Consider the following 57030-nt stretch of genomic DNA (forward strand, 5'->3'; position numbering starts at 1 on the left):
GGAGACGGGGGTGCGGCGAGAGACGGGCGTCAGGGGGCGCATCGCCTCACCGTACGTCCCACCAGCCCCACCCGTCCCAGGATCCACCGCCGAGATGACGCTCGCGGACAGCCGAGATGACGGTTCCGGCGCCTCGAGGTGACGCTCGCGGCGCTCGGGAGCCACGGATACGGCGCTGGGCCGCGACGTCCCTAGACTGTCTCGATGACCTTCCGCCTCTACGACACCGCGACCCGCGGGGTGCGCGACTTCGTGCCCCTCGTCGAGGGCCACGCGGGTCTGTACCTGTGCGGGCTCACCGTCCAGTCCGAGCCGCACGTCGGGCACCTCCGCTCGGGCATCAACTTCGACGTCCTGCAGCGCTGGCTGCGCCACCGCGGGTTCGAGGTCACCTTCATCCGCAACGTCACCGACATCGACGACAAGATCCTGGCCAAGGCCGCCGAGCAGGGCCTTCCCTGGTACGCACTGGCGTCGGCCATGAAGCGCGAGCTCGACGCGGCGTACGCCGCCCTCAACGTCGCGCCCCCGACCTACGAGCCGGCCGCGACCGGCCACGTGCCGGAGATGCTGGAGCTGATCGCCGAGCTGATCGAGCGCGGGCACGCGTACGCCGCCGAGGACGGGTCGGCCGACGTCTACTTCGACGTGCGGTCGTGGCCGTCGTACGGCGAGCTGACCCGCCAGGGCATCGACGACATGGAGGCCGCCGGCGACGCCGACCCGCGCGGCAAGCGCGACCCGCGCGACTTCGCCCTGTGGAAGAGCGCCAAGGACGGCGAGCCGTCGACCGCGTCCTGGCCCAGCCCGTGGGGCCGCGGCCGCCCGGGATGGCACATCGAGTGCTCGGCGATGGCCGGCAAGTACCTCGGACCCGCGTTCGACGTGCACGGCGGCGGTGTCGACCTGCGCTTCCCGCACCACGAGAACGAGCAGGCGCAGTCCCGCGCCGCCGGCCGCCCGTTCGCGACCTACTGGATGCACAACGCCTGGATCACCACCGCCGGCGAGAAGATGAGCAAGTCGCTCGGCAACTCGCTGGTCGTCTCCGAGGTCCTGGAGCGGGTCCGCGGCATCGAGCTGCGCTTCTACATGGTCGCCTCGCACTACCGCTCCCACGTCGAGTTCAGCACCGAGGCGCTCGAGGACGCCGCGGTCGGGTTCCGGCGGGTCGAGCAGCTGCTCGACCGGCTCGGCCTCGGCGCCGACCGCGAGGAGACCCCGACGGCCGAGCTGCCGGCGGCGTACGTCGAGGCCCTCGACGACGACCTCGGTACGCCGGCCGCGGTCGCGGTGCTCCACGACACCGTCCGCGAGGCCAACCGCCTCGCCGACGCCGGTGACCACGACCGCGCCCGCGAGCGCGGCGCCGCCGTGGTCGCGATGCTCGACGTGCTCGGTCTCGACCCGGCCGACCCGGCCTGGCGCGCCTCCGGCGGCGCCGCCGACCGCGAGGCCGCCCTGACCTCCGCCCTCGACTCCCTGCTCGGCGCACTCCTGGCCGAGCGCGACGCGGCGCGGGCGAGCAAGGACTTCGCCACCGCCGACACGATCCGCGACCGCGTCAAGGCGGCCGGCATCGAGGTCGAGGACACCCCCGACGGACCGAGATGGAGCCTCACCTGATGGCAGGGATCTCGAGACGCTCGCTCCGCTCGCTCCTCAATCACCGTGAAGGACACTGACGTGGCTGGAAATTCGCAGCGCAAGGGCGCGATCCGCAAGTCGAGCAAGAGCCCGACGGCCGGCTCGGGCGGGCGCGTCAAGCGCGGGCTCGAGGGCAAGGGCCCGACGCCGAAGGCCAAGGACCGGCCGTACCACAAGTCGTACCGCTCGGGCGCGGCTGCAGCGGGCGGCTCCGGGGGACCGGGCGGCTCCGGCGGCCAGGGCCGCAGCGGCCCGGGTACGCGCGGTGGCCAGCGTCGTCGCAGCAGCGACGCCGAGTGGGTCGCCGGTCGCAACTCGGTGGTCGAGGCGCTGCGCGAGGGCGTGCCGGTCAACACCGTCTACGTCGCCGACGGCGCCGAGCGCGACGGGCGCCTGCGCGAGGCGTTCGCGCTGGCCGCCGAGCAGGGCGTCGCCATCCTGCAGACGACCAAGGGCGAGCTCGACCGGCTCACCAACGGCGCCGTGCACCAGGGCCTCGCCGCGCGGATCCCCGCCTACGTCTACGCCCACCCCGACGACCTGCTCGACCGGGCCGCCCAGGCCGGCGAGCCGCCGCTGATCGTCGCGCTGGACTCCGTCACCGACCCCCGCAACCTCGGGGCGGTCGTGCGCAGCGCGGCCGGCTTCGGCGCCCACGGCGTCGTCGTGCCCGAGCGTCGCGCCGCCGGGATGACAGCCTCGGCGTGGAAGACCAGCGCCGGCGCCGCGGCCCGGATCCCGGTCGCCCAGACCGTCAACCTGGTACGCCAGATCAAGGCCTACCAGCAGGCCGGCCTGATGGTGATCGGCCTGGCCGCGGAGGGCGAGGTCTCGCTGCCCGACCTGGACCTCGCCGACGGCCCGCTGCTCGTCGTCGTCGGCTCCGAGGGCGACGGCCTGTCGCGCCTGGTGGCCGAGACCTGCGACCAGCTGGTCTCGATCCCGATGGCCAACCGGCTGGAGTCCCTCAACGCCGGGGTGGCCGCCTCGGTCGCGCTCTACGAGATCGCCCGCCGCCGCGCCTGACCCGCCGAGATGACGCTCGCGGACAGCCGAGATGACGCTTGCGGCGCGTCGAGGTGACGGTTCCGGCGCTCAGAAGTAGTCGAGCACCGCGGGCGCACGACGGCGCAGCAGGCGGTCGAGAGCGGCGTCGGTGCGCTCGTCGCCACCCACGAGGTGGCCCCCGGCGCGGAGGTCGACGGCGGGGAGCGTGCCGGCGTACGCCAGGGCCAGCCCCTGCGGCGTGAGCGTCGGCAGCCGGTCGTCGTCGGTGACGCGAGCGACCGCCGACCCGCCGGGGCGCACCTCGAGCGCCCACGACCCGTCAAGCACGCCCAGCGGGTCCCCGGCCACCCGCAGCGACAGCGCGACGTCGTCGTCGGGCCCCGCCGTGAGGGAGCCGAGGGCCGACGGGTGCACGCGCGCCATGTAGGGGCGGCGCTCGACGGCCGCCCAGGTCGAGGAGGGCAGCACGAGCCGGGCCGGGTGGTCGCCGGAGGTGCGCAGCCGCACCGTCCCGGCCACGCTGGCGAAGCTGCCGAGCACCCGCCACAGCGCCCGCGCCGCGTCGGGGGTCAGCGTGACGAGGTCGTCGACGTCCAGCCTCGCGGCGGGGCCGTACCCGGGGCCGCGGGTCCAGGCGGCGTACCCCACCACCCCGTCGTCGTCCTCGGCGAGGGTCACCCCGCTGACCTCGGCCAACCGCTCGCCGCCGCCGGCGCTGAAGCAGGCCGCGGTGCGGGTCAGCGGGCCGTTGCGGGTCACGGCCCACCGGGCGTACGCCGCGTCGACCGCCGGGAGGTCCGCGGCCGTCGCGCGGCGCACCGTCGTGCCGGCCGGCGCCCGGACCGAGGCGAGGGCCGCCGTGGGCAGGTCGACGTGGTCGAGCGAGCCGACCACCTCGTAGCCCAGGCTCCGGTAGATGCCGGGCGCGGTCGGGAACAGCGTGGACACGGCCTGGCCGTGCTCGGCCAGGGCTTCGGCCAGCACCCCGCGCAGCAGGCCACGTCCGCGGTGCTCCGCGGCGACGGCGACGCCGGCGATCCCGCAGGTCGCGACCTCCCGGCCGTGCCAGAAGGACGCGTCGTGCCGGGCGGTGGCCTTGGCGACCAGGTGCTCGTCGTCGAACGTGCCCCAGGTGGTCGTGCCGGGGGCCGGGAACTCGCCGGCCACCCGACCGCCGCCGGGCCGCGGGTTCCCGAACGCCTCGTGCCCCAGCTCCTTCGAGGCGGTCACGTCGTCGGCGGTCATCGGGCGGGTCTCGGGCACGCCCCGACGCTAGCCGAGGTGACGCTCGCGGACAGCCGAGATGACGCTCGCGGCGCCTCGAGGTGACGGTTCCGGACACCTCTGCCCCGGACACCTCCGCCCCGGACACCTCAGCCCCGTCGCGGGTGACGCCCCGCGCCCTCGCCGCGGGCGTAGCGCCGGCCCGGGTGGCGCGCCCGGTCGTCGTACGCCGTCCGCAGCTCGCCCAGCCACCTGCCGAGCCCGGGCTCGACGAACCCGCCACCGCGCACGACGACGACCACCCACCCCTCGCGGACCATCGCCGCCCGGCGTTCCTCGTCGTCCGCCTGCTTCTGGTCGTCGGCGTGCCAGTCGGCGCCGTCGTACTCCAGCGCGATCCGGCGGCGCCGGTCGGCGAGGTCGAGGCGCACCCACCCGTACCCCTCGACCCAGGCGTCGACCTGAGGGTCGAGGTCGGTGTACCCGTGGTCGTGCGCGGTGAGGCGGAGCCAGGACTCGCGGGGCGACTCGGCGCGGGGGTCGATGCGGGGGACGAGCTCGCGGTACTGCGTGACGCCGCGCCGGCCGGCGAACCGGGCGAGCATCGGTCCGTGCGCCTCGGCGTCGACCTGGTGCAGGCGGGCGAAGGCGTCGAGCGCCGCCATCGCGTCGCCGCGTCCCCACCGGCAGGCGAGGTCGGCCGCGGTGCGCAGCGGCGTCGTCACGGCGACGCCGTGCACCGAGGTCACCTCGTCCGGGGCGACCGTGCGTCGGCACCCGTCGGCGTCGTCGCGGCGGGTGGCCCGCCGCCCCGAGACCGAGGCCACGTCGAGCACGTCGGGACCGCGCCCCGGGCGGCCGGGACCGACGTCGACCCCGTGCAGCCAGGCCGCGGAGTAGTCGCACACGACCTGCCCCGGACCCAGCACGAGCGCGGCCGCCTGGGCGCGCACGAGCAGGGAGTCCTCCACCTCGCCGCGCACCCCGACCCCGCGCAGCACGCGGCGGACCACGCCGCGCGCCACGAGACGGCGTACGGAGCGCGGGTCGCGCCCCAGGGTGGGGTCGGTGAGCAGGAACGGGGTCCACGGCAGGTTCTCCATGTCCCTGGTATGCCCGATCGAGGGCCCGTGGGAGGACCCCGGACGAGCGAGCTGGGGACAACCCTGTCCGGAACCGTCATGTGGACGCGCCGCGACCGTCATCTCGGCTGTCCGCGAGCGTCACCTCGGCTAGAGGTCCTCGGCGATGACCTCGTCGGGCCGCGCCGGCAGCTGGGTGTCGATGAAGTCGCGCGCGGTCTCGAAGATGTCGACCTCGCGGCCGGCCTGCTCGGAGAGGTACCACCGGTGCTCGAGCACCTGGTGGAACAGCTCGGCCGGCTGCAGCTTGCCCCGCCGGTCGGCCGGCACCATCGCCATCAGCGGCTCGTAGACGTCGCCGAGCCACCGGTTCGCGACCAGGCTGCGGTCCTCGCGGCCGAGGTCGTGGGACGCGGTGTACGCCGCGATGTCATTGAGCATCCGCCGGGCCTGGGCGTCCTCGACGTCGAGACCGGTGAGCCCGCGCAGCTCGCGGCAGTGGTGCCCGAGCTCGACGACCTGGGGCTGGATGCGGACGGTGTCGCCGTCGAAGTCGGTGACGATGTCGAGCTCCTCGACGTCGAAGCCGAGCTCGTTGAGCCGCTCGATGCGTCGCTCGATGCGCCAGATCTCCTCGAGGGAGAACTCCTCGGCGCCGGTCAGCTGGTCCCACAGCGCGGTGTAGCGGTCCTGCAGCATCGCGACGACCTCGTGCGGGCGCAGGTCGGCGTCGACGGCGCCGCTGGCCTGCAGGTCCAGGAGCTCGGCGAACACGTTCTCGGTGGCCACGGTGACGTCGTGCTCGCGCATCCCGCGCGACAGCTGCTCGCGCAGCTCACCGGTCTCGGCGTCGACGAGGTACGCCGCGAACCCGCCGGCGTTGCGCCGGAACAGCACGTTCGACAGCGACACGTCGCCCCAGTAGAAGTCGGCGAGGTGCAGCCGGACCAGCAGCACCACGAGCGCGTCGACCAGCGAGGGCAGGTTGTCGGCGCGCAGCCCGTGCGCGAACAGGCTGCGGTAGGGCATCGAGAAGGACAGGTGCTGGGTCACCAGTGCGGCGGGCAGCTCCTCACCGGCGGCGTCGGTCCGTCCGGTGACCACTCCCTGCGGCATCACCGCGGGCAGCCCGATCCGCTGAAGGTCGCGCAGGAGGCGGTACTCCCGGAAGGCGATCTCCTCGACCGTCTCCTTGACCGCGTACGTCCGCCCGCGCAGCCGTACGATCCGCACCACGTGGCGCGACAGCCCGCGCGGGAGCGGCACGACGTAGTCGTCGGTCCACTCCTCCAGCGGCGTCCCCCACGGCAGGGAGATCACCGCGGGGTCCGGCCGGTGGGCCACGATGTGCAGCGCCATGGGCGAAGCCTAGGCCCCGGGAGGCGCCGGAATCGTCACCTCGAGGCGCCGCGAGCGTCATCTCGGCTGTCCGCGAGCGTCATCTCGGCTAGCCCAGGACGGTGCAGCTGCTCGCGTCGTTGACCTCGCGCACCCGGCTGAACGCCGCGAGGTCGATCTTGAGGCCGGTGTGCTCGCCGACGTAGGTCACCGGGCTGGCGTCGTGGTCGTGACCGCCCTCGACGGCGTCGACGATCGCGGCCAGGAAGCGTCCGGCGATCGGGGCGTTCTTGAACTGGTTGCCGCTGGTGCCCATCGCGACGTAGAAGCCGGGGGCGTCGGTGCGGTCGTAGATCGGCGTCCAGTCGTCGGCGACGTCGTAGACGCCGACCACGCCGGAGGGCCGGTTCGGCATCGTCAGGTCGGGCAGCCGGCGCGCGGCGCGGGTCACCTGGGCCTCGTACCGCTCCAGCGAGACGTGGTGGTCGACCGCGTCGATCCCGGCGGCCCCGCCCTCGACCCACTCCATCGGGTCGCAGTCCGGCTCGCTGCCGCCGACGACCCAGGCGCCGCTCGGGCCGGGACGCATGTACGTCCCGAGGTCGAGGTCGAAGACGCCCGGCGCCGGGTCCTCGCGCCCGTCCCAGGCGCCCGGCCGGGCGACCTGGTGCACCTCCTGGCGCAGCGGGCGCACGCCCACGGTGAACTCCGCGCCCACCCCGGCCATCGTGTTGAAGGCGCCCGACCACGGCCCGGCGGCGTTGACCACGACCGGCGACTCGACCCGACGGCCGTCGGCCAGCACGAGCACCCAGACCTCGCCGACGCGCTCGCAGGAGACGACCTCGGCGCGGTACGCCGTCCGCGCCCCGTGCAGACGCGCGGCGTAGGCCAGGTTGTCCGCGGCCAGCCGGGGGTCGTCCATGTAGCCGGCGTCGGGGGTGTAGATCGCGCCGAGCCGCTGGTCGGTCTCCTCCCAGAACGCGTCGTCGGTGACCGGCTTGTTGGGCCAGTACGCCCCCACGTCGAGGTGGGGGAACCGCGCCGCGAGGGCATCGGCGTCGAGGTACTCGAACGGCACCCCGGCCGCGCGCAGCAGCTCCTGGCTGTGGTCGTTCGGCACCGCCGGCACGTCGAGGTGCAGCATCCCGGTGCGGTGGAAGGCGGTCAGCGCGGGCGGGTCGGCCAGCGGCTCGAACCCCGGCAGGCCGAGGTGGTCGGCCCACGCCTCCCACATGAACTTCGCCTCCCACGACGTGGCGGTGGTGTCGAAGGTGGAGTAGAGGAAGCGGATCACCGCGCTGGAGGCCGACGTCGACCCGTGACCGGGTCCGGCGGCCTTGTCGAGCACGAGCACCGAGCGGCCGGCGCGCGCGAGCTCGAGCGCGACGGCGGAGCCGATCACGCCGGAGCCGACGACGACGGCGTCCGCGGTCAGGGAGGAGGTCTGGTCCATCGGTGTCTCCGTCGTTCGGCAGGTGGGGGTCAGGCGTCGACGACGATGTCGCCGTCGGGGGTGGAGCAGCAGGGCAGGAACTTGCCGGCGGCGACCTCGCGCGGGCGGATGCCGCCCTGGTGGCTCATCTCCACCTTCCCGGCGAGCAGTCCGGACTTGCAGGTGCCGCACAGCCCGCCGCCGCACGAGCTCGGCAGCGAGATGCCGGCCTGCTGAGCCGCGGCGAGGACGGTCGTGCCGGGCGCGCAGACGACCTCACGGCCCGAGCGGCCGAAGGTGACGGTGGCCGTCCCCGGTGCGGCGGCAGGGACCTCGCCGAGCAGCACCGGACCCTCCAGCACCTCGGGCAGGGCAGGCACGGGCGCAACGGGTGCCGCGGGCGCCGCGGGCGCCGCGGCCTCGCCGAGCACGAAGCTCTCCTCGTGGCACCGGTCCGGGTCGACGCCGACCTCGGCGAGCAGCGCCCGGGTCGCGGTCATGTAGCCGGGAGGTCCGCAGGTGAACACCTCGCGGTCGCCCACGTCGGGCACCTGCGCGGCCAGCAGGTCGGCGGTGAGCCGGCCCCGGGGTCCCGGCCAGGAGGCCGAGCCGGGGGAGTCGTCCTCGCAGACCCAGACCACGCGCAGCCCGGGGTGGTCGGCGGCCAGCGCGTCGAGCTCGCCGCGGCAGGCGAGGTCGGCCGGCGTCCGGGCGCTGTGCACGACGACGACGTCGTCGAGCTCGCCGAGGTCGGCCATCGCGCGCACCGTCGACAGGGTCGGGGTGACGCCGCTGCCGGCCGACAGGAGCAGGTAGCGCGCGGCCGGGTGCGCGGCGACGGTGAAGTCGCCGTTCGGCCCGCGTACCGCCACCCGGTCGCCGGGCTGGAGCCGGTCGTGGAGGTACGGCGACAGCACGCCCCCCTCGATCCGCTTGACCGTGATCGTCAGCAGGTGCGGCCGGGTCGGCGGGGAGGACAGCGTGTAGCAGCGCTCGACCGGGACCCCGTCGACGTCGACGACCATCGTCACGAACTGTCCGGGGGCGTAGGCGAAGGTGCCGGGCACCGTCGGCTCGAGGACCAGCGTCACCACGTCGTGGGTCACCGGCACCCGCCGGCGCACGACCATCTCCTGGTCGAGGGCGGCCTCGGGGGCCAGCAGCCCGTCGCCGACCGCGCGGGGCAGGTCGGGCACCAGCCGCAGGGCCGGGGTCGGCCCGGGGTCGGTCCAGGCGTCGTGCAGCAGCTCGCTCATCGGACGATCTCCTCGCGGATGCGGGCGGCGTACCAGGAGACGAAGGCGTCCACCTGGGCCTCGGTCTCGGTGTAGGGGCCGGGGACGTAGGCCGGGTCGGAGATGCCCCGGTGGGCGAGCGCCACGAACGCGGCGTCCTCCTCGTTCGTGTGGCGCCAGACCTCGGTCAGCGCGTCGACGTCGTAGTCGACGCCCTCGACGGCGTCCGCGTCGACCAGCCAGGTGGTGCGCACCAGGGTCTTGTCGACGCCGACCGGGAAGACCGCGAAGGTGACGGCGTGGTCGGCGCAGACGTGCAGCCACAGGTTGGGCTGGGCGTGCAGGCCGAGCCGGCCCATCCGGAAGCCGTCGACGTCGCCGAGGGTGCGCTGCACCAGGCGGGTGCCGTCGCGGCTGAAGGACTCGCCGGCGGCGTCCATCGGGCTGCGCTCGACACGGAAGCCGAGCGGGCGGTCGACGAGGTCGCTGATCGTCGGGTACGGCAGCCCCTGCGCCGCGCAGCGCTGGGCGAGCTCGGCGTCGGCGAGCAGGAACCGCTCGTGCGAGGCGCGCATCCGGTCGGGGACCTGGTCCTCGGCCAGGCCCCAGGTCTGGAAGAAGGTGCAGAGCAGGTCGGGGTGGCCGTCGCAGTGGTAGCACTCCCGGTTGTTCTCCATGGTGAGCTTCCAGTTGCCGTCCTCGACCAGGTCGATCTGGGCGGCGACCTTCGCGCGGCCCAGGCCGTGGGGGGCGAAGTACGGCGCGATCACCCGCGCCACGTCCTCGACGTCGTCCGGCGGCTCGGCGGCCAGGCAGACGAACAGCAGGCCCTCGATCTCGCGGACGTGCACCGAGAGCAGCGACAGGCAGGCCGGGTCGATGCCCGGGCCGAGCTGCGGGGCGTGCACGAGGCGGCCGTCGGTGCTGTAGGTCCAGCGGTGGTAGCCGCAGACGATGTTGCCGACCGAGCCCTTGTCCTCGGTGACCAGGCGGGCACCGCGGTGGCGGCAGACGTTGTGGAAGGCGCGGACCTGCTCGTCGTCGTCGCGCAGCACCATCACCGAGGCCCGCCCGATGTCGAGCGTGACGTAGTCGCCGGGCTCCGGCACCTCGGCGGAGGTGCCGACGAAGACCCACTGCCGCTGCCAGAGCAGCTCGAGCTCGACCTGGTGCAGGTCGGGGTCGGTATAGAGCGGCGCCGGCAGGCTGTGGCCGGGCGTGCGGGCGTCGAGCGCGCGCAGCAGCGCCTCGCGCTGCGACGAGAGCGGGGCGGCCGTGGCCGGGGCGACCGGAGTGGTCGGGGCAGGGTCGGTCAGGGTCATGGTGGGGGTCCTCCGGGTCGGCGGGCGGGGGCATGCGGACAGCCTGCCGTAGTGCTGCCCGGAGCCGGAAGGAACGAAGTCCAGCGCTCGTCCCTGCTGTGCCACGTCCTTGCAGGTCAGCGGGCTGCCCGGTCAGGCTCGACCGAGGTCGTTCCTTCCGGCTACGTCACGGCGGGCGAGGTCAGGCCCGGCGACGCCAGCGCGCACGGCCGGTGCGGTCGCGCAGGCGGCCGACGGGGGTCCACCCGCCGCGCAGGCCCTCGGCGTCGGGCTGGGGCGCGCGGACGTTGCCGTCCTGGTCGGGCACGCGCGGGCCCCGGACCGCGACCCGGTCCACCAGCGGGTTCACCAGCCGGTCGTAGACGACCGGCATCAGGCGGAACCCGGTGACGGCGAGCAGGTTGACCGGCCCGACGTGGGTCATCCGGCGCGGGTGGTCGAGCGCGCGGACGCAGGCCGCGGCGACCTTCTCGGGCGTGACGACCGGCGGCGGGGCGGACCCGGCGCTGCCGCCGTAGGTGGCGGCCTGGTGGTAGATCGGGGTGTCCACCGCGCCCGGGAGGACGATGCTGACGCCGATGCCGCGCTCGCGGCGCACCTCGAGCTGGAGCCCGCGGACCAGGCCGAGCTGGCCCCACTTGGCGGTGCAGTAGGCCGTCATCGACGGCACCGACATCTCCGCGAGCAGCGAGCTGACGACGACCAGCTGGCCACCGCCCTGGCGCCGGAAGACCGGCAGCACGGCCTGCGCGAGGTGGACGGTGCCGATCACGGCGGTGTCGACGACAGCGGCGAACACGTCGGCCGGCACCTGCTCGACGGTCCCGTAGGCCATCGTCTGCGCGGAGGTGACGACCCCGTCGAGGCGGCCGTGGTCGGCGACGCAGCGCTCGACGGCGGCGACCACGGAGGCGGCGTCGGTGAGGTCGAGGGCGACCCCGGTCGTACCCCCGCCGAGCTCGGCGGCCACGGCGGCGACCCGGCCGGCGTCACGGGCGCCGACGACCACCGTGTCGCCCCGCTCGACGAGCTGGCGGGCGGTGGCCAGGCCGATGCCGGAGGTGCCTCCGACGACCAGGACGACGCGGGGACCGGAGGGGGTGGAGGGCATGCGTCGAGGCTAGGCCGGGACCGGGGGAGGGCCCGCTCACCCTCCTGCGGACGGGGGAGCGGTCAGGCTGGGGGGATGACTCCCCCGAAGATCGCCGGGCTCGCCCTCCGCTCCCTGGTCCCGCTGCCGGTGCTGCCGCGCTCCGTCCCGGCCGGCCAGGTGGTCGTGGTGACCGGGGCGTCCAGCGGGATCGGCCGGGCGACCGCGGTCGAGGCGGCCCGCCGCGGGCACCACGTCGTCCTCGCCGCGCGCCGCCAGGCGGTGCTCGACGAGGTCGCCGCCGAGTGCGACGAGGTGGGGGCCGCGTCCACGACGACGGTGGCCACCGACGTCGCCGCCGACGGGGACGCCGAGGCGCTGCTGGCCGCGACGCGGGAGGCCCACGGCCGGGTCGACGCCGTGCTGCACTGCGCCGGGGTGGTCACCTACGGCCGGGTCGAGGAGACCGGTGCGGGCGACTTCGACCAGGTGCTGGCCACCAACATCTCCGGCACGGCCAACGTCGCGCGGCACTCACTGCGGCTGATGCGCGAGCAGGAGCGCGGCACGCTGGTGCTCGTCGGGTCGTTGCTCGGCCACGTCGCGGTGCCGGAGATGACGCCGTACGTCGTCTCGAAGTGGGGGGTGCGCGCCCTGGCCCGCCAGCTGCACATCGAGAACCTCGACCTGCCCGACGTGCACGTCTGCCTGGTCTCGCCGGGCAGCGTCGACACCCCGATCTACGACAGCGCCCTCGACGCGGCGGGCGGCGTGAACTCCGCGCCGCCGCCCGCGATCAGCCCGGAGCGGGTGGCCGGGGCGGTGCTGGCCCAGCTGGCCTGGCCGCGCTCGCAGACCCAGACGCAGCTGAGCAACTACGGGCTGATGCTGGGCTTCGGGCTGGCGCCCTGGGCGTGGGACCGCGTGGTCGGCCCGGCGTTCCGGCTGGTGTCGCGCCGGACCTGAGGCCTCACCCGGGCCTCAGCGCAGGCGGCGTACCTCGAACCGGTCCCCGGGGTCGGCGATCGCGTCCTGCGCGGCGACCAGGGCGATCTCGCGGGTGCCGGCCGCGACGGTGGCCTCCAGGACCGCGAAGACCGCCGAGGTGGTCAGCGACAGCGCCCGTTCCGGCGAGCCGGTGGTGCGCAGGTGGGCGAGGTAGAGCGCGGCGGTGACGTCGCCGCAGCCATTGGGCGCGATCGGCAGCAGCGGGGTGGTGACCGCCCAGGCGCCGGCGTCGGAGACGGCCACCACGTCGAGGGTCCCCTCGGCGGTCCCGTCGTGCAGGACGCTGGTGACCAGCACGTCACGGGGGCCGCGGGCCCGGACCACGTCGACCGCGGCGAGCACCTCGTCGAGGGTGCGGGTGGTGGTGCCGGCCAGGAAGTCCAGCTCGAAGTGGTTGGGCGTGACGACGTCGGCCGCGGGCACGACCGTGTCGCGCATGAACTCCGGGATGCCGGGGCGCACGAACATGCCGCGCCCCACGTCGCCCATCACCGGGTCGCAGCAGTAGACCGCGGCCGGGTTGGCCGTCTTGACCCGGGCGACGGCGTCGAGGACGACCTGGCCGACCGCCGGGTCGCCCTGGTAGCCCGACAGCACCGCGTCGGCCTCCCCGAGCACCCCGCGCTCCTCGATGCCGGTGATCACGTCGGCGACGTCGGAGGGCGCCAGCAGGGGGCCGCGCCAGGCGCCGTACCCGGTGTGGTTGGAGAAGTGCACGGTGATCACCGGCCAGACCTCGTGGCCCAGCCGCTGCAGCGGGAAGGTCGCCGCGGAGTTGCCGACGTGGCCGTAGGCCACCGAGGACTGGATGGAGAGGATCTTCACCCCCGGATCGTCCCGCCCCGCCGTGCGCCCCGCAAACCCGCCGCCGAGATGACGCTCGCGGACAGCCGAGATGACGCTTGCGGACAGTCGAGATGACGGTTGCGGACAGCCGAGATGACGGTTGCGGACAGCCGAGACGACGGTTGCGGACAGCTCAGGCGTCCGGGATGCGCCAGTCGAGCGGTGCGCCGCCGCGCTCGGCGAGGAGCGCGTCGACCTTGCTGAAGGGTCGGGAGCCGAAGAACCCCCGGCTGGCCGACAGCGGGGAGGGGTGGACCGAGGTCACGCACGGCACGTCGCCCAGCCACGGCTCCAGGGCCTGCGCGTCCTTGCCCCACAGGATCGCGGCGAGCGGTCCGCCGCGCTCGGCGAGGGCCCGGATGGCGGCGCCGGTGACGTCCTCCCAGCCCTTGCCGCGGTGCGAGGCCGGCTCGCCCGGCCGCACCGTCAGGGACCTGTTCAGCAGCATCACGCCCTGGTCGGCCCAGGCGGTGAGGTCCCCGTGGGAGGCCGGCTCGATGCCGAGGTCGTCGTGCAGCTCGCGGTAGATGTTGACCAGGCTGCGCGGAACCGGGCGTACGTCCCGCTCGACGGCGAAGCTGAGGCCGATCGGGTGGCCCGGGGTCGGGTACGGGTCCTGGCCGACCACGAGCACGCGTACGTCGGCCAGCGGCCGCTCGAAGGCACGGAAGACGGCCTCGCCGGCGGGGAGGTACGGCCGGCCGGCCGCGAGCTCCTCGCGCAGGAACCGGCCCATCGCGCCGATCTGCTCGTCGACCGGGGCCAGGGCCTCGGCCCAGTCGGGGGCAACGAGGCCCTTCTCGACGAGTCCTGCCAGTGCGCTCATGCCGGGGACGCTACCGGCGCGCCGACCCACCCCCGGGGTGTCCGCAACCGTCATCTCGACGCGCCGCGAGCGTCATCTCGGCTGTCCGCGAGCGTCATCTCGGCGGGGCGATGGACCGGCCCGCGGGGGCGGGCCTAGGTTCTGGCCATGTCCTCCAGCCCCACGTCGTCCAGCCCCGCCACACCTGCCGACAGCCCCGCCGCACCCGCCTCCGGTACCGCCGCACCCGCCTCCGGCCCCGCCCGGATCACCCACCTCGTCGCCGGGAGGCCGTGGCAGGGGACCGCGGAGCGGACCAGCGCGGTGCACGACCCGGCGACGGGGGAGCAGACCGGGGCGCTGGACCTGGCCTCGGCCGACCTGGTGGGGGAGGTGGTCGCCGGCGCGCACGCCGCGTGGCGCAGCTCCTGGGCCGATGTGTCCCTGGCCCGCCGCACCGCGGTGCTGTTCCGCTTCCGCGAGCTGCTGCGCCGCGACCAGGAGAAGATCGCCGCGCTGATCACCGCCGAGCACGGCAAGGTGCTCGACGACGCCTTCGCCGAGGTCGGCCGCGGCCTCGAGGTCGCCGAGCTGGCCTGCGGCATCCCGCACCTGCTCAAGGGCGGTCACACCGACAACGCCTCCGCCGGCGTGGACGTCTTCTCCCTGCGCCAGTCCCTCGGCGTGGTCGCGGTGATCTCGCCCTTCAACTTCCCGGCGATGGTGCCGCTGTGGTTCGTGCCGCTGGCCATCGCCTGCGGCAACGCGGTCGTCCTCAAGCCGTCCGAGAAGGACCCGTCCGCGACGCTGGCGATGGCGGCGCTCTGGACCGAGGCCGGGCTGCCCGACGGTGTCCTCAACGTCGTCAACGGCGACAAGGAGGCCGTCGACGCGCTGCTGACCCACCCGCAGGTCAAGGCCGTCAGCTTCGTCGGGTCCACCCCCGTCGCCCGCTACGTCTACGAGACCGGCACCGCCCACGGCAAGCGGGTCCAGGCCCTCGGCGGCGCCAAGAACCACATGCTGGTGCTGCCCGACGCGGACCTCGACCTGGCCGCGGACGCCGCGGTCAACGCCGGCTTCGGCTCCGCCGGGGAGCGGTGCATGGCCGTCTCCGCGCTGGTCGTCGTCGAGCCGGTCGCCGACGACCTCGTCGCGCGGATCGCCGAGCGGGTGGGACGGCTGCGTACCGGTGACGGCCGGCGCGGCTGCGACATGGGCCCGGTCATCACCCGCGAGGCCCGCGACCGGATCGCCTCCTACGTCGGCGCCGGGGCCGAGGCCGGCGCGACGGTCGTCGTCGACGGCCGCGACGGGGAGTACGACGCCGACGGCGACGGGTTCTTCATCGCCCCCAGCCTGATCGACCACGTCACCACCGACATGAGCGTCTACACCGACGAGATCTTCGGCCCGGTCCTCGCGGTCCTCCGGGTCGCCTCGTTCGACGAGGGCCTGGAGCTGATCAACGCCAACCCGTACGGCAACGGCACCGCGGTCTTCACCCACGACGGCGGCGCCGCGCGCCGCTTCCAGCGGGAGGTCGAGGTCGGCATGGTCGGCGTCAACGTGCCGGTGCCCGTCCCGGTCGCCTACTACTCCTTCGGTGGCTGGAAGAGCTCGCTCTTCGGCGACACCCACGCCCACGGCACCGAGGGCGTGCACTTCTACACCCGCGGCAAGGTCGTCACGCAACGCTGGCCCGACCCGAGCCACGGCGGCGTCGACCTCGGCTTCCCGAGCAACACGTGAGGCAGCCGCACCCGCTGGTGGTCACCCTGGTCCTCGACGAGGACACCACCGCCCGGTTCGAGGCCGAGCGCGCCGCGCTGTTCCCGGCCGGGCGCACCCAGGTCGGCGCGCACCTCACGCTCTTCCACGCCGTGCCCGGCGAGCGGCTCGACGACGTCCGCACCCAGGTACGGGCGACGGCGCGCCGGCCACCGTTCGCGGTCCCGGTGACCGAGGTGATGCCGCTCGGGAAGGGCGCCGCCTACCGCCTCGACAGCCCGGAGCTGGTCACCCTGCACGCCGACCTGCAGCGATCCTGGTGGGACGACCTCACGAAGCAGGACCGCCAGCCGTTGCGCCCCCACGTCACGGTGCAGAACAAGGTCGACGCCGACGTCGCGCGGGCCACGGTCGACCGGCTGCGCGCCGACTTCGCCCCCTTCACCGCGACCGCCGAGGCGCTGGCCGTCTGGCGCTACGTCGGCGGTCCGTGGGAGCCGGTCGAGCGGTACGCGTTCGCGCCCCCGACCCCCTGAGCCGCCCGCGGGCGGTAGTCCCTGACGAGATCGTCGTCAGATCACCCGATCGGCGACGATCTCGTCAGGGACTATCCCGTCCCGGGCCCGTCAGGTCGCGAGCCGGCGCGAGCCGGCGGAGCCGTACCGTCGTCGCGGGCTGGTCCCGATCGCGGTGGGGTCGCCCGGTGCCCGGGGGGAGGAGGTCTCGTCGAGCCACTCGTCGAGCGCCGGCCAGGTCGTGGTCACCGCGCCGCGGCCGGTGAGCAGCCCGAGGTGGCCGCCGGGCACGATCTCGAACCGGGTCTCCGGCGACCCGGTCAGCAGCGCCTCGACCGCCTTGACCGCGGCGACCGGGGCGATCCGGTCGTTCGCGCCGGCGACGACGAGGACCGGGACCCCGACGTCGGCCAGGTCGATCTCCAGCCCGTCGGCCGCGTAGGTGCCGCTCGCGAGCCCGGTGCCGCCGAGGAAGCGGTGGTAGAGCTGGCCGTAGGCGCGTCCGGGGTAGGCGTCCATCCGCCGGCGGAGCCGCTCGACGGCCTGCAGCTGCGCCCAGTACTCGCCGTCGTCGACGTGCACCGCGAGCGCCAGCGGCCGGGCGACCAGGCGCTGGACGGGCGGCAGCTGCACCGCCCAGGAGGCCAGCGGCGGGGTGCCGCCGAGGGCGCGGTAGCCCTGGCGGAGCAGCCCGCCGCCCTCGGTGGGGTCGATCAGGGGCCGCGCCGGGGCCACCATCGGCACGAGGTCGGTGTCGACCGGGGACCCCAGCACGGTCACCGACGCGACCGGCAGGTCGGCGTCGTGGGCGGCCGCGAGCAGCGCCATCGTGCCGCCGAGGCTCCAGCCGACGAGGTGCACCGGCCGGTCGCCGGCGTGCGCCGAGACCTCGCGGACCGCGGTCGGCACGGCGTCGGTGACGAAGGGCGCGAGGGACAGGTCGCGGTCGCGGAACGGGACCCGGCCGTACTCCACCAGGTAGGTCGGCCGGCCCGTGCCGACGAGGTGCTCGACCAGGGAGCAGCCGCGACGCAGGTCGTAGGCCAGGTCGGGTGCGGCCAGCGATGCCACCAGCAGCACCGGGTCGCCGTCGGTGTGCGCGGAGCCGGGACGGTAGTGGTGCACCGTGGCCAGGTCGTCCTCGTGCACCGTGGTCCGCGGGAAGGCACGCAGGTCGGCGACCCCGCCGCGCAGCACCCGCCGTCCCAGGGTGCCGGCCGCGGCGACGAGCTGATGGGGCTTGGGCACCAGGTCCATGGACCGACGGTAGCCGAGCCGACCCGGTCGTACCGGGTGGTGCCGGTGCCTGGAGCGGGGGAGTAGACACCCACCATGAGCACCCCCGTCCGTCGTACGGCCCTCGGGGCGCTCGCCGCGCTCGGCGCCGTGGCCGCCCACGACCTGGTCCAGAAGAAGCACGCCGTGCTGCGCAACTTCCCGGTGGTGGGGCACGCCCGCTACCTCGTGGAGCGGCTCGGTCCCGAGCTGCGGCAGTACGTCGTGGCCTCCAACGACGAGGAGCGGCCGTTCAGCCGCGACCAGCGCCGCTTCGTCTACGCCTCGGCGAAGATGGAGAACGCCTACGTCGGCTTCGGCACCGACAACGACGTCGAGCGGACCGTCGGCTACCCGGTCGTGCGGCACCGCACCTTCCCCGAGCAGCCGATGGGCGTGATGCCGCACGACGGCGACGACGTGCACCTGCCCGGCGCCAAGGTGCTCGGGGGCCCGCGCGGGCGCCGGTACGCCTTCCGCCCGGCCTCGCTGGTCAACATCTCCGGGATGAGCTTCGGCTCGCTGTCCGGCCCGGCGCTGGAGGCGATGAACCGCGGCGCGCACGCGGTCGGGGCGTGGCACAACACCGGCGAGGGCGGCCTGTCGCGGCACCACCAGCACGGCGGCGACCTGGTCTTCCAGGTCGGCACGGCCTACTTCGCCTGCCGCGACGACCAGGGCCGCTTCGACCTCGACGCGCTGGCCGACCTGGTGGCGGCCAACCCGGTGGTGGCGATCGAGATCAAGCTGTCGCAGGGCGCCAAGCCCGGCCTCGGTGGGATGCTGCCCGGCGCGAAGGTGAACCACGAGATCGCCGAGGCTCGCGGGATCGAGGTCGGCCAGGACTGCGCCTCGCCGGCCCGCCACACCGCCTTCCACGACGTCGACTCGATGCTGGACCTGGTCGAGCGGATCGCGGACCGCACCGGGCTGCCGGTCGGGATCAAGTCGGCCGTCGGCGACCTGCACTTCTGGGACGAGCTGGTCGCGGCGATGGCCGACGGCACCCGCGGCGTCGACTTCGTGACCGTCGACGGGGGCGAGGGCGGCACGGGCGCCGCGCCGATGCTGTTCTCCGACTCGGTGGCCTACCCGTTCCGGCTGGCCTTCTCCGAGGTCCGCCGCCGCTTCGACGAGGCCGGGATCGCCGACCGGGTCACCTTCATCGGATCCGGGAAGCTCGGCATCCCCGAGAACGCCCTGGTCGCGCTGGCCCTCGGCGTCGACCTGATCAACGTCGGCCGCGAGGCGATGCTGGCCGTGGGCTGCATCCAGGCCCAGAAGTGCCACACCGACCACTGCCCGACGGGCGTGGCCACGCAGAAGGTCCGCTACACCCGGGGCCTCGACCCCACCGACAAGAGCGTGCGGGTCGCGAACTACGTCCGCTCGCTGCGCCGGGACCTGTCGAAGGTCGCCAGCGCCGTCGGCGTGCCGCACCCGGCGCTGATCACCACCGACGACCTCGACGTGCTCGAGGGCGACCGGCGACGGACCGGGCTGGGCGAGCTCTACGGCTACGCGCCGGGCGGCGGCCGCCTCGGCGACGCCCTGACCGACGACCTGCGCCGGCTGATGGCCGACGGCGGGCCGAGGGCCGACGGCGGGCCGAGCCGTACGGAGGTCACCGCCCCGGCGGGTTGAGCTCCTTGTCGTGGACGTTGTCCACGTCGCTGAGCATCCGCATGAACTCCGCGGCCCAGGCAGCGACGTCGTGGGCCAGGATCGTCTTGCGCATCGCCTTCATCCGCTTGGTCAGCTCCTTGTCGTCGGCCTCGAAGGCCTGCAGCAGCGCGGTCTTCATGCCGTCGATGTCGTGCGGGTTGACCAGCCACGCCTGGCGCAGCTCGGCGGCGGCCCCGGCGAACTCCGAGAGGACCAACGCCCCGTCGTCGTCGAGGCGGCAGGCGACGTACTCCTTGGCGACCAGGTTCATCCCGTCGCGGTAGGGCGTGACGACCATGACGTCGGCCATCCGGTAGAGCGCCGCCATCTCCTCGCGGGGGTAGGAGGAGTGCAGGTAGCTGATCACCGGGCGCCCGATCCGGCCCAGGTCGCCGTTGATCCGCCCGACGAGGCGGTCGATCTCGTCGCGCAGGATGCGGTACTCCTCGACCTGCTCGCGCGAGGGCACCGCGACCTGCACGAAGACCGCGTCCTCGACGTCGAGGTGGCCGTCGCGCACCAGCTCGGAGAAGGCGCGCAGCCGGGCCACGATCCCCTTGGTGTAGTCGAGCCGGTCGATGCCGAGGAACACCTTGCGCGGGTTGCCGAGCTGCTCGCGGATCGCCGCGGCGCGCTCGGCGACCGGCTCGGAGCGGGCCAGCGTCTCGAAGCCCTTGGCGTCGATCGAGATCGGGAACGCCTCCGCGCGCACCGTGCGCCCGTCGGGCAGGTAGACGAGCTCCTTGTGGGTCTTGTGGCCGACCCGCTGGCGCACCAGGCGGACGAAGTTCTGCGCGCCGCCGGGCAGCTGGAAGCCGAGCAGGTCGGCGCCGAGCAGGCCCTCGAGGATCTGGCGGCGCCACGGCAGCTGCTGGAACAGCTCGGCCGGCGGGAAAGGGATGTGCAGGTAGAAGCCGATGCGCAGGTCGGGGCGCAGCTCGCGCAGCATCTGCGGCACCAGCTGCAGCTGGTAGTCGTGGACCCACACCGTGGCGCCCTCGGCGGCCAGCGACGCGGCCTTCTCGGCGAAGCGACGGTTGACCGAGACGTAGACCTCCCACCACTCGCGGTGGAACTCCGGCTTGGCCACGAGGTCGTGGTAGAGCGGCCACAGGCAGCCGTTCGAGAACCCCTCGTAGAACCCCTCGATCTCCTCGGCGGTCATGCTCAGCGGGACCAGGTTCATCCCGTCGTCCTCGAACGGCTCGAGGTCCTGGTCGGTGCCGCCCGGCCAGCCGATCCAGGTGCCGTCGTTGGCCCGCATCACCGGCTCGATGGCGGTCACCAGGCCACCGGGCGACTTGCGCCAGGTGGTGCTCCCGTCGTCGTTCTTGACCCGGTCCACGGGCAGACGGTTGGCCACGATCAGCAGGTCGGAGGTCACCTCGTCACCCTAGGGCCTGGACCTGCACCGCCCGGTGCACTCCTGGGGGTGAAACCGGGTACGCCGGGGGCCGGTCGAGCCGGTCAGTCGCCGGGGTAGCGGATGCCGACCTGGGTGCGGACGGCGTCGAGCTGGCGCATCAGCGCCGCGGTCTGGGCGTGCGGCACCATCGGGCTCTCGCGGAGCCCGGCGCGCAGGCAGCGGCCGACCTCGGCGGCCTCGTTGCCGTAGCCGCGGCCGAGCACCTCGCCGACCGGTGCGAGGTGCTGCTCGCGCCCGCCGTGGGCCTCGCCCTGCTCGTCGTCGCCGGCGGCCGGGACGAACACGGCCCCGTCGGGGTGGTGGAAGGAGCCCAGCAGGTCGATCCGGCCGCGGTCGGTGGCCAGCGCCGCGGTGCGGTCCGACCACGAGGTCAGCGAGGCCGAGGAGGTGGCCAGCGCCCCGCCCGCGTGGCGGGAGACCACGGTGACGTCGAGGTCGACGGCGTCGTCGCTCAGCGCGGCCAGGGCGGTGGTCTCCTCGGCCGGGCCGAGGAGCAGGTGGGCCAGGGTCAGCGGGTAGATCCCCATGTCCAGCAGGGCGCCGGCGCCGAGGGCGGGGTCGACCAGGCGGTCCTCGGGCCCCGCGTCGACCCGGAAGCCGAGCTCGGCGCGCAGGTGGCGCGGGGTGCCGTACGCCCCGGTGGCCAGCGCCTCGACGAGCCCGAGGACGACCGGGTGGCAGGCGGTCCACATCGCCTCCATCAGGAAGCGGTCGTGCTCGGCGGCCAGCGCGACCATCGTCTCCCAGTCGGCGGCGCGCAGCGCGACCGGCTTCTCGCAGAGCACGTGCTTGCCGGCCTCGAGCGCCAGGCGCACGTGGTCCAGGTGCAGCGAGTGCGGCGAGGCGACGTAGACGACGTCGACGTCCGGGTCGGCGACCAGCGCGGCGTACGACCCGTGCACCGCGGGCGGGTCGACCGGGTCCGGCCCCAGCACGTCGTGGACCAGCGCGGCGGCGCGGTCGGCCGAGCGGGCCCCGACCGCGGCGAGCCGGGCGCCCGGCACGTGGGCCAGGTCGGTGGCGAAGGTGCGGGCGATCTTGCCGGCGGCCAGCACGCCCCAGCCGACGGGGACGGAGGGCTCGGCGGAGGGAGTGCTCACCGGCGCGACGCTAGTCCACCGCGGAGGAGAGGTCGCAGTGCGGCGTTGCGAATGACATCGGTGTGGTTCGACGCCTACAGTGGGCCCCGCACCAGTCGACGATCAGGGAGAACACCGCGATGGACGCTCAGCGCGACACCGGGGCCGAGCAGGCCGGCGGCCTGCCGCAGTCCTCGCTCAGCGACCGCGACCAGGCGATCCTCGAGTTCGAGCGCCAGTGGTGGAAGTACGCCGGCGCCAAGGAGACCGCGGTCCGCGAGCAGTTCGACATGAGCTCGACGCGGTACTACCAGGTGCTCAACGCCCTGATCGACCGCCCGGACGCGCTCGAGTCCGACCCGCTGCTGGTCCGCCGGCTGCGTCGGCTGCGCTCGCAGCGCCAGCGCCAGCGCTCGGCCCGCCGCCTCGGGTTCGAGGTCTGAGCGCCGTGACCGACCCCCGTCGTACCCCGCCCCGGCACGCCCGCGACCAGCGCGGCGTCGCCCTGCCCTCGCCGGTCGTCCTGCTCTCGATCGTGGCCGTCGCGATGGCCGCGGTGGCCTACCTCTTCACCCAGGGGTCGCCGGAGACCGAGCGGGAGGTCGCGATCGTCAGCCGTGACCAGACCCCCAGCGCCTCGCCGTCGCCGACCGAGGCGCCCACGCCGAGCAAGGAGCCGTCGGCGGAGCCCGAGCCCGAGAAGAAGACCCCGCCGCCGGTCAAGCGCGGCGAGGTCTTCGTGACGGTCTTCAACAACTCCGGCATCACCGGGCTGGCCGGTCAGGTCGGCGGCAGCGTCACCGAGGCCGGCTGGCAGGTCTCGGGCACCGACAACTGGTACGGCTCGGTGCCGGCCACCACCGTCTACTTCCCGCCGCAGCTCGAGCGGGCCGCCCGCCAGCTCGCGCTCGACGTCGGGGTGGACCGCGTCCAGCCGGCCGTCGACGGCATGGGCGGCGACCGCCTCACCCTGATCCTCACCGCACCGCTGGGCTGAGCGCCGGACCCCCGCCCCGGCGGGACCCGTCGCGTGGTTGGCTACCTCCCGTGGAATTCACCACCGAGCGCGGGGAGCAGCGCTACGCGGCCCTGGTGCGGGCGCTGCCCGAGGTCGTCGTCGGCCTCGACTTCGACGGCACGCTCGCCCCGATCGTGGAGGACCCCGAGTCCGCCCACATCCACCCCGACGCCGCCGCGGCGCTGCTCGAGCTGGCTGACCAGGTGCTCGCGGTCGCCGTCATCACCGGCCGCCCGGCCCGCCAGGTGCTCGACCTGGGCGGTCTCGAGGAGGTCGGCCGGGGCTTCGCCGAGCGCGGCTGCGAGCTCTACGTCTTCGGCCAGTACGGCCACGAGCGCTGGAGCTCGTCGTCGACCCGCGTGCTCTCCCCGCGCCCGCCGGACGGCCTGGCCGCCTTCGAGCGCGACCTGCCCGCCGTGCTGCGACGCCACGACGCCGCCGACGCCTGGGTGGAGGAGAAGGGCCTCGCCGTCGCCGTGCACACCCGCCGGCTCCCGGACGCCAAGGCGGCCTTCGAGCGGCTGCTGCCGGCGCTGCGCGAGCTGGCCCGGGCCCACGACCTGACCCTCGAGCCGGGCCGCAACGTGATCGAGGTCCGCTCCCCGGGCGCCCACAAGGGCCAGGCCGTCGAACGGCTGGTCGAGGAGCTCGACGCGCAGGGCTTCGCCTTCGCCGGTGACGACCTGGGCGACCTGGAGGCCTTCGAGGCGCTCGGCCGGCTCGACGAGCGCGGCCTGAGCACCCTGCGGATCTGCTCGGCCTCCGACGAGGAGAGCGCCCTGATCGCGCACTCCGACGTCGTGGTCCACGGCCCCGACGGCGTGCTCGACCTGCTGCGCCAGCTGGTCGCCGACGCCGGCACCCGCCGGGACTGACCCGGCCCGGGTGGCCTGCGGCGGGCGCGCCGCTCGGTCCCGCGCGCCGCCACTTGTCGGGCGAGTTTCGAACTTGTCGGCCTTTGCAAAGCCCGACAAGTTCAGAAGTCCCCGGCCGACCGGGGACTTCGCGGTCAGTGGTCGGCGCAGCAGGCCTGCTGGTGGCGCGCCTCGTACGGCATGAGCCCCTGCGCCCCGCGCTGGACCAGCAGCACGCAGCCGCGGTCGGTCCAGGTCGGGCGGGCCCAGCCGTCGAGGTGCACGACGCTGTCGGGGGAGACCTCGCAGCCCATCAGGCCCTCGACCCGCTCCACGGCGGTGGTGGTCTCGACCTGCCGGACGGTCAGCGACCCGGCGAGGCGGTCGTGGCCGGCGAAGCGGACCAGCCGGCCGGACCGGCGCTGCTCGTGCTCGGCCAGGGCCAGCCAGGCGCCGCCGGGGTCGCGGCCCGGGCTGGTCAGGCGCACGCTCGCGGTCTGCACGACCACCGCGGCGGCCGCCAGCTCGCGGCCGGCGTGGACGAGCACGTCGGCCGCGAGCGTGGTGTCGAGGGCCGGCGTGGCGTGCCAGGTGGCCGCCACCGCCACCCGCGGCCGGGGGCCGGCCACGAGGTGGGTGCTGGCCACCGCCGGGTCCGGCACCCGGCCGACTGTGGCCGCCCGTACCCAGGCGCACACCCGCTCGACGAGCGCGTCGGCCGCGGCGTGGTCGCGGCAGCCGGCGTCGACCGCCAGCCGCAGCGTGGCGACCGGTGTGGGGGCGAGCACGGAGACGGGGGCCACGGCGAGCGTCATCGGACCGGGGCCACCCAGACCGGGTTGGTGTAGAACCACAGGTCGGCCCACGGGTCGGCGTCGCCGGTGACGTCGATGGCCGGCCCCGCGGGGTCGACGTCGGCGCCGAGGAAGCCGGGCTGCTGACGGTTGCCGTCGGTGCCGCGCAGCCGCACGTAGAAGGCCTCGTCGGCCTCCCCGAGGTCGTAGCGCAGCGTGAACGTCCCCGTACGCCCCGAGGTGTCCCACTGCTTGACGACCCGGGTGTCGGGGGCCAGGAAGCGGTCCTGGTCCGAGGACCCCCGGTCCGCCTCGACGACCCCGCGGACGAGGTCGACCCGGTTCAGGGACGGCAGGAACTGCGCCCAGTTGGGCAGGCTCTGCGCCACGACCGTCACGGCCAGCTGCACCCGCTCGCCCCGGCGCGGCCGCAGGGTCCCGCCGAGGGTCGCCTCGCGCACGCCGCCCCGGCCGCGGGCGCGGACCTTGACGTCGACCGCCTCGACCAGCCGGCCGTGGTCGACCCACATCCGACCGGCGCGCATGCCGGCCATCACCGAGGCGTAGTCGCGGCGCGCCGCGCCCACGTGGGTGCGGCTGTAGAAGCCGGGCCAGAAGTCGCCGGCCGACAGGTTGATCTCCCCGGCGTACACGGGGTCGCCGTAGCGGCCGTCGGCGTTGAACTGCTCGCTGCTGGAGCCGTCGGGGCGCCGGGAGGTGTCGCTCCAGTTGACGTGGGAGTCGGAGTTGGCGCTGATCGACCACGGCTTGCCCTCGGCCAGCAGGCTGTCCCACAGCCCGCCGACGGTCGAGGTCATCCAGTCGAACCCGCCCCAGGTGCGGTAGCTCTCCGGCGGGTAGCCGGCGAAGGAGTCCGGCCGGGCCGCGTTGCCGTAGAAGCCGCGGGAGGACCCGGGGCCGTACCCGGCGGGGAGCCCGGCGGCCTGGTGGCCCGGCGCGCCCTCGAAGCCGATCGCGATCCGCGGGTCGGCGTCGCGCCAGGCCCGGATCTCGTGCGGGCTGTCGATGCCGTTGCGGGCGGGGTGGTTGGCCAGGAAGAGCGCGTCGCCGACGCGACGCCGGTCGACCTGCTTGCCGAGCCACTGGATCCCGGCGACGGCCAGGGCCTCGTCGGGGTCGGGGGCGACGCCGCCGTCGTAGGTGTTCTCGAACTGCTTGAGGACCGCGACCTCGTTGTCGCCGGGGGCGACGAAGACGGTGCCGTGCTCGGCCGCGGGGATGTTCCACTCCAGGCCCTGGAAGATCAGGGTGCCGGCCAGCTTCTCGCGCGCCGCGACGATGTCGGGGTTGACCAGGTCGACGCCGAGCCGCGCGTGGGTGGGGCCGCCGTGGTCGGTGATCACCATCCAGTCCAGGCCGTACGCCGCGCCGTGCTGCGTCTGGTCCAGCACGGTGTACTGCCCGTCGGAGGAGTGCTGGGTGTGGATGTGGTGGTCGCCGGCCAGCCAGAACCTGGCCGCGGCACCGCCCCTGCCGGGACGGGCCACCGGGGACGGCGCGGCGGCCGCGGAGCCCGCACCGACCCCGGTCATCCCGGTCATCCCGAGCGCGGCGGTGCCGCCGGTGACGCCGGCCATCCGCAGCAGGTTGCGTCGCGACAGCTCCGAGGGGGAGAGGTCGCGGTCGCCGACGCCCTGGGCGTCGGCGGCGGCCGCCGCGGCGGTGGTCTCGTCGACCGGGCGGTGCTCGTGCGGGTGCGCGTGCCCGTGGTGCTCGTGGGAGTGGTGGTCGTGGTCGTGGGTCATCGGTGGTTCTCTCTCCGAGGGGGTCGCGTGGCCTGGGCGCCGGACCCTGAGGGGCCACCGTCACCCGCGCCACCGGCCGTACGGCGGCCACGCGGTGAACCGTCGGCGCCGTCCGCATGTCGGTACGGGGTGACGCATGCTGAGACGGCGGCCTGTACTGTCGAGCGCAGCTCATCAAGAGGGACTGAGGGAACGGCCCGTCGAAGTCCCGGCAACCGCCACGAGCCTCCGCCCAGCTACCCGCCCGGACCCCCGGACGGCGCGCAGTCGGACGTGGAAACGGTGCTAACTCCGTCCCGGTGCGAAAGTCGCCCGGGGAAGATGAGGAGGAGGTTTCTCATGAGCGCCCTGACTGCCGAGAAGACCGGGGTCCCGGACCCCGACACGAACGGTGAGACCACCGGCCTGCGCGAGCGCGCCTTCGGCAACGCCACCGGCCTGAGCTGTCGCGAGTGCGGCCACGAGGTCGAGCTCGGTCCGCACTACGCGTGCCCGGAGTGCTTCGGCCCCCTCGAGGTGGCCTACGACTTCCCCGCCGTGACCCGCGAGGAGATCGAGGCGGGCCCGCGCAACATCTGGCGCTACAAGGCGCTGCTGCCGGTCCCCGACGACATCGAGCAGAGCCCGAACATGGAGCCCGGCTTCACCCGGCTGCTGCGGGCCGGCAACCTCGGCCGCGAGCTCGGCCTGAGCAACCTGTGGGTCAAGGACGACTCGACCAACCCCACGAACTCGTTCAAGGACCGCGTCGTGGCCTGTGCGCTGAGCGCCGCGACCGAGTTCAAGGCCAAGGTCTTCGCCTGCCCCTCGACCGGCAACCTGGCCAACGCCGTGGCCGCCGCCGGCGCCCGCGCCGGGATCAAGACCGTGGTCTTCATCCCCAGCAACCTGGAGAAGCCCAAGCAGGTCAACTCCGCGGTCTACACCGAGCAGCTGGTCGCCGTCGACGGCAACTACGACGACGTCAACAAGCTGGCCTCCGAGATCGCCGGCGAGGAGGACGGCTGGGCGTTCGTGAACGTCAACGTCCGCCCGTTCTACGCCGAGGGGTCCAAGACCCTCGGCTACGAGATCGCCGAGCAGCTCGGCTGGCGGCTGCCCGACCAGGTCGTCATCCCGGTCGCCTCCGGCTCCCAGCTGACCAAGGTGCACAAGGCCTTCGGCGAGCTGGTCCGCCTCGGCCTGGTCGAGGACAAGCCGGTCAAGATCTTCGGCGCCCAGGCCACCGGCTGCTCGCCGGTCTCGGTCGCCTTCAAGGACGGCGTCGACGCGATCCGCCCGGTCAAGCCGGACACGATCGCCAAGAGCCTGGCCATCGGCAACCCCGCGGACGGCATCTACGTCCTCGACGTCTGCCGCAGCACCGGCGGCGCGGTCGAGGACATCTCCGACGACGAGGTCCGCCAGGGCATCCTGCTGCTGGCCCGCACCGAGGGCATCTTCACCGAGACCGCCGGCGGCACCACCGTGGGCGTGCTGAAGAAGCTGGTGGAGACCGGCCAGCTCGACCCCGACGCCGAGACCGTGGTGATCAACACGGGGATGGGCCTCAAGACGCTCGACGCCGTCGCGGACCACGTCGGCCCCGCCGCCACGATCGCCCCGTCGTACGCCGCGTTCGTCGCCACCGGCATCGCCTGAGCCGACCCCGCCGCCCCCCACGACCGTCCGCATCCCCGACCCACGAGGAGACCTGCACCCGTGAGCGTGTCCGTCCGCGTCCCGACCATCCTGCGCAGCTACACCGGGGGTGACTCCGAGGTCACCGCCGAGGGCGCCACCCTCTCCGAGGTGCTCGACGACCTCGACGCGTCGTACGCCGGGATCCGTGCGCGGATCCTCGACGACAACGGCAAGCTGCGCCGCTTCGTGAACGTCTACGTCGGCGACGAGGACGTGCGCTTCCTCGACGACCTGGCCACGCCCACGCCCGACGGCGCGAAGGTCTCGGTCATCCCCGCGGTCGCGGGTGGCTGAGCGTCCAGCGAACGCGGTCCCGACACACGCAGCACACGGTGCCGACACGCGCCGTTCAAGCGCGTGTGGTGTAACCGTCCGGTGACCCAGCGACAACGACTCATCGCCCTCGGCATCGGCGCGGCCGTCGCCGGCGTGACCGGCGGCGGCGGCTTCTACGGCGCCCGCGAGCTGCTGCACCGCCAGGCCGAGCACGCCCGCCGGCTGATCGGCAAGCCGCTGGGGGAGACCCCGCCGCAGGCCGACCGGGTCTGGCGCCGCTCCTACGAGGGCCGCCCGGTCGACCTGCTGCTGCTCGGCGACTCGATCGCCGCCGGTCTCGGCGCCGACCGGCGCAAGGAGACCCTCGGGGGTCGGCTGGCCAAGGGCCTGGCCAAGCGGCTGGGACGCCCCGTACGCCTGCGCACCGTCGCCGTCGTCGGCTCCGAGTCCGCGGCGCTGGCCGCCCAGCTCGACGGCCTGCCCGCGACCTACCGGCCCGACGTGGCGGTCATCGTCGTGGGCGGCAACGACGTGACCCACCGCGTGCCGGTGGCCGACAGCGTCGAGTCGCTCGCGGTCTGCATCCGCCGGCTGCGCGCGGTCGGCACCGGTGTCGTGGTCGGCACCTGCCCGGACCTCGGGCTGCTGCGCCCGGTGCCGCAGCCGCTGCGCAGCCTCGGCTCGCGCGCCTCGCGACAGCTCGCGGCGGCGCAGGAGGAGGCGGCGGTGGTCGCCGGGGCGTACGCGGTGTCCCTGGCCCGCGTCGTCGGCCCGTTCTTCATCACCAACCCCGACGAGATGTTCAGCCTGGACCGGTTCCACCCCAGCCCGCTGGGCTACAAGCGCACCGCCAGCGCCCTGCTGCCGTCGGTGCTCGCGGCGCTCGGGGCGGCCGAGGAGGTCCCGTTCGGCCACGTGGCGCCCGTCCCGGTGTAGCCCTGCTCCTCGCGCGGCCGCGGGCGGCGGGAGGATGGGTGGCGTGAGCACCCGACCCACCGTCCTGCTGGCCACCTTCGACCTCCTGCCCGCCGGCGAGGGCGGCGGGCACCGGCTGCCCGAGGCGCTGGACGCCGCCGGGGTCGACGCGTCCTGGGCGGTCTGGAGCGACCCGGAGGTCGACTGGGCCGCGGCCGACCTGGTGGCGGTCCGCTCGACGTGGGACTACCACCGCCGGCTGCCCGCGTTCCTGGCCTGGACCCGCCGGGTGGAGGCCGACGGGCACCTGCTGGGCAGCGCCGCGGTGATGGCGTGGAACGCCGACAAGTCCTACCTGCTCGACCTGGCCGAGGACCTGCCGGTCGTGCCCACCACGCTGGTCGACGCCGACGGCCTGGTCGAGGCGCTGGAGGCCGGGCTCGCACGCCACGGCACGGTCGTCCTCAAGCCCCGCACGGGCGCCGGCGGCACCGGGGTCGTGGTCGCGTCGCGGTCCGACGACCCGCGGCTGTCCGCGCTCGGCGGGGACGCCTGGCTGCTGCAGCCGCTGGTCGACTCGGTGCGCACCAGCGGCGAGCGCTCGTTGTTCGTGCTCGACGGCCGGGTCGTCTCGCAGGTCGACAAGGTCGCCGCGGGCGAGCAGGACGAGGTGCGGGTGCACCCGCGCTACGGCGGCGTCATGCGCCCGGTCGACCCGGACCCGGCTGCGGTCGCGCTCGCCGAGCGCACGATGGCGGTGGTGGGGCAGCGCCACGGCGGGCCGCTGCCGTACGGGCGCGTGGACCTGCTCGAGGTCGACGGCACCCTCTGCGTCAGCGAGGTCGAGGTGATCGAGCCCGGGCTGTACCTCGACCTCGTGCCGGGCAACGCCACGGCGTTCGCGGCGACGGTGGTGCGCGCGCTGGCCGCCCGTTGAGCGGGACCCGGCGCGCCGCGACGTTTGCACTCGACGGGGTCGAGTGCTAGACATTTCGCTGGCACTCTTACCATGAGAGTGACAAACCGAAGCGGTGCAAGCTGAGGTCCACGCGCCGGCGAGAAAGGGTTCGCCGGAGCCGCTGGACCGTCCGTCGCGGGCAGCCCACCGACTCGGTCCCACCGACTCTAAGCGTGAGGAATCGCAGGAGTTATGCCGAAGCTGATTGCATTTGACGAAGAGGCCCGGCGCGGCCTGGAGCGTGGCATGAACACGCTCGCCGACGCCGTGAAGGTCACCCTCGGTCCCAAGGGCCGCAACGTGGTCCTGGAGAAGAAGTGGGGTGCCCCCACGATCACCAACGACGGTGTGAGCATCGCCAAGGAGATCGAGCTCGAGGACCCCTACGAGAAGATCGGCGCCGAGCTGGTCAAGGAGGTCGCCAAGAAGACCGACGACGTCGCCGGTGACGGCACGACCACCGCGACCGTCCTGGCCCAGGCCATGGTGCGCGAGGGCCTGCGCAACGTCGCGGCCGGCGCGAACCCGATGGGTCTCAAGCGCGGCATCGAGGCTGCGGTCGCCGCGGTCTCCGAGAAGCTGCTCTCGATGGCCACCGAGATCGAGACCAAGGAGCAGATCGCCGCCACCGCGTCGATCTCCGCCGCGGACCCGGTCGTCGGCGAGATCATCGCCGAGGCGATGGACAAGGTCGGCAAGGAAGGCGTCATCACCGTCGAGGAGTCGAACACCTTCGGCCTCGACCTCGAGCTGACCGAGGGGATGCGCTTCGACAAGGGCTACATCTCGGCCTACTTCGTCACCGACACCGAGCGCATGGAGACGGTCCTCGAGGACCCCTACATCCTCATCGCCAACCAGAAGGTCTCGAACGTCAAGGACCTCCTGCCGATCCTCGAGAAGGTCATGCAGTCGGGCAAGCCCCTGCTGATCCTCTCCGAGGACGTCGACGGCGAGGCGCTCTCGACCCTGGTCGTGAACAAGATCCGCGGCACCTTCAAGTCCGTGGCCGTGAAGGCCCCCGGCTTCGGCGACCGCCGCAAGGCCATGCTGCAGGACATCGCGATCCTGACCGGCGGCCAGGTCATCTCCGAGGAGGTCGGCCTCAAGCTCGAGTCGACCGGCCTCGAGCTGCTCGGCCAGGCCCGCAAGGTCGTCATCACCAAGGACGAGACCACCATCGTCGAGGGTGCCGGCGACGCGGACCAGATCGCCGGCCGGGTCAACCAGATCCGTGCCGAGATCGACAAGTCGGACTCCGACTACGACCGCGAGAAGCTGCAGGAGCGCCTGGCCAAGCTGGCCGGCGGTGTCGCGGTGATCAAGGTCGGCGCGGCCACCGAGGTCGAGCTCAAGGAGCGCAAGCACCGCATCGAGGACGCCGTGCGCAACGCCAAGGCGGCCGTCGAGGAGGGCATCGTCGCCGGTGGCGGCGTGGCGCTGGTCCAGGCTGCGGCCGAGGCCTTCGCCAAGCTCGAGCTCGAGGGCGACGAGGCGACCGGTGCCAACATCGTGCGCTACGCGACCGAGGCCCCGCTGAAGCAGATCGCGATCAACGCCGGCCTCGAGGGCGGCGTCGTGGCGGAGAAGGTGCGCAACCTGACCCCGGGTCACGGCCTGAACGCCGCGACCGGCGAGTACGTCGACATGCTCGCCGAGGGCATCATCGACCCCGCCAAGGTCACCCGGTCCGCGCTGCAGAACGCCGCCTCCATCGCGGCGCTCTTCCTCACCACCGAGGCCGTCGTGGCCGACAAGCCGGAGAAGGCCGGGGCCATGCCCGACCCGTCCGGCGGCATGGGCGGCATGGACTTCTGAGCCTGTCCTGAGGAGGGCCGCCAGGCCCGTCTCGAAGGGTCCGCCGCTGCGTGAGCAGCACCTGCACCACCGCACCACTGCACCACCGACGGCCCGTCCGAGCACCGCTCGGGCGGGCCGTCGTCACGCCGAGATGACGCTCGCGGACAGCCGAGGTGACGCTCGCGGCGCGTCGAGATGACGGTTGCGGCGCGTGCCGTCCCGACTACCAGGAGTACGCCGGGGGGCCGGCCTCGCCCGCGCCCGGGTCTCCGCGGCCCTGGCCCCGTCCGGCGCCGATCCCCGTCCCGTCGGCCCGGTCCTCGGCCTGCTGGCGGCGCTCCTGGCCGCGGTCGTTGCGCTCGCCCAGCTCGCCCTGCCGGGCGGCCTGCTCCCCGCGGCCCGCGCGGTCCTGCCCGTCGCCCGGGCCGGACGGCTCGTCCGGAGGCGGGTCGGTCGGCACCTGCTCGTCGGCCTCGGCGGCCTCGTCGGCCGCGGCCAGGTCGTCCTGCAGCGCCGACAGCACCTCGGCAGCCCGCTCGTCGGTGACGGGGCAGTCGCCGAGGGCGCGCACGCCGCGCGCCGGCGCGCCGGCTGCCGCGTGGGCCAGCGCGAGGTCGGTGCGGACCCGGCACTCCTGCTCGGCCGGCGCCAGTGGCAGGGCGGTGGCGTAGCCCCGCACGGCCCCGACCGGGTCGCCGGCGCGGAACCGCGCGGTCGCCTCGTCGTACGGCGCGACCCACGGCTCGAGCAGGTTCAGGGTCCGGTTGGCGGCGTACGCCTCCGCGGCCCGGGCGGGCGCGCCGTCCGCCAGCGCCCCCCGGCCCTCCGCGTCGTGGTGCAGCACCACGACGACCTCGAGCGAGAACGCCGCGGCCGCCAGCGCCGGCAGGACGCCGGCCAGCAGCAGACGCCGCCGCCAGACCTGCCGCCGGCTCCGCTCCCGCCCGCTCACCGGACCGCCTCCGCCCGCGCGGCCCGGCCGAGCCTCGCCTCGTGCCGGCCCTCGAGCCAGCGCCGCCAACCGAGCCGCAGCTCGGGCAGGACGAGCAGGAGGAGCAGCGCGCCCCAGACCCAGCCGGCCTGTCGCCCGGGGACGGCGGGGGCCAGGTCGGCGTACGCGTCGCCCCGCAGGCGCTCGGCCGCCCCGTCGATCGCGGCGTCGCTCGCCGGCGTGAGCTCGCCGGTCCGGGGGAGGTAGTCGCCGCCGACCTCGTCGGCGATCCGTGCCAGCGCGGCGTCGTCGCGGCGGGAGACCGCCGGCGCCCCGGTCGCGGGATCGGTCACCGGTCCGCTGCCGTCGGGCAGCGGCATCCGCCCGCCGCCCGGGGTCCCGTACCCCAGCACGAGGACCGCGTCCGTCGGGCCGGCCAGCGCCGCCCACGACCCGGCCGGACCTGGCGCGGTGTCCTCGCCGTCGGTCAGCACCACCAGCAGCTGCTGCGGCACCGCCGCCGTCGGTCCGGCCGGCGCCCGGTCGGCAGCGCCGCCGAGGATCCCGGCGAGCAGCGGTACGGGCCGGGCCAGCGCCGAGCCGGCGCCGGTCGTCGGCGCCTCGGGGCGCAGCGTGTCCAGCTCGGCGGCCAGCGCCTCCCGGTCGGTCGTCAGCGGCAGCTCCACCTCGGCCCGCGCACCGAAGGCGACCAGGGAGAAGCGCGCCGACGGCAGGGCGCCGGCCAGGGCCGCGACGTCCCTGCGGGCGGCGAGCAGCCGCGACCCGGCCGGGTCGTCGTCGGCGGCCATCGAGGTGGTCCGGTCGACGGCGACGACGACCTCGAGCGGGGGTACGCCGGTCTCGTCCGGGGCGGCCACGTCGCCCACCCCGAGCAGCAGCGCCGCGAGCACCGCCAGCAGCGCCAGGCGCCGCAGGCCGACCAGGGCCAGGACGGCGAGGCGCCTCACCGCGCACCCCCGCCGGTCGCGCGGCCCCGGCGCGCCGCGAGCGCCAGCGCGGCGCCGACCACCCAGGCCAGCACCACGAGCAGCGCCCCGGCCCCGGCCACCACGGCCGCCCACCCGGGGGCGTCGGCGCGCACGGTCCGCGGCGGCAGGTCGACGCGCGCCCGCTCGAGGGCGTCGATGCGCTCGACGACCGCGTCGGTGCCGCCGTCGCTGCCGACCAGCGCCAGCAGCCCGCCGGTCGCCTCCGCCGCCCGGGCCAGCTCCTCTCGCGCGGTGGTGCGCCCGGGCCCCGCGAGGTCGGGAGCCCCGACGGCGTAGACGAGGACGTCGCGCCGGGCGGCGTACGCCGCGGCCTGGTCGAGGTCGTAGACCGACTCGCCCAGGGGGTCGTTGTCGGAGGAGAGCACGACCGCCCGGGCCCGCTCCTCCTCGGGCCGGTCGAACCGCTGGGCGCACGAGACCAGGCCGTCGCCGATCAGGGAGGCGCGCGGGTCGGGCAGCTGGACCCCGGCGAAGTACGACTCGTCGCCCCGCGCGAACGCCCGTTCCGCGACGGCGAGCTGGTCCAGGACGTAGGCCCGGTCCTCGGTCAGCGGGAACACGGTGACGGCCGCGCCGCTCCACAACGTGAGCCCGACCCGGTCGCCCTCGAGGTCGTCGACGACGTCCCGGACGGCGCGCACCACCTCGACGTTGTCGTCGTCCATCGAGGCGGAGGCGTCCAGGCAGAGCATCACGTCGCGGCTGCGCTCCTCGCCGCGCTCGGTCTGCTCGACCTGCGGCCGGGCCACGACCACGGCCGCCCCGGCCACCGTCACCAGCGCCCCGAGCGCGAGCAGCGCGCCGAGCGCCCGCCGTCGCCGCACGAGCACGCGGTGCCGTGGCAGCGCCCGCAGCCGGGCGACGTGCGCGACCAGCACGGGGTCGGCCCGCCCGGGCCGCGCCGGGCGGCGGGCGCGCCGGACCCGCAGGCCCCACCACGCCAGTAGCAGGACGACCAGCACCAGCACCGCGGGCAGCACCAGGGGCCAGGCCAGGCCGTCGGGCCACCGCAGCGCGATCAGTCCCACGTCGTCACCAGCTCACGGGCGCGGGCCAGGGAGCCGGCGAACCGGTCCCGGGCGAGCACCTCGCCGGGCGCGAACTCCGGCGGGTACACCTCCGCGAGCAGCGCCGCGAGCACCTCCGGGCCGTCCCGGCGCGCGTCGGCCAGGGTCATCGCCCGGGCCGGCCGGCCGGTCACGGCGGCCAGGTAGCCGCGGACCGCGTCGCTGACCTCCTGGTGACCGGCCCGCGGGGACGTGCGGCCCGCGGCGACCGCGGCGCCCACCTCGTCGAGCCGGGCCAGGGCGACCTCGCGGGCGGTACGCCGGGCGCGCCCGGCGACCGGGGCCACCTGGTCGCCGGGCCGACGTGGACGGGTGGCCAGCAGGACGACCGCGACGTAGGCGACGACCAGCAGCACGGCGCCCGCGGCGACCAGCGCCCACGGCACGGCGTACCCGACCGGGCCGGCGACGTCCCCGACGGCCCGCAGGTCAGCGACGGCGGCCACGCCGGTGCCTCTCCAGCAGGCGCAGCACCGCGCGCACGGCGTCGTCCGCGTCGCCCACCCGCTCGTACGACGCGCCGGCGGCAGCGGCCGCGTCGGCCAGCGCGCGGGTGCGGACGGCGGTGCCGGCGGCGTGCTCGGACCGCAGCCGGCGGTCGTCGCGCAGCCAGCCCGGCAGCGGGGCGCCGGCGTCGAGGTCCCAGGTGCCGGCGGCCAGCGCCGGGTCGGTGGGGTCGAGGTCGCCGATCCCGGCGACGAGGACCTCGTGCTGCGCGGCCAGGCGTCGCAGCACCGTGACCAGTGCGGGCGTGGCGTCGACGTCGTCGCAGACCACGAGCAGGATCGTGCGGCGGCGCACGGTGCGAGCGACGTGCCGCAGGAGGCCGACCAGGTCGGTCGGGGCGGCCTCGGGGGTGGTCGCGGTGTGCGCGGCCTGGAGGCACCGCTCGAGGTGGGCGGCGCCGCCGGCCGGGCGCAGCACGTGGTGCCCGTCGGCGTCGCCGTGGGCCAGGCAGACCGCGTCGCCATGGCGTACGGCGAGCCAGCCGACCAGGCCGGCGACGAGGACGGCCAGGTCCTTCTTCGCGGTCGCCCCGGCGCCGGTGCCGTCCGGTCCGGGTCGGCGGTGGGCGGCCATCGACCGGCCCGTCGGCACGACCAGCAGGGCGGTGTGGCGCTTGTCGGCGACGTACCGCTTGACCAGCAGCTCCCCGCTGCGCGCCGACGCCTTCGGCTCCAGGTCCTTCGGGTCGTCGCCGCGCACGTAGGGGCGCAGGTCGGCCAGCTCGATGCCGCGGCCGGTGTGGACCGCGGCGTACCCGCCCTCGAGCATCCCGCGGACCAGGCGGTGCGCGGGCAGGGCCAGGCGGGCCTGGACCCGGGGGACGAGGGCGGTCACGGGTGCGCGGTCAGGGGGTGGGGACGGCGGCGAGGACCGCGTCGACGACGACCTCGGGGCGTACCCGGTCGGCCACGGCCTCGAAGGAGAGGTGCAGCCGGTGGCGCAGCACCCCGTGGGCCAGCTCGCGTACGTCCTCGGGCACGACGTAGTGGCGTCCGTGCAGCACCGCGAGCGCGCGGGCGACCTGGAAGAACGCGATCGAGGCGCGCGGGCTGGCGCCGGTCTCGACGTAGGCCCCGAGCTCGGGACCGACCAGCGAGCCGACGGCCCGCGTGCCTGCGACCACGTCGACGATGTAGCGGCGCACAGCCGGGTCGACGTAGACGCGGTCGACCAGCGCCTGGAGCGCCTCGACCTCGCCGGGACCGACGACCGCGGCGACCGGGCTGGTCTCGCGGCCGAGCGTGCCGGCGTCGACGCGGTCCAGCACCCCGACCTCCTCCTCGGCGGTGGGGTAGTCGAGCACCTCCTGGAGCAGGAACCGGTCGAGCTGGGCCTGCGGGAGGACGTAGGTGCCCTCCTCCTCCAGCGGGTTCTGCGTGGCCAGCACCAGGAACGGGCGGGGCAGCGGGTGCACCTCGCCGGCGATCGAGGTCTGCCGCTCCTGCATCGCCTCGAGCATCGCCGACTGCGTCTTGGCGCTGGCCCGGTTGATCTCGTCCAGCAGCACGACGTGGGCGTGCACGGGGCCGAGCTGGGTGGTGAAGGTGTGGTGGCGGGGGTCGTAGACCTGGGTGCCGACGATGTCGCTAGGCAGCAGGTCGGGCGTGCACTGGATCCGGTTGAACGACGCCCCGACGGCCTCGGCCAGGGTGGAGGACGCCAGGGTCTTGGCCAGCCCGGGGACGCTCTCGACCAGCAGGTGCCCCTCGGCCATCAGGGCCACCAGCAGCGCCCGCCGCAGCCGGTCCTGGCCCACGACCCGGCTGGCGAAGGCGGCGGTGACCCGGTCGAGCACGTCCGCGGCCGCCGCCAGCTCCTCGGTGGTGAGCGGGCCCGGGGTCGTGGGGGCGGGACGGGTGGCGGGGGCGGGGCGGGTGCTGCCGAGCGACATCGGCCGCGCTCCTCACGCTCGGGGACCAGGGGCAGCCGGGTACGCCCCGGGGAGCGGCCGGCAGGCCCCATTGTGGGGGGTGCCGGGACGGGCCGCCCCCCGCACCGCCGAGATGACGCTCGCGGACAGCCGAGATGACGCTCGCGGCGCGTCGAGATGACGATTCCGGCGCACCGCACAAGCGGCCGTGGCCTCAGCGGAAGACCCAGTGCCGCAGCGCGACGAAGCGCAGCACGGTCACCGCGAGGTTCGCCGCGGTCAGCACCACGACCTCCAGCACGGCGGACGTGCTCGTCGTCGCGTGCAGCGCCGCCAGGGCCAGCGACGTCACGGCCAGGCCGACGCCGAGCACGACGAGCCCGCCGGCCTGGTGACGCAGCGCCCGCTCGGGTCCGCGTACCCCGAAGGTGAAACGCCGGTTCGCCGCGGTGTTCACCGCCGCGGTGAGCAGCAGCGCCAGCACGTTGGCGACCTGGGCGCCGGCGGGGTCGCGCAGCACGAGGTAGAGGACGGCGTAGGCCAGCGTCGAGAGCACCCCGACGACGAGGAACACCGCGAGCTGGCTGCCCAGACGGCCCCGCCCGGCGTCGGCGCTCGTCCGCCCGAGGTGCTCGGCGACCTCGCGCAGCGGGAGCCGCCCGCGCAGCAGCGCCGTGCCCAGCCGCAGCACCCCGCGTACGTCGTCGCGGGCGGTGCGCCACACGTCGACCGAGCTCGCGGGGTCGTCGCGCCAGTCGACGGGGACCTCGTGGATGCGCAGCCCGGCCCGTTCGGCCAGGACGAGCAGCTCGGTGTCGAAGAACCAGCCCTCGTCCTGAACCAGCGGCAGCAGCTCGCGCGCCACGTCACGCCGTACGGCCTTGAAGCCGCACTGGGCGTCACGGAACCGCGCCCGCAGCGACCCACGAAGCAGCAGGTTGTAGCCCCGGCTGATCACCTCCCGCCGCGGCCCCCGCTGCACCCGCGAGCCGCGGGACAGCCGCGAGCCGATCGCGAGGTCGGAGTGCCCGCTGACCAGCGGCGCGACCAGCGGCAGCAGCGCGTTCAGGTCGGTCGAGAGGTCGACGTCCATGTAGACCAGCACGGCGCTGTCCGAGCGGGACCACACGTGACGCAGCGCGCGGCCGCGGCCCCGCTGGTCGAGCCGCACCGAGCGGACCTCCGGGTACGCCGCGGCCAGCGTCCGTGCGATCTGCGGCGTCCGGTCGGTGCTGGCGTTGTCGGCCACGGTCACCGTGAAGCTCCACGGCATCCCTCGTAGGTGCTCGACCACCCGTCGCACGCTCTCGCCGAGCTGCTCCTCCTCGTCGAGCACCGGGATCACCACGTCGAGGACGGTGGCGGTGGTGACCTGCTCCTGCCCGGCGCCCTCGTCGCGCAGGTCGAGCGCGGTCACGCGATCCCGCCCGACAGGTCGTAGAGCGTCGTGCCGTCGACGGTGGTCGCGGTGAAGGTCGACTCCACCCAGTCGGCGATCTCGCTGCTGCCGCCACCCCCGGGCGCCATCCCGCCGCCCTCGGTGGCCAGGAACCAGTGCACCTGCCCGTCGGCGACGAGCTCCTGGAACTCCGCCAGCGTCGGGCTGGGGTCGGAACCGTTGAACCCGCCGATGGGCATCACCGAGCGCTCGGTGGCCAGCTGGTAGCCGGCGGCGTTGTTCGCGCCGACGGTGGCGGCCACCCAGGTGTAGTCGTCGGCGTCCTGCAGCAGGACGGCGGTCAGCTCCGCGGACGGCTCGGTGGCCTCGAGCAGGCCGCCGGCGCCGCCGGGCATCCCGCCGGGCATCCCGCCCGTCGGAGGTGTGCCGGGCATCCCGCCGGGAGCACCGCCCGGTGCCGCGCCGGCGGGGGGCGTGCCGGGGAAGCCGCCGGGCATCCCGCCCGGCATCCCGCCCGGCATCCCGCCCGGCATCCCGCCCATGCCTCCGGCGACCTCCGGGCCCGCGGTCGGGATCGAGCCGGTGTGCACGCTCGCGGCGGTGTCCACGGCGTACGCCGCCGGCCCGCCCAGCGAGGCCAGGACCCCGATCGTGACCGCCGCGGCCACCAGGACCCGCGGGAGGAGGGACCGGGCCGCGACCCCGACGGCGGCGACCAGGCCACCGACGAGCACGACCCACCGCAGCCAGGGCAGGAAGTCCGCGCTGCGGCCGAGCAGGACGAACGCCCACGAGGCGGTGGCCGCCACGGCCAGGCCGAGCAGCACCGACGCGACCCGGGTCCGGGCCTGCCACAGCGCCCACGCCCCCGTACCGACCAGTGCCGCGACGGCCGGCGCCAGCACCACGGAGTAGTAGGCGTGGAAGATGCCCGCCATCAGGCTGAAGGTCAGCCCGGTGACGAGCAGCCAGCCCAGCCACAACAGGGTCGAGGCGCGGGCGAGCGGGTGCCGCCGGGCGTACCAGAGCGCGGCGAGCCCGAGCAGCAGCGCGGCGGGGACCAGCCAGGAGGCCTGCCCGCCGTTCTCGGCGTCGAAGAGGCGCAGCAGGCCGGTCTGGCCCCAGCCGGCCCCGCCGCCGACGGACCCGGTCTCGTCGCCGGTGAGTCGGCCGAGGCCGTTGTAGCCCAGCGTGAGCTCGAGGATCGAGTCGGTCTGCGACCCGCCGATGTAGGGCCGCGCACCGGCCGGGACGAGCTCGACGACCGCGACCCACCAGCCGCCGGCCACGACCATGGCGCCGAACGCCACGAGCAGGTGGACCAGCCGTCGCCGCAGCGGCACGCCGGCGAGCAGGAGGTAGACCAGGGCGAACGCCGGCAGCACCAGGAAGGCCTGCAGCATCTTGGTGAGGAAGGCCAGGCCGACCAGGGCGCCGCCGAGGGCCAGCCACAGCGAGGGCCGCCCGACGGCAGCCCTGCCGGCCTCGACCCCGCGCAGGGTCGCCCACGCCGCGGCGGTCAGCAGCAGGGTGAGCAGGGCGTCGGGGTTGTCGAAGCGGAACATCAGGACCGCCACCGGCGTCAGCGCCATCGTCGCGCCGGCCAGCAGCGCGGCGCCGTCCGAGCCGGTGGTGCGCCGCACGAGCCGGTGCAGGAGCGCGACCGTGGCGACCCCCATCAGCGCCTGCGGCACCAGCAGGCTCCAGGACGACAGGCCGAAGAGGCGTACCGACAGCGCCATCGGCCACAGCGACAGCGGCGTCTTGTCGACGGTGATCGATCCGGCCGCGTCGCTGGCGCCGTAGAAGAACGCCGACCACGACTCCGACCCGGCCTGCGCGGCGGCGGCGTAGAACGAGTTGCCCCAGCCGTTCGCGCCGAGGTCGACCAGGTAGAGCGCGGCGGTGGCCAGCAGGAGCACCGCGTACGCCGGGCGCGCCCAGCGCGGGCTGTCGCCGTCGGACCGCAGGCCGGGGCCGGCGGGCGTACGGACGGGGGTCGGCGGACTGGCGGAGGGGACCGCCGGGAGCGGCGGGTGCGTGTCGGTCGAGGTCATGGCGTCCACGCTCGGCGGGAGCGCTGGCACGGGCGTGTGGTCGGGCTGTGGTGACGCTGTGAAGGCCGGGACGCGCCGGAATCGTCACCTCGACGCGCCGCGAGCGTCATCTCGACGCGCCGCGAGCGTCATCTCGGCTGTCCGCGAGCGTCATCTCGGCGGGGCTGTGCCAGGGTGGCGGCGTGGTGGGCGGGGACGGGTTCGAGGCCCGGGTGGGCCCGCTGCTCGAGCCGCTGCGGCGCTTCCTGGTCCGGCGCACCGACCCCGACACCGCCGAGGACGTGCTCGCCGAGACCCTGCTGGTCCTGTGGCGCCGCCGCGACGAGCTGCCGGCGGGGGACGGGGCGCTGCCGTGGGCGTACGGCGTCGCCCGCCTCTGCCTGGCCAACGCCGACCGGTCCGAGCGCCGGCGTCGGCGGCTGGCCGCCCGGGTCGCCTCCGTCGACCGGCCCCCGACCTCCACCGCCGCCACGGACCACGGCGATGCCGGCGACCCGCGCGCCGACTTGGTCGGGCCGGCCCTGGCCGCGCTGCCGGCGACCGACGCCGAGGTGCTGCGGCTCTGGGCCTGGGAGGAGCTGGCTCCCCGGGAGATCGCGGTCGTGCTCGGGACCACGCCCAACGCCGTCTCGTCCCGGCTGGTCCGCGCCCGGACGCGGCTGGCGGCCGAGCTCGCGCGACACGGTGACGCCGGTGCCGGACATGGAGGGGGGACGGGGGAGGACCGATGACCGACGACCACGACCACGACGACGACCACGACGACCTGCGGGCGCTGCTGCGCGCCGCCGACCCGGGTCGTGCCCTGCCGCCCCTGACCGACACCGATCGCACCCGTGCCCTGGAGGCCGCCATGACCGAGCACGACCCGGACCGCACGCCCGACGGGTACGCCACCCGCGAGGCCGGGACCCGGCATCGCAACCCGCTGACCTGGGTGGTCGCGGCGGCCGCCGTCCTCGTCGTCGCCGGCGTCGGGTGGGCCGGGGTCCGCTCCCTGAGCGGCCCGGAGAGGGTCGCCGGCACCGAGGCCGGTGCCCCCACCAGCACCGCACCCACCGCCGACCCGGACCCGACGACCGACGCCCCGGGCCCGACCGGCGAGACGGTCCGGCTCGGGGTCCCCGACGCCCTCGGCGCGCGCTGCATGGTCCCGGACGCCCGCGTCCTGCAGAACCAGGACCTGGCCTTCGAGGGCACCGTGACCGAGGCCGGCGACGCCGGCCTCACCTTCGAGGTCGACACCTGGTTCCGCGGCGGCGAGGCCACGAGCGTCGAGGTCGACCCCGTCGACGACCGCCTCCGCCGGCTGCTGCTGGCGCCCGAGTTCGTGGAGGGCGACACGTACCTGGTCTCCGCCTCCGGGGGCTCGGTCACGCTCTGCGGCTTCAGCGGCGAGGCCGACCCGCGGCTGCGCGCGCTCTACGACCGGGCGTTCTCCTGAGCACCCCGGCCAGCCGCAGCGGCGCGAGCACGGTCGGGCTGCTCCTCGCCGCGGGCGCCGGCAGCCGGATGGGCATGCCCAAGGCGCTGGTCCACGACCCCGACGGCCGGCCCTGGCTCCGCCGCGCGGTCGCCGTGCTGCGTGACGGCGGCTGCGACCGGGTGGTGGTCGTGCTCGGCGCCCGGGCCGAGGAGGCCCGGCCGCTGGTGCCGGCCGGGGCCGAGGTGGTCGTCGCCGACGCGTGGGCCGACGGGCTCTCCGCCTCCCTGGTCGCCGGCCTCGCCCACCTGGGCCGGGACGACGGCGCGACGCGTCCCGACGCCGCGCTCGTCCTCCTGGTCGACCTGCCCGACCTCGTCCCCGCCGTGGTCGCCCGGCTGCTGCCGGCCGCGGCGCCCGGGGCGCTGGCCCGTGCGGCGTACGACGGGGAGCCCGGCCACCCGGTCGTCCTGGGCCGCGACCACTGGGGCGGGGTCACGGCCACCGCGGAGGGTGACGAGGGCGCGAAGGCGTACCTGCGGAGGCACCGCGCCGAGGTCCACCTCGTCGAGTGCGGCGACCTCGCCACGGGGGCCGACCAGGACCGACCGGGCCCCTCCTAGGATCGTCGCGTGACATCCGCGCCCCTCCTGACCTCGCTGCCGACCCTGCTGCCCCTCGCGCTGGAGCCGGGCGACGTCCGCGGGATCGTCTGGAGCATCCTGGCGACCGTCGTCGGGGTCGTCGCCCTCGTCGTCGGCGTGCGCCGGCTGCGCACCTGGGTCGCGGGCGGGCCGGTGCACCGGGAGTGGCCGACGGTCGAGGGCGTCGTGGTCGGCACGACCGGCCGACCACGACCGTTCACCGGGGAGCAGCGGGTGACCGAGGGCGCGCGCTACCGGGTGGTGCGGCACCCCGACCAGGACGGCATCCAGACCGAGACGGCGGTCCCACCGGCCGTACGACGCCCGCACCCGTCCGGCACCCCGGTCACGCTCCACGTCGACCCGTCCGGCCGGTCGACGCCGGTCGCCGCGCACAGCCTGCTGCCCCGGATCGTGGCGCTGCTGGCGCTCGGCGTGGTCCTGCTCGGCGGCGTGCTCGTCCACTGGTTCCTCTGACGGTGCGGCCCTGACGGTGCGGCTCCAGCCGCTCGCACGTCGCCGGCTCGCCGGCCTCGGCGCTGCGGGGGAGGCGTGGCTGGCCGGGCTGCCCGCCCTGCTCGACGACCTCGAGCAGGAGTGGGGCGTCCGGGTCGAGCGGCGCTCGCTGCCCGGCGGCAGCAACGGCCTGGTCGTGCCGGCCACCACCACGGACGGTCGGGCGCGCGTCGTCAAGGTCGCCGCCCCCGGTGTCGACCTCGCCCGCCAGGCGGAGGTGCTGGCCGCCGCCGCGGGCCGGGGGCACGTCCGCCTGCACGCGCACGACCCGCAGCGCCAGGCGTTGCTGCTGGACGGCCTCGGCCGGTCCCTGGCTCAGACCCCGCTGCCCGTCGAGGACGCCGTCGCCGCGCTCGCGGCGACCCTGGTCGAGGCGTGGGCCGCGCCGGCCCCGCCGCTGCCGTCGCGGGTCCGCGACCGCGCCGCCGACCTGGCCCGCGGCCTGGACGACCTCGCCACCCGCGCCGAGCACGACGCGTCGCCGGCCGTCCTCGACCACGCCCGCCGGTGCGCGGCCCGCCGGTCCGCGGCGCACGACCCGTCCCGCAGCGTGGTCACCCACGGCGACGCGCACCCCGCGAACCTGCTGCGCGCGCCCGGGGCGCCCACCGGGTGGCTGCTGGTCGACGCGGAGGGCACGGTCGCCGAGCGGGCCTACGACGTGGGCGTCGCCCTGCGCGACCTCTCCTCCCACCTGCAGGACCCCGCGACGGCGGCGGTACGCCTGCGTGGCTGGTGCGCGCAGGCGGCCGCCACGACCGGGACAGATCCCGGCGCGGTGTGGGACTGGGCCTTCCTGGAGCGGGTCTCGACCGGGCTGTACGTCACCTCGATCGGCTCGCGCACGGTCGGCCGCCCGATGCTGACCTCGGCCGCGGCGGTCCTCGCGGGGTGCTGAGCCAGGCCCCGGTCCGGTGGCGTCGACCTCACCGGGTGACCCGCGATGGGTAGCGTCGCGGGACCGACCCGAGGAGCGCCATGACCCGCCGCACCGCCGCCCCCGCCCGTCCCGCCGCCCGTCTCGCCACCGGCCTGCTCGCGGCGACGCTCGCGCTGACCCCGGTCCTCGGGGCCCCGGCGGCCGGAGCCGCCACCGCCGGGGGCGACGCGCCGCTACCCGCGTACCCCCGCCACCTGGAGCTGCCGCGCGGCTTCGCGCCCGAGGGCATCGCCACCGAGCGCCAGCGGCCGGTCGCCTACCTCGGCGACCGGGAGAGCGGTGACCTGCTGCGTCTCCAGCTGCGGACGGGAGCCACCCGCGTCGTCAGCCAGGGACCGGGGACGCCGTCGCTGGGCCTGAAGCTGGACCGCCGCGAGCGCCTCTGGGTCGCGGGCGGCAGCGGCGGGGACGCCCGCGTGGTCGACGCGACCGACGGCGAGGTGCTGGCGTCGTACGACGTCGGCGCGGACCCCAGCTTCGTCAACGACGTGGTCCTGACCGGCCGGGCGGCGTGGTTCACCGACAGCCTCCAGCCCCAGCTCTACCGGGTGCCGGTACGCCCGGAGCTGCGCGGGCAGCAGGCGCTGCGCATGGTCCCGCTGACCGGGGACTGGGAGCAGACCGAGGACCTGAACGCGAACGGCATCGCGCCCACGCCGAACGGCCGGGCGCTGCTCGTGGTCCAGTCGTCGACCGGCCTGCTGTTCCGGGTCGACCCCGCCACGGGAGTGGCCGACCGCGTCCGGACCGGTGGGGTGCGGCTGCGCAACGGCGACGGCCTGCTCCTTTGGGGGCGCACGCTCTACGCCGTGCAGAACGCCCGCAACCTGGTGGCCGTCCTCCGGGTCGCCCCGGGCGGACGCCGGGCGGTCCTGCAGGACCGGGTCACCAGCAGGGACTTCGACGTCCCGACCACCGTCGCGGCCTCCCGCGGCGGGCTCTACCTGCCGAACGCCCGGTTCAGCACGCCCGACGCCCAGCGGTTCTGGGTGACGCGGGTCCCGACGCCCTGAGGCGTGTCGGGCGGTCAGGCCTTGCGGATCCGGATCGCGCCCTTGGCGGTCGACGGGTCGACGACCTTGCCGCCCTGGGTGACGACGACCTCGCCCGCGGCCACCATCCGGCGGGCGGCGCGGCGGGCCGGCTCCATCAGCTCGCGCCACCCCTCGTCCTCGGCGGGCCCGACCGCGCGGGCGGCGTCGGAGGGGCAGATCGTCTTCCCGCGGGCCCGGGCGGCGAGCAGGTGGCGGATGCTCTGCTCGAGCGCCTCGTCGGTACGGCTGACGCCCCGCTTGCGGCACGCCGTCGAGCAGTAGCGCACCTGGTCCCAGTCGCGCTCCCACTTCTTGCGCCACTCGATGGTGCGCCCGCACGACGCGCAGGTCTTCGGCTCGGGGGTGCTCACCGATCCAGTCTGCCTGCGCGGAGCAGCCCGCCCGGGTGGTCCCGTACGCCCCAGGTGCGCCGCAACCGTCACCTCGACGCGCCGCGAGCGTCATCTCGGCTGTCCGCGAGCGTCATCTCGGCGGGTGACCAACCACACGCCAACAGCCCGCGACCTAGGTTGTGACCATGGTGACACTGGCGTCCTCCCCGGACCTGTCCCCGGCGTCCATGGCCGCGCGCCTGCGCCAGACCGGGTACCTCGCCGACGCCGAGCTGGCGACGGTGGCGTTCCTGGCCGTGAGGATGCAGCGGCCGCTGCTGCTCGAGGGCGAGCCCGGCACCGGCAAGACCGCCCTGGCGGAGGCGCTCGCGGAGTCCTTCGGGCTGCCGCTGGTGCGGCTGCAGTGCTACGAGGGGATCGACGCCAGCCAGGCGCTCTACGACTGGGACTTCCCCCGCCAGGTGCTCCACCTGCGCGCGCTCGAGGCCGCCGGCGGCGCAGGCAGCGGCGTCGAGGAGGCCGAGAAGAGCCTGTACGACGAGCGCTTCCTGCTGGCCCGCCCGATCCTGGCCGCGCTCCAGCAGAGCCCCTCGGTGCTGCTGGTCGACGAGGTCGACCGCGCCGACGACGAGTTCGAGGCGTTCCTGCTCGAGGTGCTCTCGACCTACCGCGTCTCGATCCCCGAGCTCGGCACGGTCGCGGCGGCCGAGCCGCCGCTGGTGGTGCTCACCTCCAACCGCACCCGCGAGCTGCACGACGCCCTCAAGCGACGCTGCCTCTACCACTGGATCGACCACCCCGGACTGGAGCGCGAGGTCGAGATCATGCGCTCCCGCGCGCCCGAGATCGGCCACGTCCTGGCCCGCCAGGTCGTCTCCCTGGTCCAGGACCTGCGCGCCCGCGACGACCTCGAGAAGCCGCCGGGCGTGGCCGAGACCCTGGACTGGGCCCGTGCCCTGGCCCACCTCGGCGCGACGGAGCTCGACCTCGAGACGTCCGCGGCCACCCTGGGTGCGCTGGTGAAGTACCGCGAGGACGCCGACAAGGTCCGCCAGGCGCTCGACCAGGTGATGCGCACATGACCGTCTCGGTCAGCGCCGGGCTGCTCGGCCACGGTCCCGACGAGGTGCTGCTGGCCTTCACCACCGCGCTCCGTGCGGCGGGCGTGCCGGTGACCTCCGACCGCTCGCAGACCTTCCTCGCCGCGACCTCGGTGGTCGGGCTCGACGACGTCTCGGCGACGTACGCCGCGGGGCGCGCCACGCTGTGCGGCTCGCCCGACGACCTGGACCGCTACGACCAGGTCTTCGAGGCGTTCTTCGACCACCGCGCCGGCCTGCCCCGGGCCCGGAACGCGCCGCCGACCGACCGGCCCGTACCGACCACGCTGCCGCTCGACGACCCCGCCGGCGGTGGTGCCGGCGAGGAGGAGGACGACGACGTCGTCCGGGCCAAGGCCAGCGAGGCCGAGGTGCTCCGCCACCGCGACGTCGCCACCCTCGACGCCGGGGAGAAGAGCCGGCTGGCGGCGATGTTCGCCACCCTCCAGCCGCGCCCTCCCCGCCGCCGCACCGCGCGGCACCAGCGCTGGCACCGCGGCGAGGTCGACGCCTCGCGCACCCTGCGGGCCAGCCTGCGCCGCCTCGGTGAGCCGACCGAGATCGTGTGGCGGCGGCGCACCACCAAGCCGCGCCGGGTGGTGCTGCTGATCGACGTCTCCGGCTCCATGAGCGGGTACGCCGACGCGCTCCTGCGCCTGGCCCACCGCACGACCACGGTGCTGGCCGCCCGCGGCGGCCGGGTCGAGACCTTCACCGTCGGCACCCGGCTGACCCACCTGACCCGCGCGCTGCGGATGCGCGACCCCGAGCGCGCCCTGGTCGTCGCCGGGGACGCCGTGTCGGACTGGTCCGGCGGGACCCGCCTGGGCGAGACGCTCAAGGTGTTCGTCGACCGGTGGGGCCGCCGCGGGCTGGCCCGCGGCGCGGTCGTGGTGATCTTCAGCGACGGCTGGGAGCGCGGCGACTGCCGGCTGCTGGGGGAGCAGGTACGCCGGCTGAGACGCGTCTCGCACCGCGTCGTGTGGGTCAACCCGCACCGCGGCAAGGACGGCTACGAGCCGGTGCAGGCCGGCGTGCTGGCCGTGCTGCCCCACGTCGACGACTTCCTGGCCGGGCACTCCCTGGCGACGTTCTCCGAGCTGATGGAGGTGGTGGCCCGTGCGTGAGGTCCTCGACGAGCTGATGACCTGGTGGGAGGCCGGCGAGACCGTCGGCGTCGGCACCGTGGTCGCGACGTTCCGCTCCGCACCCCGCCCCCCGGGCGCCTCGATGCTGGTCGGCCCGGACAAGTCCGCGGTCGGCTCGGTCTCCGGGGGCTGCGTCGAGGGCGCGGTCTACGACCTGGCCGGCACCGTGGTCGGCACCGGCGAGGCCGTGCTGGAGCGCTACGGCGTCTCCGACGACGACGCCTTCGCCGTCGGCCTGACCTGCGGCGGCATCCTCGACGTCTTCGTCGAGAAGGTCTCCCGCGAGACGTTCCCCGAGCTCGGCGACATCGCCGAGGACATCCGGGCCGGGCGGCCGGTGGCCCTGGCCACCGTGGTCGACCACCCGGACCCCGCCTGGGTCGGGCGCCGGCTGGTGGTCCGCCCCGACGAGCCCGGCACCGGCTTCGGCATGGGCTCGGCCCGCGCCGACGACGCCGTACGCGACGATGCGCTCGGGCTGCTCGCCGCCGGCACCAACGCCACGCTCACCTACGGCCCCGACGGCGAGCGCCGCGGCGAGGGCATGCGGGTCTTCGTCTGGGGCTTCGCGCCGAAGCCGCGGATGCTGGTCTTCGGCGCCATCGACTTCGCCGCCGCCGTGGCCCGGGTCGGGGCGTTCCTCGGCTACCACGTCACGGTCTGCGACGCCCGCCCGGTCTTCGCCACCCGGAGCCGCTTCGCCCACGCCGACGAGGTCGTCGTCGACTGGCCGCACCGCTACCTCACCGCCGAGCAGGAGGCCGGGCGCGTGGACCAGCGCACCGTGATCACGGTGCTGACCCACGACCCGAAGTTCGACGTGCCCCTGCTCGAGGTCGCGCTGCGCCTGCCCGCGGTGGCCTACGTCGGCGCGATGGGCTCGCGGCGCACCCACGACGACCGGACCGACCGGCTGCGCGAGGCCGGCGTCACCGACGACGAGCTGGTCCGGCTCTCCAGCCCGATCGGCCTCGACCTCGGCGCCCGCACGCCCGAGGAGACCGCGATCAGCATCGCCGCCGAGATCGTCGCCGCCCAGTGGGGCGGCACGGGTGACCGGCTCGCGACCCGCGCCGGCCGGATCCACCACTAGGTCCCGCCGTGCACCCCGACCACACGCGTACCTCGTCCGCCCCGCCCCGCGGGCGTAGGTTGACCGGACCTGCCAGGGGGAGCCACCGATGACCGTCACCGCCGCCCACCGTCCGGCCGACAGCGCGGTCCCTGCGGCCGCCGCCGGCCACCCGGGCGTGGTGAAGTTCCACGCCCCCGAGCTGGTCGTCGGCCACGGGTCGCTAGCCGAGGCCGGCTTCAGCGCCGCCCGGCTCGGCGCGCGTCGCCCCTTCGTGGTGACCGACCCCGGCATCATCGAGGCCGGCTGGGCCGACGAGCTGCTGCGCCACCTCCGCGACGCCGGACTGGACCCGGTGCTCTGGCACGCGGTGACGCCCAACCCCAAGGACCACGAGGTGCGCGCGGCGTTCGCGCGCTACGTCGAGTCGGGCGCCGACGTGGTGGTCGGGATCGGCGGCGGCTCGGTGATCGACGCCGCCAAGGGCGTCGCGGTGCTGCAGGGCAACGGCGGCGACATCCTCGACTACGCCGGCGTCGACCGAGCCACGAGGCCGATCCCGCCGCTGGTGATGATCCCCAGCACCTCGGGCACCGGTGCCGACGTCTCGCAGTTCTGCATCGTCACCGACACCGCGCGGTCGGTGAAGATCACCATCATGGGCCGCGCCCTCGTGCCGGACATCTCGATCACCGACCCCCGGCTGCTGGTCACCATGCCCGAGGACCTCAACGCCGCCACCGGGCTGGACGCGCTGACGCACGGCATCGAGGCGTACGTCTCCCTGGCCCACAACCCGCTGGCCGACGTGCACGCCCTGAACGCCGTCGGGCTGGTCTGCCGCCACCTCCGGTCGACCATGACGCACCCCCGCTCCGAGCCGGCCCGCGCGAAGATGGCGCAGGCCAGCCTGGAGGCCGGCCTGGCCTTCACCAACGCCATCCTCGGCGCCACCCACGCGATGAGCCACCAGGTCGGCGGGCTGCTCGACGCGCCGCACGGCGTGGTCAACGGGGTGCTGCTGCCGCACGTGATCCGCTACAACGCCCGCGCGACCCCGGAGCGCTTCATCGCCCTGGCCGGCCAGGCCGGGCTGCCGGTCTTCGGGATGCCCGGCGAGGAGGCCGCCGAGCTGCTGGCCGAGCACGTGCGCCGGCTGGCCGACGACGTCGGCGTCCCGCGCGGGCTGCGCTCGCTCGGGGTCACCGAGGAGGACGTCCCCGGCCTGGCCGCCACGACGCTGGGCGACGCCTGCCTGAGCACCAACCCGAGGACGGCGTCGGCCGCCGACGTCGAGGCGCTGTTCCGCGCGGCGCTGTGAGCGAGCAGCAGGTCGACGCGCCGCGTCCCGACCCGCCGCGTCCCGACCTGGCCACGCTGACCGGGGTCCGCTCGGGCAAGGGGTCCTACTACCGCGCCTACGTGCGTTCCGACGAGCGGCTGCAGCAGGCCGTGCGGGCGATGGACTCGATCTCCCGGGCGCTGGTGCGTACCGTCCAGGGCCCCCGGGGGCTGCTCGAGGAGGTGGTCCGGGCGGTCGGGACCCACGTGGCCGCCGAGTGGGTCGTGCTGGCCCTCGCCGACGGCCAGCTGCCCGGCGCGCGGCCCCGCTTCCTGGTCCTGCACCGCGACGGGGTGCCCGTCGACGATGAGCGGCTGCTGCCTGCGCCGGTACGGCGTGAGCTGGGCGCGGTGCGTGCCGGGCACGCCCGCCACACCGACGACACGGGGTGGGTGCGCGTCCCGATGCTGCTCGAGGGCCGTCCGATCGGCAGCCTCACCGCCCGGCACGGCCTGGCCGTCGACCCCGAGCCGAGCGACCTGTCGGTGCTGCGGATCCTGGCCAACCAGGCGGCGGTCTCCCTGCACACCTCCGAGCAGTACCAGGCCGGCGTCGCGCTGCACCGCCGCGCCCAGCGCGTCTACGACGAGGCGCAGGCGCAGGCCCGCGACCTGAAGCTGCGCACCGACGAGCTCCGCCGCGTCGAGCAGCGGCTGCTGCTGGCCCACCAGCGCGAGATCGTCGACGCCGAGCGGCACCGCATCGCCCGCGAGCTGCACGACAGCGTCACGCAGTACGTCCTCTCGGCCGGCATGCAGCTCGAGGTGGCCCGCGGAGAGCTGGCGGCGCTCGGGTCCGGCGCGGCGGCGGCGACGGTGTCGGTGGCCACCGCCAAGCAGCTCGCCGCGCAGGCCGTCGAGCAGCTCCGCCGGGCGATCTACGCCCTCAGCCAGCCCTCGCGCGACACCGTCTCGACCCTGCCCGAGCTGCTGGCCGACGTCGCCGAGCACCACCGGGGCCACCTCAAGGTCCAGGTCCGGGTCGAGGGCGACGTCCAGGTGCTGCCGGGCGACGCCGACCACGAGATCGCCCGCGCGGTGGCCGAGGCGCTGTTCAACACCGCCACCCACGCCCGCGCGACCCGCGCGATGGTGCGGCTGCGCTACACCCCCGACGAGCTGCGCGTCCACGTCGCCGACGACGGCACCGGCGACCCGACGACGCTGAGCCGCGTGCTGCGCGTGCAGCGCACCGACACCAGCGGCCGGCACCGCGGGCTGGCCAACATCGAGAGCCGGGTCCTCGAGCTCGGCGGCCGGATCGCCTTCCGTCGCGCCCGGCTGGGGGGCGTGCGCATCGAGCTGCGCGTCCCGCTGCCGATCGAGGTCCCGGCGACCGCGGGCACCATCTCGGGCCTGCTCGACACCGCCGCGTCCGCGACGGCGCGCCCACCCGTACCGCCCGTGCACGACCACCCAGGGAGCACCGCATGAGCCCCACCACGACCCGACCCCGCACGCCCGACGCCGCGGGGGAGACCCGGCCGACGTCCCCGGTGCGGATCATGCTCGTCGACGACCACGCCATCGTCCGGCAGGGACTCCGCTCGATCCTGGGCCGCGAGCCGGACCTCGAGGTGGTCGCGGAGGCCTCCACCGCGCCGGAGGCGCTGGTGGTCGTGCGCCACGCCCGCCCCCAGATCGTGCTCCTCGACCTCAAGCTCTCGACCTCCTCCGACGCCGAGGGCCTCGAGCTCTGCGCGCAGCTGGTGGCCGAGCACCCCGAGGTACGCGTGCTGGTGCTCACCACGTTCCTCGACGAGCAGCTGGTGCTGACCGCGATCCGGCTCGGCGCGAAGGGCTACGTCGTGAAGGACGTCGACACCACCGGCCTGATCCGCGCCATCCGGGACGTCGCCCGCGGCGAGAGCGCCTTCGACCCCCGCTCGGCCGCGGCGATGGTGCGGGGGCTCAACGCCCCCGCGCCCCGGGAGGCCGCCACCTCGCTGACCGCCCGCGAGACCGAGGTGATGGCCCTGCTGGCCCGGGGCCAGTCCAACGGCGAGATCGGCAGGTCGCTCTACATCTCCGAGACCACCGCCAAGTTCCACGTCGGCAACATCCTGCGCAAGCTCGGCGTCTCCCGCCGCGCCGAGGCGGTGTACGAGGCCAGCAAGCTCGGCGTGATCTGAGGCGCCTCACGCGCCGGCGTGCCACCGCTCCCGGGCCTCGCGCTCGGCGATCTCGGACTCGACCCACGGCGCGGCCGGGACGGCCACCCAGCGTCGGGTCGTGCCGCGGTGCAACGCCCGGGCCCGGGCCCGCAGCAGGCGGTCCACGACCAGGTCGGGATCACGCAGGTCGCGTCCGGTGACGCGGGTGACCTCGAGCCCGGCGTCGCGGAGGTCCTCGTCCTTGACCGCGTCGCGCGACGACCGACGGTCACCGCGGTGCTCGGCGCCGTCGTACTCGACCACGAGCCCGGCGCCCGGGTCGAGGAGGTCGGCGATCCCGAGGAGGCGACCGGCCGGGTCCCGCACGGCGCAGTTGACCAGCACCGCGGCGGGCAGGCCCGCGCGGCCGACGGCGAGCAGCCGCAGACGGGTCTCGGCGGGGGAGCGGCTGTGTTCGGAGGCGAGCCGAAGCGCCGCCCGCACCTGACGCAGCCCGGGCAGCCCCGGTCGGGCCAGGAGCTCACGCGCGAGGCGTACGGGGCTGCTGATCGCGGCGGCCATCGCCATGTCGGCCGCCACGACCGCCTCGACGAGGTCGGGAGCCAGCCGCATCGCGTCGACGACCGCGCGGTCGCGCAGGGTGCGGCGGACCGTTCCGCGGGTCATCTGCTCGGGCCCGAGACGGGTACGGACGACCAGGGCACCCGGGCCGGGTCGGAGCCGGGCCACGGGTCCCAGGTCGAGGGGGACCGGGAGCCGGGTGCGCCCGTCCGGGGCGAGCCCGTCGAAGAAGCTCCCGCCCCACAGGTGGCACGCTGCCCATCCGGTCACGGCGCCCCCGGGCGGCAGCCGGGCGGCCTGCTCGGCGATGCGCTGCTCGGGCAGGTCGTCGCTGACGCCGACGGGGACGAACAGGCCCCTCGAGGTCCGCCGCCACCCGGGCCCGGCCGCCTGGCCGCGCGTCGGTCCGGTGCGGCCGGTCGGGTCGACCGGGACCGGGTGGGCCACGTCGTCGCGGGGCGGGCAACGGGGGTCCCAGCGGTGCATCCCCCGAGCCTGACGGGTCGCGGGGCCGGCTGCCGGGCTCCTCCACAGGGTCCCCGCCCGCGTTGACACCGCACGCAGGCGCAGCACCCTCCGGGACCTGTGAGCGGTGTCAACGGGCGGCGTACCCCTGTGGAGGGACCGACCTCAGCGGTCGAGGACCAGCCACCCGCCGTGGTGCTCGTCCACGGCGTACGCCCGGGCGCGGCCCCCGCGGACGGCGTCCTCGCCCCAGGCGACCAGGTCGGCGATGGTGACGGTCCGGACGTGGCCCCAGGTCTCGTCGGCCTCGTCCTCGAGGGGGACCGCGACGACCACGCGGTGGCGCGCCAGGCGCAGCGCCTCGGTGACGACGCGGTCGCCGTGGTCGGGCTCGAGGTGCTCGAGCAGGTGCAGGGCCAGGACCGTGTCGGCGCTGCGGTCCGGGCCGGGGTAGTGGGCGGCGTCGGCGGCCACCGTGCCGAGCGGTACGTCGAGCCGTGCGGCCACCCGGTCCAGCAGCGCCACGGTGCCGGCCGAGACGTCCGAGGCGGTCACCCGCCACCCGGCGGCGGCCAGGCGCAGCGAGAGGAACCCGAAGCAGGAGCCCAGCTCGAGCACGTCGTGCCCGACCACCAGGGCGGTGGCGTGCTCGTAGACCGGGGCGTACTCCTGGATCGTGCCGTGGCCGGAGCCGCCGGCCGCGGGCGCGGGGCCCCGGGCCACCTCGTCCTCGACGCGCGCCATCGTGGCCCGGTAGAAGCCCTCCCAGGCCGTCAGGGGGTCCGCCGCGCCGGAGAGCACGACCCCGGTGAAGAGCCGCTCGAAGAGGTCGGCGCCGCGCAGCCAGCCCGGCCCGAACAGCTCGGCGGCCAGCAGCCCGGCCAGGTCGTCGTCGACGTCGCCGGGGGCCAGGACGTGGTCGAGGTGGACCAGGTCGCCGCGGACCCCGAGGTCGAAGTGCGTCGTACGCACGGTGCGCAGCGCCCGGCGCGGACGCTGCGGGCCGACGGCCCGCACCTCGACCACCCCGTCGCGGTAGACGCCCCGCTCGCCGGGGCAGGTCAGGGCGAGGGGGTCGATCGGCGGCACGGGGCCGGGCGCGAGGATCACGACGCCCCCGTCACCCGCAACGAGGTGGACGCCTTCTCCAGCCCGGAGAGGTTCCGCACGACCTGGACCCGGTCGCAGTACTCGGCGTAGGCGGGCAGGTCGCACCCGCCCAGGCCCCAGCTGTACCGGGGCTCCGGCGTGAGCCAGATCGTGGACCGGGCGCGGCGCGTGAGCTCCTCGAAGGCGCGCATGCCGGGGTCGTTGCCGTTGCCGCGTCCGTCGCCGAGCACCAGCAGGGTCGTGCGGCGGGTGACCACGGAGCCGTACTGGTCGAGGAAGGTCTCGAACGCCGAGCCGTAGTCGGAGTCGGCGTCCACGTCGAGCACGCCGCCGGCGGGCAGCCCGGCCATCACCAGCGACAGCGCCTCCTCGATCCGGTGCTCGGCGAAGAGGTCGCTGATCTCGACGAGGTCCTGGACGAAAGCGAAGCTGCGCACCGACGCGGCCACCGACTGCAGGCTGTGCACGAGGTGGAGGGTGAAGCGGGCCGTCGAGCGCACCGAGAGCGAGACGTCGGCCAGCACGAGCAGGCGCGGCCGGTCCTCGACCTTGGCCACGGTGACCGGGCGGAACGGGACGCCGTCGTACTTCATGTTCGAGCGCATCGTCCGGCGCCCGTCGACCACGCCGCGCGCCGCGGCCCGGCGCCGCGGACGGGGGGCCCCGTGCAGGCTGCGCAGCAGGCGCCGCAGCGCCTCCTCGAGGTCGGCGCGCTCGCGCTCGTCGACGGTCTCGGCCTGCGCGGCCTCGATCTCGCGGCCTTCCAGGTCGCGGTCCAGCGACATCAGCCGCTCGAGGTGGTCACGCAGCGTCTCGGGCAGCTTCTCCATCCAGGGGGCCAGCGCCTCGCGCAGGGCGGCCAGGCTGGCGCCCTTCTCGTCGTCGGTCGTGTCCTCCTCGGCGATCTCGTTCACGCGCTCGTCGATCCACGACAGCAGCGCGATCTCCTCGGCCACCGACAGCTCGACGTCCAGGCGCAGCCCGGGTGCCGACACGAGGTCGCCGGGGTTGCCGGGGTTGTGCATCCGGCTGGTCGACAGCTGCACCCGGGCCATCTCGCCGGCCTGGTCGGTGGTGTCGTTGGACAGCACGATCTCGTCGGTCAGCGCCGCGACGTCGATCTTGTTGGCCTCCTGGTGCAGGTTGAACTGCTGGGCCATGTCCTCGGGCTTGAAGAACTCCTTGATGTCGTCGGGCTTGCCGTGCGAGTGGCCGTCCTCGGGGACGTCGCCGGGCTCCTCCGAGAGCGTGAAGTCGTGCAGCTCGCCGTCGTCGGTGAGGTCGTCGTGCGCGTGGCCGTGGCCGTGGCCCGTGTCCTCCTCCACGACGGCTCGCAGGCCGAAGAACTTGTCGAAGACGTCGTCGAAGACCTCCTGGTCGCGGCGGTCCTTGACCAGGCTCACCGCGAGCGCGGCGTGCAGGACCCCGCGGTCCTCGAGCACGCTGGGCTGGGCCACGGCGTGCATGGCGTCGATCACCTCGGCGGTGCTGATCCGCACCCCGTGCAGCCGGAGCAGGCGGACGAAGCGGTGCAGCGCGCCCTCCACGAGCCGCCGCCCCTCAGACCGGCCGGCGGCGGGTGGGGAACGAGCGGGAGCCCTGGCTGCTGGAGACCTTCTTGGTCGGGCCGCTGCCCGCGGGCTTGCTCGGCTGCCCGTTGTAGCCGCCGTCGTGCCGCCCGGGCTGGTCCTTGGCGGCCCGCTTGGCCTTGCCGTCGACGTCGCCGTCGTCGGCCACCGGGGTCCCAGCAGGGGCCGCCGGCGCGGGGTCGTCGTCGTGGCCGTGCCCGTGGCCGTGCCCGTGGCCGGTCAGCGAGTCGGGCACGGTCGCGTTGGGGTCGACCATCCGGGGGATCGCGTCGAGGGCCTTGGTGAGGTCGCGCTCGTACTTCACGACCACGTTGAGGGTGGAGGAGAGGACCTCGGAGGTCAGCTCCTCGACCCCCAGCACCGCCAGCGTGCGCGCCCAGTCGATGGTCTCGGAGATGCTCGGTGCCTTGCGCAGCTCCAGCTCGCGCAGGGAGCGGACGATGCCCACCAGGCGCACGGCCAGCGACTCCGACAGCCCCGTGTCCTTGGAGCGGATGATCTCCAGCTCGCGCTGGGCGCCGGGGTAGTCCAGGAACAGGTGCAGGCAGCGCCGCTTGAGCGCCGCGGAGAGGTCGCGGGTGTTGTTCGAGGTGAGGACGACGTACGGCTTGTGCTTGGCCACGACCGTGCCGATCTCCGGGATGGAGATCTGGAACTCGGCCAGCAGCTCGAGCAGCACCGCCTCCAGCGCCTCGTCGGCGCGGTCGACCTCGTCGATCAGCAGCACGCAGGGCTGGTCGGAGTCGATCGCCTCGAGCAGCGGGCGGGGGGCCAGGAATCGCTCGGAGAAGAACACCGAGTCCTGGGCGGCGATCTTGTCGACGGCCTCGGCCAGCGTGGTGGTGTCGGCGACGACCTGGCCGATCTTCTCCCGCAGGATCTGGGTGTAGAGCAGCTGCTTGCCGTAGTCCCACTCGTAGAGCGCCTTGGTCTCGTCCTGGCCCTCGTAGCACTGCAGCCGCAGCAGCCGGCGCCCCGTGGCCT

General features: G+C 75.1%; 53 protein-coding genes and 1 riboswitch (1 of these 54 only partly in view). Of the genes, 26 read left to right on the plus strand and 27 right to left on the minus strand.

Features of this window, described 5'->3' with window-relative positions; translation table 11 throughout:
• Window positions 1-204: 204 nt before the first annotated feature.
• Both cysS and rlmB read left to right on the plus strand, forming a co-directional pair.
• Window positions 205-1626 carry a cysteine--tRNA ligase gene (gene cysS, locus GV155_RS03250; protein WP_160005191.1) on the plus strand — a complete coding sequence of 474 codons (1422 nt, stop codon included), beginning with the start codon at window positions 205-207 and terminating at the stop codon, window positions 1624-1626.
• A gap of 60 nt (window positions 1627-1686) precedes the next feature.
• Window positions 1687-2673 carry a 23S rRNA (guanosine(2251)-2'-O)-methyltransferase RlmB gene (gene rlmB, locus GV155_RS03255; protein ID WP_160005193.1) on the plus strand — a complete coding sequence of 329 codons (987 nt, stop codon included), beginning with the start codon at window positions 1687-1689 and terminating at the stop codon, window positions 2671-2673.
• Between the two features lie 69 nt (window positions 2674-2742).
• Here rlmB and GV155_RS03260 read toward each other — a convergent pair whose 3' ends face one another.
• From GV155_RS03260 to GV155_RS03290, 7 genes are all read right to left on the minus strand, one after another.
• Window positions 2743-3918, minus strand: a complete 1176-nt coding sequence (locus GV155_RS03260) for a GNAT family N-acetyltransferase (protein ID WP_160005195.1) — start codon at window positions 3916-3918, stop codon at window positions 2743-2745.
• 110 nt (window positions 3919-4028) lie between these two features.
• Entirely contained in the window at window positions 4029-4982 is a 954-nt protein-coding gene (locus GV155_RS03265) for a hypothetical protein (protein WP_160005197.1), read from the minus strand.
• Window positions 4983-5111: 129 nt separating this feature from the next.
• On the minus strand, window positions 5112-6320 hold the full coding sequence (locus GV155_RS03270) for a DUF4032 domain-containing protein (RefSeq protein ID WP_160005199.1): 1209 nt from the start codon (window positions 6318-6320) through the stop codon (window positions 5112-5114).
• 88 nt (window positions 6321-6408) lie between these two features.
• Window positions 6409-7755 (minus strand): NAD(P)/FAD-dependent oxidoreductase, encoded by a 1347-nt coding sequence (locus GV155_RS03275; RefSeq protein WP_160005201.1) that lies wholly within the window; start codon window positions 7753-7755, stop codon window positions 6409-6411.
• 29 nt (window positions 7756-7784) lie between these two features.
• The gene (locus GV155_RS20940) at window positions 7785-8990 is read right to left on the minus strand and encodes a hybrid-cluster NAD(P)-dependent oxidoreductase (RefSeq protein ID WP_160005203.1); all 1206 of its coding nucleotides are present in this window, start codon (window positions 8988-8990) and stop codon (window positions 7785-7787) included.
• Entirely contained in the window at window positions 8987-10291 is a 1305-nt protein-coding gene (locus GV155_RS03285; RefSeq protein WP_160005205.1) for an aromatic ring-hydroxylating oxygenase subunit alpha, read from the minus strand. The genes GV155_RS20940 and GV155_RS03285 overlap by 4 nt, the downstream gene beginning before the upstream one ends.
• A gap of 181 nt (window positions 10292-10472) precedes the next feature.
• Window positions 10473-11402, minus strand: a complete 930-nt coding sequence (locus GV155_RS03290; RefSeq protein ID WP_160005207.1) for an SDR family NAD(P)-dependent oxidoreductase — start codon at window positions 11400-11402, stop codon at window positions 10473-10475.
• 75 nt (window positions 11403-11477) lie between these two features.
• Between GV155_RS03290 and GV155_RS03295 the strand changes: the two genes are divergently transcribed.
• Complete coding sequence (locus GV155_RS03295; RefSeq protein WP_160005209.1) at window positions 11478-12347, plus strand: SDR family NAD(P)-dependent oxidoreductase; 870 nt, start codon at window positions 11478-11480, stop codon at window positions 12345-12347.
• Between the two features lie 15 nt (window positions 12348-12362).
• Here GV155_RS03295 and pdxY read toward each other — a convergent pair whose 3' ends face one another.
• Window positions 12363-13214 carry a pyridoxal kinase PdxY gene (gene pdxY / locus GV155_RS03300; RefSeq protein ID WP_160005211.1) on the minus strand — a complete coding sequence of 284 codons (852 nt, stop codon included), beginning with the start codon at window positions 13212-13214 and terminating at the stop codon, window positions 12363-12365.
• A gap of 154 nt (window positions 13215-13368) precedes the next feature.
• On the minus strand, window positions 13369-14061 hold the full coding sequence (locus tag GV155_RS03305; protein ID WP_160005213.1) for a uracil-DNA glycosylase: 693 nt from the start codon (window positions 14059-14061) through the stop codon (window positions 13369-13371).
• 147 nt (window positions 14062-14208) lie between these two features.
• Here GV155_RS03305 and GV155_RS03310 point away from each other — a divergent pair, with 147 nt between their 5' ends.
• Window positions 14209-15792, plus strand: coding sequence for a CoA-acylating methylmalonate-semialdehyde dehydrogenase (locus tag GV155_RS03310; RefSeq protein WP_160005215.1), 1584 nt, complete (start codon window positions 14209-14211; stop codon window positions 15790-15792).
• Complete coding sequence (locus tag GV155_RS03315) at window positions 15789-16307, plus strand: 2'-5' RNA ligase family protein (RefSeq protein ID WP_160005217.1); 519 nt, start codon at window positions 15789-15791, stop codon at window positions 16305-16307. Before GV155_RS03310 ends, GV155_RS03315 begins: the two co-directional genes overlap by 4 nt.
• Before the next feature lie 90 nt (window positions 16308-16397).
• On the opposite strand, the gene GV155_RS03320 is transcribed toward GV155_RS03315, so the two are convergent.
• A complete protein-coding gene (locus GV155_RS03320) occupies window positions 16398-17543 on the minus strand; it encodes an alpha/beta fold hydrolase (RefSeq protein ID WP_201300040.1) in 1146 nt (381 codons plus the stop codon).
• Between the two features lie 75 nt (window positions 17544-17618).
• On the opposite strand from GV155_RS03320, the gene GV155_RS03325 reads away from it, so the two are divergent.
• On the plus strand, window positions 17619-19205 hold the full coding sequence (locus GV155_RS03325) for an FMN-binding glutamate synthase family protein (protein ID WP_160005219.1): 1587 nt from the start codon (window positions 17619-17621) through the stop codon (window positions 19203-19205).
• On the opposite strand, the gene GV155_RS03330 is transcribed toward GV155_RS03325, so the two are convergent.
• Window positions 19186-20610, minus strand: coding sequence for an alpha,alpha-trehalose-phosphate synthase (UDP-forming) (locus GV155_RS03330; protein ID WP_160005221.1), 1425 nt, complete (start codon window positions 20608-20610; stop codon window positions 19186-19188). The two genes, GV155_RS03325 and GV155_RS03330, sit on opposite strands and share 20 nt — an antisense overlap.
• Before the next feature lie 83 nt (window positions 20611-20693).
• The gene (locus GV155_RS03335; RefSeq protein ID WP_160005223.1) at window positions 20694-21752 is read right to left on the minus strand and encodes a Gfo/Idh/MocA family protein; all 1059 of its coding nucleotides are present in this window, start codon (window positions 21750-21752) and stop codon (window positions 20694-20696) included.
• Between the two features lie 119 nt (window positions 21753-21871).
• On the opposite strand from GV155_RS03335, the gene GV155_RS03340 reads away from it, so the two are divergent.
• From GV155_RS03340 to otsB, 3 genes are read left to right on the plus strand one after another with little or no spacing between them, the layout of a single operon-like run.
• Window positions 21872-22174 carry a DUF3263 domain-containing protein gene (locus GV155_RS03340; RefSeq protein WP_160005225.1) on the plus strand — a complete coding sequence of 101 codons (303 nt, stop codon included), beginning with the start codon at window positions 21872-21874 and terminating at the stop codon, window positions 22172-22174.
• Between the two features lie 5 nt (window positions 22175-22179).
• Window positions 22180-22728, plus strand: a complete 549-nt coding sequence (locus tag GV155_RS03345; RefSeq protein WP_236553919.1) for a LytR C-terminal domain-containing protein — start codon at window positions 22180-22182, stop codon at window positions 22726-22728.
• A gap of 50 nt (window positions 22729-22778) precedes the next feature.
• Entirely contained in the window at window positions 22779-23624 is an 846-nt protein-coding gene (gene otsB, locus GV155_RS03350; protein WP_160005227.1) for a trehalose-phosphatase, read from the plus strand.
• 134 nt (window positions 23625-23758) lie between these two features.
• On the opposite strand, the gene GV155_RS03355 is transcribed toward otsB, so the two are convergent.
• Together GV155_RS03355 and GV155_RS03360 are read right to left on the minus strand one after the other, a co-directional pair.
• A complete protein-coding gene (locus GV155_RS03355) occupies window positions 23759-24406 on the minus strand; it encodes a hypothetical protein (RefSeq protein WP_160005229.1) in 648 nt (215 codons plus the stop codon).
• Between the two features lie 8 nt (window positions 24407-24414).
• Complete coding sequence (locus tag GV155_RS03360) at window positions 24415-26163, minus strand: histidinol-phosphatase (RefSeq protein ID WP_160005231.1); 1749 nt, start codon at window positions 26161-26163, stop codon at window positions 24415-24417.
• A 168-nt stretch (window positions 26164-26331) separates the two neighbouring features.
• Window positions 26332-26491: riboswitch (SAM riboswitch) on the plus strand.
• 11 nt (window positions 26492-26502) lie between these two features.
• On the opposite strand from GV155_RS03360, the gene thrC reads away from it, so the two are divergent.
• The 5 genes from thrC to groL all read left to right on the plus strand — a co-directional run bounded on the left by thrC (window position 26503) and on the right by groL (window position 31813).
• Window positions 26503-27804 carry a threonine synthase gene (thrC, locus tag GV155_RS03365; RefSeq protein WP_160005233.1) on the plus strand — a complete coding sequence of 434 codons (1302 nt, stop codon included), beginning with the start codon at window positions 26503-26505 and terminating at the stop codon, window positions 27802-27804.
• Window positions 27805-27864: 60 nt separating this feature from the next.
• On the plus strand, window positions 27865-28140 hold the full coding sequence (locus GV155_RS03370) for a MoaD/ThiS family protein (protein WP_160005235.1): 276 nt from the start codon (window positions 27865-27867) through the stop codon (window positions 28138-28140).
• Between the two features lie 81 nt (window positions 28141-28221).
• The gene (locus GV155_RS03375; RefSeq protein ID WP_201300041.1) at window positions 28222-29058 is read left to right on the plus strand and encodes an SGNH/GDSL hydrolase family protein; all 837 of its coding nucleotides are present in this window, start codon (window positions 28222-28224) and stop codon (window positions 29056-29058) included.
• A gap of 43 nt (window positions 29059-29101) precedes the next feature.
• The gene (locus GV155_RS03380; protein WP_160005237.1) at window positions 29102-29974 is read left to right on the plus strand and encodes an ATP-grasp domain-containing protein; all 873 of its coding nucleotides are present in this window, start codon (window positions 29102-29104) and stop codon (window positions 29972-29974) included.
• 213 nt (window positions 29975-30187) lie between these two features.
• Window positions 30188-31813, plus strand: coding sequence for a chaperonin GroEL (gene groL, locus GV155_RS03385; RefSeq protein WP_160005239.1), 1626 nt, complete (start codon window positions 30188-30190; stop codon window positions 31811-31813).
• A gap of 205 nt (window positions 31814-32018) precedes the next feature.
• On the opposite strand, the gene GV155_RS03390 is transcribed toward groL, so the two are convergent.
• The 8 genes from GV155_RS03390 to GV155_RS20945 form a co-directional block, all read right to left on the minus strand.
• Window positions 32019-32747 (minus strand): hypothetical protein, encoded by a 729-nt coding sequence (locus GV155_RS03390; protein ID WP_160005241.1) that lies wholly within the window; start codon window positions 32745-32747, stop codon window positions 32019-32021.
• Window positions 32744-33694, minus strand: coding sequence for a VWA domain-containing protein (locus GV155_RS03395; protein ID WP_160005243.1), 951 nt, complete (start codon window positions 33692-33694; stop codon window positions 32744-32746). The genes GV155_RS03390 and GV155_RS03395 overlap by 4 nt, the downstream gene beginning before the upstream one ends.
• A complete protein-coding gene (locus GV155_RS03400) occupies window positions 33691-34764 on the minus strand; it encodes a VWA domain-containing protein (RefSeq protein WP_160005245.1) in 1074 nt (357 codons plus the stop codon). Before GV155_RS03400 ends, GV155_RS03395 begins: the two co-directional genes overlap by 4 nt.
• Window positions 34755-35249 carry a hypothetical protein gene (locus GV155_RS03405; RefSeq protein ID WP_160005247.1) on the minus strand — a complete coding sequence of 165 codons (495 nt, stop codon included), beginning with the start codon at window positions 35247-35249 and terminating at the stop codon, window positions 34755-34757. The genes GV155_RS03400 and GV155_RS03405 overlap by 10 nt, the downstream gene beginning before the upstream one ends.
• Window positions 35233-36144 carry a DUF58 domain-containing protein gene (locus GV155_RS03410; RefSeq protein WP_160005249.1) on the minus strand — a complete coding sequence of 304 codons (912 nt, stop codon included), beginning with the start codon at window positions 36142-36144 and terminating at the stop codon, window positions 35233-35235. The genes GV155_RS03405 and GV155_RS03410 overlap by 17 nt, the downstream gene beginning before the upstream one ends.
• A 10-nt stretch (window positions 36145-36154) precedes the next feature.
• Window positions 36155-37201: an AAA family ATPase gene (locus GV155_RS03415; protein WP_160005251.1), complete on the minus strand. Its 1047-nt coding sequence runs from the start codon at window positions 37199-37201 to the stop codon at window positions 36155-36157.
• A 193-nt stretch (window positions 37202-37394) separates the two neighbouring features.
• On the minus strand, window positions 37395-38597 hold the full coding sequence (locus GV155_RS03420) for a bifunctional glycosyltransferase family 2/GtrA family protein (RefSeq protein ID WP_236553921.1): 1203 nt from the start codon (window positions 38595-38597) through the stop codon (window positions 37395-37397).
• Window positions 38594-40636, minus strand: a complete 2043-nt coding sequence (locus tag GV155_RS20945; protein ID WP_160005253.1) for an ArnT family glycosyltransferase — start codon at window positions 40634-40636, stop codon at window positions 38594-38596. Before GV155_RS20945 ends, GV155_RS03420 begins: the two co-directional genes overlap by 4 nt.
• A 182-nt stretch (window positions 40637-40818) precedes the next feature.
• Here GV155_RS20945 and GV155_RS03430 point away from each other — a divergent pair, with 182 nt between their 5' ends.
• The 6 genes from GV155_RS03430 (at window position 40819) to GV155_RS03450 (ending at window position 45172) form a co-directional block, all read left to right on the plus strand.
• Window positions 40819-41367: an RNA polymerase sigma factor gene (locus tag GV155_RS03430; RefSeq protein WP_160005255.1), complete on the plus strand. Its 549-nt coding sequence runs from the start codon at window positions 40819-40821 to the stop codon at window positions 41365-41367.
• A complete protein-coding gene (locus tag GV155_RS20645; RefSeq protein WP_236553925.1) occupies window positions 41364-42080 on the plus strand; it encodes a hypothetical protein in 717 nt (238 codons plus the stop codon). Before GV155_RS03430 ends, GV155_RS20645 begins: the two co-directional genes overlap by 4 nt.
• 38 nt (window positions 42081-42118) lie before the next feature.
• Complete coding sequence (locus tag GV155_RS20650; protein WP_268892616.1) at window positions 42119-42682, plus strand: nucleotidyltransferase family protein; 564 nt, start codon at window positions 42119-42121, stop codon at window positions 42680-42682.
• Window positions 42683-42691: 9 nt separating this feature from the next.
• Window positions 42692-43180 (plus strand): DUF3592 domain-containing protein, encoded by a 489-nt coding sequence (locus tag GV155_RS03440; protein WP_160005257.1) that lies wholly within the window; start codon window positions 42692-42694, stop codon window positions 43178-43180.
• 16 nt (window positions 43181-43196) lie between these two features.
• Window positions 43197-44117: an aminoglycoside phosphotransferase family protein gene (locus GV155_RS03445; RefSeq protein WP_160005259.1), complete on the plus strand. Its 921-nt coding sequence runs from the start codon at window positions 43197-43199 to the stop codon at window positions 44115-44117.
• Between the two features lie 80 nt (window positions 44118-44197).
• Window positions 44198-45172, plus strand: a complete 975-nt coding sequence (locus GV155_RS03450) for a superoxide dismutase (protein WP_160005261.1) — start codon at window positions 44198-44200, stop codon at window positions 45170-45172.
• 14 nt (window positions 45173-45186) lie between these two features.
• Here the strand turns inward: GV155_RS03450 and GV155_RS03455 are convergent, their stop codons facing one another.
• Window positions 45187-45564: a DUF2256 and DUF3253 domain-containing protein gene (locus tag GV155_RS03455; protein WP_160005263.1), complete on the minus strand. Its 378-nt coding sequence runs from the start codon at window positions 45562-45564 to the stop codon at window positions 45187-45189.
• A gap of 167 nt (window positions 45565-45731) precedes the next feature.
• On the opposite strand from GV155_RS03455, the gene GV155_RS03460 reads away from it, so the two are divergent.
• The 6 genes from GV155_RS03460 to GV155_RS03485 all read left to right on the plus strand — a co-directional run bounded on the left by GV155_RS03460 (window position 45732) and on the right by GV155_RS03485 (window position 52339).
• Entirely contained in the window at window positions 45732-46628 is an 897-nt protein-coding gene (locus tag GV155_RS03460) for an AAA family ATPase (protein ID WP_160005265.1), read from the plus strand.
• The gene (locus GV155_RS03465) at window positions 46625-47773 is read left to right on the plus strand and encodes a vWA domain-containing protein (protein ID WP_160005267.1); all 1149 of its coding nucleotides are present in this window, start codon (window positions 46625-46627) and stop codon (window positions 47771-47773) included. Before GV155_RS03460 ends, GV155_RS03465 begins: the two co-directional genes overlap by 4 nt.
• The gene (locus tag GV155_RS03470; RefSeq protein ID WP_160005269.1) at window positions 47766-48887 is read left to right on the plus strand and encodes an XdhC family protein; all 1122 of its coding nucleotides are present in this window, start codon (window positions 47766-47768) and stop codon (window positions 48885-48887) included. Before GV155_RS03465 ends, GV155_RS03470 begins: the two co-directional genes overlap by 8 nt.
• A gap of 88 nt (window positions 48888-48975) precedes the next feature.
• A complete protein-coding gene (locus tag GV155_RS03475; RefSeq protein ID WP_160005271.1) occupies window positions 48976-50187 on the plus strand; it encodes an iron-containing alcohol dehydrogenase in 1212 nt (403 codons plus the stop codon).
• On the plus strand, window positions 50184-51641 hold the full coding sequence (locus GV155_RS03480) for a MadS family sensor histidine kinase (protein ID WP_160005273.1): 1458 nt from the start codon (window positions 50184-50186) through the stop codon (window positions 51639-51641). Before GV155_RS03475 ends, GV155_RS03480 begins: the two co-directional genes overlap by 4 nt.
• The gene (locus tag GV155_RS03485) at window positions 51638-52339 is read left to right on the plus strand and encodes a MadR family response regulator transcription factor (RefSeq protein WP_160005275.1); all 702 of its coding nucleotides are present in this window, start codon (window positions 51638-51640) and stop codon (window positions 52337-52339) included. Before GV155_RS03480 ends, GV155_RS03485 begins: the two co-directional genes overlap by 4 nt.
• Before the next feature lie 6 nt (window positions 52340-52345).
• Here GV155_RS03485 and GV155_RS03490 read toward each other — a convergent pair whose 3' ends face one another.
• The 4 genes from GV155_RS03490 to GV155_RS03505 all read right to left on the minus strand — a co-directional run.
• Window positions 52346-53368 (minus strand): hypothetical protein, encoded by a 1023-nt coding sequence (locus GV155_RS03490; RefSeq protein WP_160005277.1) that lies wholly within the window; start codon window positions 53366-53368, stop codon window positions 52346-52348.
• 144 nt (window positions 53369-53512) lie between these two features.
• The gene (gene mftM / locus GV155_RS03495) at window positions 53513-54457 is read right to left on the minus strand and encodes a mycofactocin oligosaccharide methyltransferase MftM (protein WP_160005278.1); all 945 of its coding nucleotides are present in this window, start codon (window positions 54455-54457) and stop codon (window positions 53513-53515) included.
• Complete coding sequence (locus tag GV155_RS03500; RefSeq protein ID WP_160005280.1) at window positions 54454-56004, minus strand: VWA domain-containing protein; 1551 nt, start codon at window positions 56002-56004, stop codon at window positions 54454-54456. Before GV155_RS03500 ends, mftM begins: the two co-directional genes overlap by 4 nt.
• Window positions 56005-56017: 13 nt before the next feature.
• Window positions 56018-57030 carry the 3' portion of an AAA family ATPase gene (locus GV155_RS03505; RefSeq protein WP_201300042.1) on the minus strand. The gene runs 190 nt beyond the window's last position, so 1013 of the gene's 1203 nt are visible here — the last part of the coding sequence; its start codon lies off the right edge, out of view — the gene reads right to left on this strand; it ends in the stop codon at window positions 56018-56020.

This window comes from Nocardioides sp. AX2bis, from assembly GCF_902506435.1.
GTDB lineage: Bacteria > Actinomycetota > Actinomycetes > Propionibacteriales > Nocardioidaceae > Nocardioides.

Excerpts from the sequence above, each read along its gene's own strand:
- GV155_RS03465 (WP_160005267.1), top strand. The coding sequence starts at position 46,625 with ATGACCGTCTCGGTCAGCGCCGGGCTGCTCGGCCACGGTCCCGACGAG.
- GV155_RS03490 (WP_160005277.1), bottom strand. The coding sequence starts at position 53,368 with ATGCACCGCTGGGACCCCCGTTGCCCGCCCCGCGACGACGTGGCCCAC.
- GV155_RS03415 (WP_160005251.1), bottom strand. The coding sequence starts at position 37,201 with ATGTCGCTCGGCAGCACCCGCCCCGCCCCCGCCACCCGTCCCGCCCCC.
- GV155_RS03290 (WP_160005207.1), bottom strand. The coding sequence starts at position 11,402 with ATGCCCTCCACCCCCTCCGGTCCCCGCGTCGTCCTGGTCGTCGGAGGC.
- GV155_RS03340 (WP_160005225.1), top strand. The coding sequence starts at position 21,872 with ATGGACGCTCAGCGCGACACCGGGGCCGAGCAGGCCGGCGGCCTGCCG.
- GV155_RS03460 (WP_160005265.1), top strand. The coding sequence starts at position 45,732 with ATGGTGACACTGGCGTCCTCCCCGGACCTGTCCCCGGCGTCCATGGCC.
- GV155_RS03295 (WP_160005209.1), top strand. The coding sequence starts at position 11,478 with ATGACTCCCCCGAAGATCGCCGGGCTCGCCCTCCGCTCCCTGGTCCCG.
- GV155_RS03310 (WP_160005215.1), top strand. The coding sequence starts at position 14,209 with ATGTCCTCCAGCCCCACGTCGTCCAGCCCCGCCACACCTGCCGACAGC.
- GV155_RS03305 (WP_160005213.1), bottom strand. The coding sequence starts at position 14,061 with ATGAGCGCACTGGCAGGACTCGTCGAGAAGGGCCTCGTTGCCCCCGAC.
- GV155_RS03475 (WP_160005271.1), top strand. The coding sequence starts at position 48,976 with ATGACCGTCACCGCCGCCCACCGTCCGGCCGACAGCGCGGTCCCTGCG.
- GV155_RS03275 (WP_160005201.1), bottom strand. The coding sequence starts at position 7,755 with ATGGACCAGACCTCCTCCCTGACCGCGGACGCCGTCGTCGTCGGCTCC.
- GV155_RS20945 (WP_160005253.1), bottom strand. The coding sequence starts at position 40,636 with ATGACCTCGACCGACACGCACCCGCCGCTCCCGGCGGTCCCCTCCGCC.
- groL (WP_160005239.1), top strand. The coding sequence starts at position 30,188 with ATGCCGAAGCTGATTGCATTTGACGAAGAGGCCCGGCGCGGCCTGGAG.
- GV155_RS20645 (WP_236553925.1), top strand. The coding sequence starts at position 41,364 with ATGACCGACGACCACGACCACGACGACGACCACGACGACCTGCGGGCG.
- GV155_RS03485 (WP_160005275.1), top strand. The coding sequence starts at position 51,638 with ATGAGCCCCACCACGACCCGACCCCGCACGCCCGACGCCGCGGGGGAG.
- GV155_RS03360 (WP_160005231.1), bottom strand. The coding sequence starts at position 26,163 with ATGACCCACGACCACGACCACCACTCCCACGAGCACCACGGGCACGCG.
- cysS (WP_160005191.1), top strand. The coding sequence starts at position 205 with ATGACCTTCCGCCTCTACGACACCGCGACCCGCGGGGTGCGCGACTTC.
- GV155_RS03285 (WP_160005205.1), bottom strand. The coding sequence starts at position 10,291 with ATGACCCTGACCGACCCTGCCCCGACCACTCCGGTCGCCCCGGCCACG.
- GV155_RS03325 (WP_160005219.1), top strand. The coding sequence starts at position 17,619 with ATGAGCACCCCCGTCCGTCGTACGGCCCTCGGGGCGCTCGCCGCGCTC.
- GV155_RS03320 (WP_201300040.1), bottom strand. The coding sequence starts at position 17,543 with ATGGACCTGGTGCCCAAGCCCCATCAGCTCGTCGCCGCGGCCGGCACC.
- GV155_RS20940 (WP_160005203.1), bottom strand. The coding sequence starts at position 8,990 with ATGAGCGAGCTGCTGCACGACGCCTGGACCGACCCCGGGCCGACCCCG.
- thrC (WP_160005233.1), top strand. The coding sequence starts at position 26,503 with ATGAGCGCCCTGACTGCCGAGAAGACCGGGGTCCCGGACCCCGACACG.
- GV155_RS03270 (WP_160005199.1), bottom strand. The coding sequence starts at position 6,320 with ATGGCGCTGCACATCGTGGCCCACCGGCCGGACCCCGCGGTGATCTCC.
- GV155_RS03450 (WP_160005261.1), top strand. The coding sequence starts at position 44,198 with ATGACCCGCCGCACCGCCGCCCCCGCCCGTCCCGCCGCCCGTCTCGCC.
- GV155_RS03265 (WP_160005197.1), bottom strand. The coding sequence starts at position 4,982 with ATGGAGAACCTGCCGTGGACCCCGTTCCTGCTCACCGACCCCACCCTG.